This is a genomic window from Micromonospora psammae (assembly GCF_036902725.1).
GTDB lineage: Bacteria > Actinomycetota > Actinomycetes > Mycobacteriales > Micromonosporaceae > Micromonospora.
In genome coordinates this window covers 341160-397697 of the sequence record NZ_JBAKHM010000001.1, presented here as the reverse complement: position 1 = coordinate 397697, position 56538 = coordinate 341160, and the positions used below count along the sequence as shown (strand labels likewise).

Below are 56538 nucleotides of genomic sequence, written 5' to 3'. Positions count from 1 at the left end.
CGTCGACCTCGGCGGCCGGGTCGAGCCGGTCCGGGAAGAGGGTCAGGTCGCGCAGCACCGTCCGGGCGGTGACCCGGACCCGCTGGCCGCCGTCGACCGGCTCGACCGTCGCGTCGAAGCGGGCCGCCGGCCACCGCGCGTCCCGGTCCTCGGCAAAGAACCACAGCGCCCGCCGCGCGGTGTCACCGGCCTCGGCGACCAGCAGCTCCCGGCGGGCCTCCTCCGGCCGCGCCAGGTCCGCCGGCAGCGCCAGCGTCACCGCCGAGTACGGCGGGACGTCGAGCTGGGCCGAGGTCTTCGCCCTCGGCTCGCCGGCCAGGGTCAGCCGGGTCACCGTCGCCTGGGCCCGCCACGGCTGCCCGGTCTCGTTGACCGCCACCAGGGCCAGCCCGCCGTCGCGGGGCTGGACGGTGAGCAGCCGGTCGGCGTACGCCCGGCGCAGCGCGTACCAGAGCGGTTTGCGCCGGCCGTCGCCGTCGATGGCCGACCAGGAGGTGACCGGCCAGCAGTCGTTGAGCTGCCAGACGATGGTGCCGGCGCAGACCTCCCGGTGGGAGCGGAAGTGCTCCACCCCGAGCTGGATCGCCCGGGCCTGGTTGAGCTGGGTCAGGAAGTGCCAGTCGTCGAAGTCGGCCGGCGCCGGCAGGTGCGCGTCCAGCCCGCGCTGGAGCTTGGCGTCGCCGTCGGCGGCCTTCTGGTGGTGGGCCATCCCGGGCGAGTCGTGGGCCAGGGGCTCGTCGCTCAGCGCCCGGCGCAGCGTCGCGTACGCCGGCGGCGCCTGGTAGCCGAACTCGGCGACGAAGCGCGGCACGTACTCCCGGTACTTCGTGTAGTCGTCGGTGTTCCAGACGTCCCAGATGTGGGTGGTGCCGTGCGCCGGGTCGTTGGGGTAGATCTCCTCGCGACCCGACCACGGGCTGCCCGGCCAGTAGGGCCGGGTCGGGTCCAGCTCGCCCAGGATCCGGGGCAGCAGGTCGAGGTAGTAGCCCCGCCCCCAGGTGCGACCGGCCAGCGGCTCCTGCCAGTCCCAGTCGTGCCAGCCCCAGATGTTCTCGTTGTTGCCGGTCCACAGGACCAGGGACGGGTGGCCGGCGAGGCGGGTGACCTGCTCGGCGGCCTCGGCGGCCACCTCGGTGGCGAACGGCTCCTCCTCCGGGTACGCCGCGCAGGCGAAGAGGAAGTCCTGCTGGACGAGGAGGCCCAGCTCGTCGGCGAGGTCGTAGAAGTCCTCCGACTCGTACCGGCCGCCGCCCCAGACCCGGAGCAGGTTGATGTCGGCCTCGGCGGCCTGGCCGAGCCGGTGCGCCAGCCGGTCCCGGGTGATCCGGCTCGGGAACGGGTCGTCGGGGATCCAGTTGATCCCGCGGACGAAGACCGGCACCTCGTTGACGTGCAGGGCGAACGGGGTGCCGTGCGCGTCGGGGGTGGTGTCGAGGCGTACCGAGCGGAAGCCGATCCGACGGGACCAGGCGTCCAGCGTCCGGCCGTCCGGCGCGCAGAGCGTGACGTCGAGCCGGTGCAGCGCCGGCGCGCCGTACCCCCGGGGCCACCACAGCTCCGGGTCGCGGACGGTGAGGGTGGCCACGGCCGTGCGCTCCCCCACCGGGATCACGACCTCGACGGCCGCGCCGGCGACGGTGGCCCGCACGCTCAACGGGGTGTCCGCGGCGCGCTCCACCTCGACGTGCAGCTCCACCCGCCCCTCACCGTCGGCGACGGCCACCAGTGGACGGACGGCGGCGAGCCGGGCGGTGGACCAGGCGTGCAACCCGATCTCCTGCCAGATCCCGGCGGTAACCAGGGTGGGCCCCCAGTCCCAGCCGAAGTTGCAGGCCATCTTGCGGATGAACTGGAACGGCTCCGGGTAGGCGTTCGGCCGGTCGCCGAGGGCGTCCCGCCGGGCCTGCGCGTAGCGGTACGCCGAGTCGAACCGGACGGCCAGGGTGTTGGCGCCCGGCCGCAGCAGGGACCGCACGTCGAACCGGTATCCGCGGTGCATGTTCTCGGTGCGGCCCACCTCGGTGCCGTTGACGGTGATGGTGGCGACCGTGTCGAGCCCGGCGCAGACCAGGTCGACCCGGTCCTCGTCGCCCGGCTCGTGCGCGAAGGTGGTCCCGTAGCTCCAGTCGGTGCGACCGATCCAGGCCAGCGCCGTCTCGTTGTCGTCGACGAACGGGTCCGGGATCAGGCCGGCGGCGAGCAGGTCGGTGTGCACGCAGCCGGGCACGGTGGCCGGCACGGCCCGGCCGGCGACCTCCGCCGGCACCTGCTGTCCCGGTACGGCCCGCAGCTCCCAGCCCTCGTGCAGCCTCTGGTGGATCACGACTTCACCGCGCCTTCCATGATTCCGCGGACGATCTGACGGCCGCCGATGAACAACATGACCAGCAGGGGGATGGTGGCGATGAACGCGCCGGCCAGCACCCGCCGGTAGATCACATAGTTTCCGCTCGCCAGGTCGGAGATGGCGACCATCGACGTCGGGTAGTCGGTGCCGCTCAGCGTGATCAGCGGCCACTGGAAGTCGTTCCAGGTGGCGACGAAGGTGAGCAGGCCGAGCACGGCCAGCGCCGGACGGATCGCCGGCAGCACGATGGTGGCGTAGACGCGCATGGTGGTGGCGCCGTCGACCCGGGCCGACTCGACCAGCTCGTCGGGGACCGTGTTGACGATGAACTGCCGCATGTAGAACACGCCGAACGCGGTGACCAGGCCGGGCGCGATGACCGCGAGCAGGGTGCCGTTCCAGCCCAGCCGGCCCATCACGATGTAGAGCGCCACGATGCCCAGCTGGTTGGGCACGGTCAGGGTGAGCACCACGAAGAGCATCAGCGCGTTGCTGCCCCTGAACCGCAGCTTGGCGAAGGCGAAGCCGGCCAGGGAGCAGAAGAAGAGCACCGAGGCGGTGACCACGGTGGCGACGATGACGCTGTTGACCAGGGAGGCGGCGAAGTAGACGTCCTGGAGGGAGAAGACCTCGTCGACGTTGACCATGAACTGCTCGCCGGGCAGCAGCGCCGGCGGGATCTTCGCCAGCGCCTCGTCGTCGCTGGTGGCGATGACGAACATCCAGTACAGCGGGAAGGCCGCGAAGAGCATGGTGGTGGCCAGCAGCAGGTACGTCCAGAGGCCGGCCGGGGTGTCCTGCGGCGCCCGGCCCATCAGGGCGGGCCGCTTGCGCCGTGCCGCGTTCCTCGCGCTCACCGCGCCACCTTCGTTCGCGACTGCGGGACTCCGCTCCGCTGCGTTCCTCGCGCTCACCGCGCCGCCCTCGTTCGCGACTGCGGGACTCCGCTCCGCTGCGTTCCTCGCGCTCACCGACGGCCTCCCGCTAGACGGTTCGTCAGCAGCGTGTTGATGCCGGCGACGACCAGGATGATCAGGAAGAGCGCCCAGGACATCGCGGCGGCGTAGCCGAGGTTCAAATCCTTCCAGCCCACCTTGTAGATGAGTTGGGCGATGGTCTGCCACTCGCCGTTCGGTCCACCGGTGGCGGCCTGGGCATTGGGGTCGAAGAGCATCGGCTCGGTGAAGAGCTGGAGACCGCCGATGGTGGAGAGCACCACCGTGAAGACGATGACTGGTTGGATCATCGGCACGGTGATCCCCCAGAGCTGCCGCCACGGGCCGGCGCCGTCGATCGCCGCGGCCTCGTAGACGTCGCGCGGGATGGACTGCATGGCGGCCAGGTAGAGCAGGGCGTTGTAGCCGATCCACTTCCAGTTGACCATCGTGGCGATGGCGATCCAGGAGTGCAGCTTGTCGGCCCGCCAGTCGATCGGCTCCTGGTCCCCGACGCCGAACAGGGCGAGCGCCCAGTTGGCGATGCCGAAGTCGCGGGAGAAGAAGACGCTGAACACCATCGTCGAGGCGACGATCGGCGTGACGTACGGCAGCAGGATGCCGACCCGCCACCAGGTCTGCCCGCGCAGCCTCCGGTTGAGCAGGGCGGCCACCACCAGCGCCAGCAGCAGCTGCGGCACCGAGGAGAGCAGGAAGATGCCGAAGGTGTTGTACAGCGCGTTCCAGAAGTCCTCGTCGTCGGCGAGCCGGGTGAAGTTCTCGACGCCGGCCCAGTACGGCAGCGTCGGATCGTCGAGCTGGTAGTTGCGCAGCGACACCACGCCGTTGAAGACCAGCGGGAAGAGCCCGAAGACGATGAAGAGCAGGAAGAACGGGGCGATCATCAGGTACGGCATGTAGCGCATGTCGAAGCGGTACAGCCGGTTGCGCCAGGTGAGCCGGCGCTCGTAGGGTCCGGAGCCGCCGCGCCCTGGCGCGGCTCGGCGGCGCGACGGCGCGGGCGCGGCACGGGTGGTGGACATCGGGACACACTCCAGGGCCGGGGAGGGGACAGGGGTACGGGCGGGCGTCGGGGCCCGTGCGGTGTCGCCGGCCGGGCCGGCGGCGCAGCGGTGCCGTGCCCGCCGCGCCGCCGGTCACCGGCTCGTCAGGACCTGCCGGCCTTCTCTGCCTCCCGGACCGCCTCGGTCCAGGCGGCGTCGGGCTTCAGGGTCCTGTTCTCCACCCGGCGGATGACGTTCTCCACCGCCACCCGCGTCGGGCCGTTCTTCCTGCCCAGGTACTGCGGGGTCAGGCCCTGCGCCATCTTCGGGAAGATCTGTCCGACCGGGGCGTCGTTGAAGAACGGGTTCTTGAACTCGGCGATCGCCGGGTCGGCGTAGAGCGCCGGCTGGGACGGCAGGTTGCCGACCTTCTTGAAGATCTCGATCTGCTGCTCCGGCTGGATCAGCCACTCCACCAGCTTGTACGCCTCATCGACGTGCTTGCCCTGCTTCGGGACGGTCAGGAACGACCCGCCCCAGTTGCCACCACCGCCGGGCACCGCGGCGATGTCCCACTTGCCCTCGGTCCCGGGGGCGGTGTCCTTGATGTGGCCGAGCATCCACGCCGGGCAGGCGAGGACGGCGAAGGCGCCGCTGGTGAAGCCCTTGTCCCAGTCGGCCTGGAAGCTGACCAGGTTGGCCGAGAGCCCGGCCTGGACGGCCTTGACGGTGTAGTCGAAGGCGACCTTCGGGCCCTGCTCCATCCGGAGCTGTTCCTGCTCGTCGTAGAAGCCGACCTGCTGCTGGCCGAGGATCGGGTTGAACAGGTTGGTGCCCGCGTCGATGAACTTCTTGTCGGTCTTGGCGGTGTACCGCTGACCGACCTCCAGGAACTTGTCCCAGGTGGGCCAGAGGGCGGAGACCTGGTCCCGGTCGGTGGGCAGCCCGGCGGCGGCGAACAGGTCGGTCCGGTAGCACATGGCCAGACCGCCGACGTCGGTGCCGAGACCGATCTGGGTCTTGCCGTCGGCCGACAGCGACTGCTTCCACTTCCAGGGCAGGTACTTGCTCTCGTAGGAGCCGGCGCCCTTGTCGAGCAGGTTGACGAACTTGTCGGACTGGCCGCGGAACTGGACCATGAAGCCCTCGTCGATGGCCGCGATGTCGGCGGCGCCGGAGCCGGCGACGAGCTTCTTCTGCAGATCCTCGTGCTGGGCGTTGTACTCGCCCGAGTTGAGCTGGATCTTCACCTTCGGGTTGGCGGCCTCGTACCTGGTCTTGAGGTCCTGGAGACCGAAGTCGCCCCAGAAGTTGATTTTCAGGGTGACCGTGCCGTCGCCGGAGTCGGAGTCGGTGGTGCTCCTGCCGCTGCATCCGGCGACCAGGAACAGGCTCACGGCGCCGGCCGTCGCCGCGCGGGCCCAGTGGGTCCAGGACCTTTTCATGTCATCCTCCGCGCCAAACGGGAACGCTCCGCATATCGAGGAACGTTGACTGAACCGGATAAGTGAGGCCACCGTACGGTCCGACCTCAGCACTGTCAACGGTCGGTGAACGACGCGGCTCTTCGGGCACACCAGGGCTCAATGGGAGCGTAACCATGGGTGGTGGAGCGCTTCCCCGCGCAGCTGGACCCACCCAGAGGCTGACGTGGACCGGCGGGTCAGGCCGTACGCTTAACCGTGCAAGTAGCCGATGTCGCACGACGGCGCAGGTCGACCGATGGCGGGCAGAGCCCGCCGACCGGTCGCGGTAGCGTGAGGGCCGCCGGTGAACCCGGCGCCGCGGAACCGGCCCCGGAAGGCCGCGAGACTGGAGGAGCACGCCGGTGAAGCGCCCGACCATCGCCGACGTCGCCCGGCGCGCCGGAGTGTCCAAGGGCGCGGTGTCGTACGCGCTCAACGGGCAGCCCGGCGTCTCGGAGGCGACCCGACAACGCATCCTGGCCATCGCCACCGAGATCGGCTTCAGCCCGAGCAGCGCCGCCCGCGCCCTCTCCGGCGCCACCGCCAACGCCGTCGGCCTGACCCTGTGCCGGCCCGCCCGGACCCTGGGCATCGAGCCGTTCTTCATGGAGCTGATCAGCGGCGTCGAGGCGGAACTCTCCGCCCGGTCGTACGCGCTCACCCTTCAGGTGGTGGCCGACCAGGAAGCCGAGATCGCGGTCTACCGGCGCTGGTGGGCCGAGCGACGGGTGGACGGCGTCTTCGTCTGCGACCTGCGCACCGACGACCTCCGGGTGCCGGCGCTGGAACAGCTGCGACTGCCGGCGGTGGTGATCGGCGGACCGGGGCGGACCGGCAGCCTGGCCAGCGTCTGGTCCGACGACGCCGCCGCGCTGGTGGAGGCCGTGGAGTACCTGGTCGCGCTCGGGCACCGGCGGATCGCCCGGGTGGGTGGCCTGCCCTCGCTGCTGCACACCGAGATCCGTACCGACGCCTTCGCCCAGGTGTGCCGCCGGCTGGGACTGGAGGACACGGCCACGGTCTGGTCCGACTACACCGGCGAGGAGGGCGCCCGGGCCACCCGGCGGCTGCTCAGCTCGGCCCACCGGCCCACCGCGGTGATCTACGACAACGACGTGATGGCGATAGCCGGCCTCTCGGTGGCCCAGGAGATGGGGCTCGCCGTCCCCGGCGACCTGTCGATCGTGGCGTGGGACGACTCGCCGCTGTGCCAGCTGGTGCACCCGCCGCTGACCGCCCTCGGCCGGGACATCCCGGCGTACGGGGCACACGCGGCCCGGCAGCTCCTCCGGGTCATCGCCGGGGAGGCGGTGGCCGGCGTGCAGGACGAGACCGCCCACCTGACGCCGCGCGGCAGCACCGCACCGCCCCGGGCGCGGTGAACCGGTTCAGCGATCTGGCTTACTCCACATCTTTGGCCAGGACTGCGACCGCGACCTTGCCCACCACCGTCGTCAGGACGTAGTTGGCTGAGCCACTGAAAACGACACCTATGCCGGCTGGGACCGCCTTCGCCATCGCCTTCTGGGTGAAGGTGATGGACACCCGCTTGAACAGCTGCTTGATCGTGACCAAGGCGGGTCCCCGCAGGTACTGGTAGACCAACTTCTGGGCGATCTTCTGCACTGCCGCCTTGCCGCCGTTCGCCGCCAGCTGTTCTGCCGAGCCCGCCAACGCGAGCACGAAGGCGAGGTGCTTCTTGTCCTCACTGCTCAGCTCGGCCTCGTAGACCTCGACCAGACACATGCACATGTCGATCTGAAGCTTGAGTGCCACGGCGAGATCAGCGACCCCGCCGCCCAGGACCGCGACCGCCGTCCCGACACCCGGAATCACGCTCGGGGCCGCGGTGACCACACCAGCGGCTGCCGAGAGCTTGGCGTACCGGCCAATGACCTTTTCGGCGATCCGGCTCTTGTCCTCCAGGCTCTCGGGCTTCCGCTTGAACTTGGCCTCGAAGGTCGCCCGGTACCCGTCCACGAGCTCGGTGGCCGCCTCCGGCGTGATGGCGATCGCCTCCACGGCCTTCTGGATCGGAGACGGCTCGAGCTCGCCCGCCGCGTGGTCCATCACATTCCTTCCAGGTCCGTCGCACCTCACGAGTAGGGCACCTTGCACTCTGCACAGTCGTGCACGCAGAGAGCCTGTGATTATGCGCCGGAGGCGCAGGAACCGCTGCCCCGCGACCACCGCGATCCCGCCGACACGGTCGGCGTGCGCCCCCTCGCGCAGCCCGGGTCCTGGCCGCGCGGCCCGGCCGACTGCTGGCCGCATCCCACCGGTTCTCGGCCCTGTCGATCTGCGGCCCGCTCGGGCGTCCGCTGTCCGCGCCAGCCGCCCGGCCTTCGACGCGGTCCCGGCCCCTGCGGCAGAGCAGAGGGGCCGGGCAGGTCACCGCGCGCGCGACGGCTCACCGGGACGCGGAGGGGAACTCCTCGAAGTACGCTTCCACCCGCTCGGCGGTCGCCGGGCGGGCCAACGCGAAGCCCTGCCCGTAGCGGCAACCGGCCCGGCGGGCCCGGTCCACGTCGGCGTCGGACTCCAGCTCCTCCATCACCACGTCCAGGCCCAACCGGTCACCCAGGCTGACCACCACGTCGATCAGCGGGCGCTCCGGGTCGGCCGCCGACTCCGGTGCCTGCGGACGGACCTTGAGCAGGTCGATCGGGAGCCGCCGCAGTTGGGCCAGCGAGGCGTGCTCGGCGCGGAAGTCGTCCAGCGCGGTCCGCACCCCCAGCGACCGCAACCCGGCCAACCGGGCCACCACGGTGGGCAGCTCCGCGCCGACCCGTGGCTCGCCGACCTCCACCACCAGCCGCTCCGCCGGCACGCCGTAGCCGGCCAACGTCGCCGCCACCGCGGGGAGGAACTCCGGCGCGAGCAGCTCCCGGGGCGTCACGTTGACCGCCATCCAGAGCTGCCGGCCACCGGTCGACCACTCGGCGAGCTGCCGGCAGGCCCGGTCCAGCACCCACCGCCCCAGCTCACCGACGAGGCCGAGGTCCTCCGCGACCGGCAGCAGCTCCGCCGGCAGCACCGTGCCGAGCACCGGGCTGCGCCAGCGCAGCAGCGCCTCCGTCCCGACCGGCAGCCGGTCGGTCAGCCCCAGCACCGGCTGGTAGACCAGGTCCAGCTCGCCGCGGGCGACCGCACCGGGCAGCTCCCGCTCCACGTCGAGCCGACGGACCAGCTGCTCCTCCAGGTACGGGTCGTACCACTCCACCCGGCCCCCGCCGAGCTGGGCGGCCCGCCGCCGGGCCAGCTCCGCCTGGCGCAGCACGTCCTCCGGGCCCGCCCCGGCCAGTTCGGCCAGGCCGATGCTGACCCGCAGCCGCACCATCGCCCCCGGGGTCGGACACGGCTCGGAGAGCGTGGCCAGCAACCGGGCGCCCAACGCGTACGCCGGCACCGGACCCAGCCCGGTGACCACCGCGAACTCCTCCCCCGAGACCCGGGCGACCAGGTCGCGGGGCCCCACCACGTCCCGCATCCGGCGGGCGGCGGCCACCAGCACGGCGTCCCCCACCGCCCGGCCCGCGCCGTCGTCGGCCCCGCCGAGGCCGTGCAGCTCGACCAGGAGCAGGGCGGCTCCGCCCTCCCGCCCGGCGTCCAGGGCGCGCAGCAGCTCGCGCCGGTCGACCAGGCCGGTGGGCTGGTCGGTGGCGGCGGGCCGGGCCGACTCCCGCTCCAGCCGGCGGCGCTCCCCCACGTCGCGTACGTACAGCACCAGCGCGCCCACCTCCGGCGTCCCGCGCTGGTCGCTCACCGTCGACTCGGTCTCCCGCCAGCCACCGTCCGCGGTGGCCAGCCGCGCCACCAGCAGCGGCGGCTCCCCGCCGGCCGGGGTCGCGGTGAGCCGGGCGACGGCGCCGGGCACGTCCTCCGGGTGCAGCAGGTCGGCCAGCGGCCGGCCGAGGACCTCCTCGTCGCGCAGGTCGAACCAGCGCGCACCGGCCCCGGAGAGCCAGCTCACCCGCAGCTCGTCGTCGACGAGCAGGACCAGGTCCCGACCGCCGGAGACCAGCGTCCGGAAGCGAGCCTCCCGGGCGGCCAGCCGGCGCGCCCGACGCCGGGCGTCCGCGGTGGCGAGCAGTTCCCGGACCACCAGCGGCGGGATGACCGCGAGCCCGAGCAGCACCGCCGTCGGGGTGAAGCCGCCGAAGACCCAGAGGTGCCACCCCGCGGCCAGCGTCGCCAGCGCCGCCGGAGCGGTCGCCCCGGACCAGGCGGGATGCGGCCCCGCGCCGCGCGGCGGATCGCCGGTGGCGACCCGGGCCATGCCGGCGGCGGTGAGCAGCGGCCCGGCCACCAGGGGCGCCACCGCCGACAGCACCGCCGGCTCCGGCACCCGGTAGGCCAGCAGCACCGCCAGGTCGCCCAGGCCGAGGACGGCCGCCGCGGCACCGGCCCGGCAGAGCGCCGCGCCCGGCCGGCGGTACCGCTCGGCGAACGCGCTCACCAGCAGCCCCGCCAGCGCCCCCGCGCCGGCCACCGTCACGACCCGGGCCAGCGGGGGCACCTCGCCCGGTGGGAGCAGCACCCAGCCGGCGAAGAGCAGGGCGGCGCCGAGGCCCAGCACGTCGACGCCGCGACGCAGCCGGACCCGGGACGCCAGCCGGGAGTGGCCGGGGAGCAGGAGCAGCCCACCGCCGTACGTCAGGGCCGCGGCGGCCAGGCCGGCCGTGGTGACGTACGGGCGCTGCGCGGGATCGGCCAGCGGCAGGACGGCCACGGTCAGGCCGACCACCATGCCCGCCGCGTCGAGCAGTGCGGCGGCGCGGCGGCGACGCCGCGCCCCCCGCCCGCCGCCGTCGGCGGCCGCCAGCCGGGAGAGCCGGACGCCGGCCACCGCGCAGCCGAGGGCGGCGGCGAGCGTCGTGGCGGCCAACGGCGCGAGCGGACCGGCCACGGCGGCGCCGGTGAGGAGCGCGGCCACCGCGAGCACGGCGGCCACCGCGGACGGCGGACGACGGACGAGGTACGCGTGGAGCACGGCGGTCGCCTTCGTGAGGGGGACACGGGGCGGTGCGGCGGTGCGGGCGGTACGCGGAGTGCCCGCGGGTAGCCGACACGCCAACTCCCCTCAACGAACGACCGTTGCACCGGTTACGCCCCTGAGGCAGTGAGCCACGTCACTGCCGCGGGTGCCGGTACGGGTGGGGACGCCCGGCCGGAGCGGGACCGGCGCGGAGTGGGATCATCGGGGGGTGAGTAGCGCCGACACCATCCGCTTCCGGCACAACCAGGCCATCCTGGTCGCGGCGATCGTCGCCTTCCTCGGCGCGCTGCCGCTGGCCAGCGTCGAGTGGTACCTGTCGCCGGTGCTGCTGGTGCCGCTGGCCGTCGGCATCTGGGCGTGGCGGGCCGGCACCGACGCCGACCCGCGCGAGCTGCGGCTGCGGGCGCTCGCCGGCGACCGGCGGATCCGCTGGGACCAGGTCGCCGAACTCACCACCGACGGGCGCGGCCGGGCGGTCGCCCGCCTCGGCGACGGGCAGGAGGTCGTCCTGCCCGCCGTACGCGGCACCGACCTGCCCCGGCTGGTGTCGGCCACCGGGCAGACGCTGCCCGGCCCCCGCTGAACGTCGCCGGCGCCGGTTCCCGGCGTCAGTAGCCGTCGACCACCGTGTTCCGCAGCGGCTCCCCCGCCGCGTACCGGCGCAGCTGCTCGCCGACCAGCCGGTACGCCCGCGGCAGCAGGCCCCGCACCGAACCGGCCACGTGCGGGGTCAGCAGCACGTTCGGCAGCTCCCAGAGCGGGTGGTCGGTGGGCAACGGCTCCGGATCGGTGACGTCCAGCGCGGCCCGCAACCGGCCGGAGGCCAGCTCGGCGACCAGCGCCTCGGTCCGCGCCACCGGGCCGCGCGCCGCGTTGACCAGCAACGCACCGTCCGGCATGGCGGCGAGGAACGCCGCGTCGACCATGCCCCGGGTCGCCGCGGTGAGCGGCACCAGCAGCACCACCACGTCCGCCTCGGGCAGCAGCCGGGGCAGGTCGGCCACGCCGTGCACCCCCTCGGCCGGGCGGGCGGTGCGCGCCACCAGGGTGAAGGTGACCTCGAACGGGGCGAGCCGGGCCTGCACCGCCGCCCCGATCGAACCGGCCCCGACGATGAGCACCCGCTTGCCGGTCAGCTCGTCGGTCGGGGTGACGTCGGCGTACGCCCACTCCCGGCGGGCCTGCGCGCGGGCCATGGCGGGGAAGTTCCGCAGCTGGGACAGGATCGCCGTGACGACCCACTCGGCGGTGCCGGCGTCGTGCACGCCGCGGGCGTCGCAGAGGGCCACCCCCGGCGGCATCCGGCCGACCCAGGCGTCCGCCCCGGCGGAGAGGAGCTGCACCACCGCCAGGTCGGGCAGCCGGCCCAGCGGCGCGCCGACGTCACCGGCGGCGAGGAAGGGCGGCACCCAGAACCGGACGCCCGCCGGGTCCGACGGCATCGTGCCCGGGTCCGTCCACGGCTCCACCGTGACGCCCGCGGGCACCTCACCGAGCAGCGCGGTCCCGGCCTCGTGCGCAATCCAAACCTTCACGCCCGCCGACGATAGCGGTCCCACGGGCGTCGGGCCGGGCGGTCCGGCCATCGGCCCGCCGTACGGCGGCGCGGCCCACATCCGTGGGCACCGGATCGCGGTGGCGGGTATAACCGAGAATCGGAACGCCGACCGGCGTACCGCACGATCGCAGACAGGTGGCCGATGACCGAGCGCTCCCCGGGCCGCCCCGACCGGCGCCCGGCCGACGACACCTCGGCCCTGACGGACCCCGCCCGGCTACGGTCACTCGCCGACACCGGCCTGGAGGCCGAGCCGGACGAGGCCTTCGACCGGTTCGCTCGGCTCGTCAGCGACCTGCTCGACGTGCCGGTCGCGCTGGTCTCCCTGGTCACCGACACCCGGCAGTTCTTCCCCGGGGCGGTCGGCCTGCCGGAGCCGTGGGCCGCCTGCCGGCAGACCCCGCTGAGCCACTCGTTCTGCCAGCACGTGGTCGACATCGAGCTGCCGATGGTGCTGCCGGACGCCCGGCTCTACCCCCGGGTGCGGGACAGCCTCGCCCTCCCCGAGCTGGGCGTCATCGCGTACGCCGGCGTCCCGCTGACCGATCTGGACGGCCGGGTGCTCGGCTCGCTCTGCGCGATCGACCACAAGCCCCGGGCCTGGACGGCGACCCAGCTGCGGACCCTGTCCGACCTCGCCGCCGCCTGCTCGTCGGAGCTGCGGCTGCGGATCGCGCTGGACGGCGCCCGGCAGGCCCGGCGGGCGGTGGAGGAGGCGCACGAACGGCTGGAACTGCTCTCCGGGTTGAGCGAGACCCTGAGCGGCACCCTGGACGCCGACACCGCCGTGGAGCGGCTGACCCGCGCGGTGGTGCCGCTGCTCGCCGACTGGGTCCTGGTCACCCTGGCCGACCGGAACGGCTCGCCCCGCCGGGTCAGCGCCCTGCACCGGGACCCGGCGCGGATCGTCGAGGTCACCCGCTTCGCCGAGCTGATGACGACCAGCCTCGGTCCCAGGTCGATCACCCGCACCGTGCTGCGCACCGGCCAGCCGGTGCTGGGCAGAGCGGCCGACCTGGACGATGTCCGGCGGGCCACCACCAACCCCGAGCTGGTGTCGTTGGCCGAGAAACTCGGCTTCGGGTCGCACCTGACCGTGCCGATCACCCCGCCGGGGCGCGGCACCGTGCTGGGCAGCGTGACGCTGCTCAACGCCCCCGGCCGGCGGCCCTTCGACGACACCGACCTGCACACCGCGCTGGAGATCGGCCGTCGTGCCGGGCAGGCGGTCGGCAACAGCTGGATCTACGGCGAGCAGCGGCACGTCGCGGAGGTGCTCCAGCACAGCATGCTGCCCGAGCTGCCGGAGAGCCCGGCCGTCGAGCTCGCCGCCCGCTACCAGCCGGCCGCCGACCGGGTCGAGGTCGGCGGCGACTGGTACGACGCATTCATCCAGCCCGACGGCGACCTGATCGTGGCGATCGGGGACGTCGCCGGTCACGACATCGAGGCCGCCGCGACCATGGGGCAGCTGCGCAATCTGGTCCGGGGCAACGCGTTCGACCGGACCGATCCGGTGGACGCGCTGATGACCCGGCTGGACGCCACCATCTCCGGGCTGCGCATCCGGACCGCCGCCACGGCCATCCTGGCCCGGCTGGGCCCGAAGACCGACGGCGGTCTCCCCGTTCGCTGGTGCAACGCGGGGCACCCGCCGCCGCTGCTGGCGGGCGCCGACGGCACGGTCCGGGTCCTCGACGGCCGCCGGGAGCCGCTGCTCGGCCTCACCCGCCCGGTCCGGCGGACCAGCCAGGAGACGGCGCTGGCCCCCGGGGACACCCTGCTGCTCTACACCGACGGGCTGGTCGAGCGCCGGGACCGCCCGATCGACGAGGGGATCGCCGAGCTGCTCGACGAGCTCGCCGGCGCCTCGAAGCTCCCGCTGGCCGAGATCTGCGACCTGCTGCTGGCCACCGCGCACCGCGAGGACGACATCGCCCTGCTGGCCGTCCGGGCCCGCTGAGCCGTTCACCGGGTCGACTGTCCCCGCCAGGGCGGGCGGGTCCGGTTTCGCGGGCTACGCTGGGCCGGATGAGCGTCCGTGCCCCGTACCCCCGCACCGGCCGACTCCGCGCGGCGCTGGCGGCGTCCAGCGCGGCGCTGCTGCTGACCGGGTGCAGCTTCGGCCAACCGGAGCCCGACCCGGCCGGCGAACCACCGAACCTGCCGACCCCGTCGGCGTCGGCGAGCTCCGGCGGCGCCGGTCAGCAGGTCGTCGCGACCGTCCTGGCCAAGGGGCTGCGCGTGCCGTGGGGCATCGCCTTCCTCCCCGACGGCGCCGCCCTGGTCACCGAGCGGGACACCGGCCGGATCCTCCAGGTCGGCCCGGAGTCCACACCGGAGGGGTTGCGGGTCACCCCGGTGCAGACCGTGCCGGGGCTGGCCGCCGGGGGCGAGGCGGGGTTGCTCGGCATCGCCGTCTCCCCGGCGTACGCGAAGGACCGCACGGTCTTCGTGTACTACACCACCGAGCAGGACAACCGGGTCGCCAAGCTGGTCCTCGGCGGCCAACCCACCCCGATCCTGACCGGCATCCCCCGGGCGGAGATCCACGACGGCGGCGGGCTGGGCTTCGGCCCCGACGGGCAGCTCTACGTCAGCACCGGCGACGCCGGCGACCGGGAGGCGGCACAGGACCCGAAGCGCCTCGGCGGCAAGATCCTGCGAATCACCCCGGCCGGCCGCCCGGCGCCCGGCAACCCCTTCCCCGGCTCGCCGGTCTGGTCGCTCGGGCACCGCAACGTGCAGGGCTTCGCCTGGGACGCGGGCAAGCGGATGTACGCCACCGAGTTCGGCCAGAACACCTGGGATGAGATCAACCGGATCGACAAGGGCGCCAACTACGGCTGGCCGCTGGTCGAGGGGCAGGCCGGCGACAAGCGCTACGTCGACCCGATCGCGCAGTGGCGCACCGCCGACGCGTCCTGCTCGGGTCTCACCACGACGGGCCGACTGCTGGTCACCGCCTGCCTGCGCGGCGAGCGGCTCTGGGTGGTCGAGGTGACCGACACCGGCACCGTGCTCGGCCAGCCGCGCGAGCTGCTCAAGGGCAGGTACGGCCGGCTGCGGGCCATCGCCGCCGCGCCGGACGGCTCGCTCTGGGCCTCCACCTCCAACCACGACGGGCGGGGCCGGCCGGAGCCCGAGGACGACCGACTGCTGCGGCTGGTCTTCGCCGACGGCGGCGCCGGCCGAAGCTGATCCGCACCCGCCGCCCCGCCCACGGCCGGGGCACGCACCGGCGTGTCGCATCCGGTGACCGAGAGTCGTGCCGGGGTTTGCCAAGATCCTTCACTGGGCAGGTCAGAATCTCAGCATGGACGGTCAGGAGAACGAGCAGCGCGGGACCGGGGGCGCGGAGCCCTCGGTGACCCGGCGTGAGCGGCGCTGGCGGCCCTGGACGCGACGGGCCGGACGGTCGGGCGGGTCCGGCGTGGCCCGGCGCGCCGGGGTGGTGGCGGCGGTGCTGGCCGTCGGTCTCGCCGGCGCGGTCATCGGGACGCTGGCCGGTGGACGGCTCGACACCGACATCGGGCCGTTCCGCGCCAACATGAGCCTCACCCCGACGGTCGAGGGAGGCACCACCGTCGACATCCCGCCGCTGGGCGCGCTGCTGCTGGACAGCCACGACGGGCCGACCCGCCTGACCGTCCGGCTCGGCGCACTGGACCAGGGCCGGACCGAGGCGCTGATCGACGACCCGGCCAGCATCAGCCGGGCCAGCCAGACCGCCGTCAAGGACGTGCGGGACGGGGCGATGCGGCTCGGCCTGCGTACCATCGCGGCGGTCGTGCTGGTCACCCTGCTGCTGGCCGTCCTGGTCTTCCGGGACACCCGGCGCACCGCCTGGTCGGCGGGGGTCGCGCTGGCCGTCACCGCCGGCAGCCTCGGGCTCGCCGCCGCCACCATCCGCCCCCAGGCGATCGAGGAGCCACGGTACGAGGGGCTGCTGGTCAACGCCCCGGCGATCGTCGGTGACGCGCGGCGGATCGCCAACGACTACAGCCGCTACGCGGAGCAGTTGCAGCGGGTGGTCGGCAACGTCAGCAAGCTCTACACCACCGTCTCCGCCCTGCCCGTCTACGAGCCCGCCCCCGGCACCATGCGGGTGCTGCACGTCTCCGACATGCACCTCAACCCGACCGGCTGGCAGCTGATCCGCACCGTGGTGGAGCAGTTCGACATCGACGTGGTCATCGACACCGGCGACATCACCGACTGGGGCAGCGAGCCGGAGGCCTCGTTCGTCGGCTCGATCGGGCTGCTCAAGAAGCCGTACGTCTACATCCGGGGCAACCACGACTCGCCGCGCACCGCGGCGGCGGTAGGCCGGCAGCCCAACGCCATCGTGCTGAACAACACGACCACCACCGTGGCCGGGCTGACCATCGCCGGCATCGGCGATCCCCGCTTCACCCCGGACAAGAACACCTCACCGGCCGGCAGCGGACTCACCCGGCAGGTCGCCGAGCAGGTCATCGGGACCGGTGAGAAGCTCGCCGCCACGGTGCGCAACTCGCCGCGGCCGGTGGACATCGCCCTGGTGCACGACCCGGCGTCGGCCGGTCCGCTGTCGGGTACCGCCCCGCTGGTGCTCGCCGGGCACACCCACAACCGGCAGGTGTCCAAGCTGCCGCAGGTGCCCGGCAGGCAGACCACCCAGCTCATGGTGCAGGGCTCCACCGGCGGGGCGGGGCTGCGCGGCCTGGAGGGCGAGAAGCCCACCCCGCTGTCGATGACGGTGCTCTACTTCGACCAGCGCAGGCAGCTCCAGGCGTACGACGACATCACCGTCGGCGGCACCGGCGAGGCGCAGGTCAACCTGGAACGGAACGTGATCAAGGAGCCGGCGCGGGGCGCCCCGGTCCCGGTCACCCCCACCCCGACCCGCTGAGCCGCTCCCGTCCGTCCGGGCTGAGCCCCTCGCAGAAGCGGCGGCGGCGCGCGGCGGGGGCGCGGGGGCGGAGGCGCGCGGGGCGGACGGCAGAGGCGCGCGAGGGCGCGCGGCGGGCGAAAGAATCACCCACCCCGACCGTCACGCAGCGCAAGCTCGCGGCAGGCCCCCGATGCCGCGCTCACCCGCTTTGCTCTGCTGCGGCGGACGCAACAGTCACCGACGGTGAACGCACGCTGCGAGGTGTGGCCGCTGAACCCCCTGCTCAGCAGTGGTGTTGCCGGGAAGGCAGCAGAGCAAAGGGCCGGGAGGAGGTCTGCGGAGGTAGACCGAGCCTCACGCTCAGTCAGGACAAGGGCTCCGTCACGGACGGTCAGGCCCACGAAATCCGCGCGCGACTGCCGGTCGGACCGGTCGCTCCGGTCCGACCGGCCGGACCAGCCGGGACCGGCCGGACCAGCCGGGACCGGCCGCGACCAGCCGGGACCGGCCGCGACCGGCGGGGACCGGCCGGGACCGGCCGCGGGCGGTCAGCGCAGCGAGAGGGCGGCCAGCGCGGCGTTGACGATGCTGCCGGGCAGCAGGTCGTGCAGCTCGTACAGGTCGCGGACGGTGCCGGACTGGCCGAACTCGTCCACCCCGAGCGGCACCGCCGGCACGCCGAGCGCCGAGCCGAGCCAGGCCATCGCGTGCGAGGCGGCGTCGTGCACCGTCACCACCGGGGTCCGGTCACCGAACGCGGCCCGCAGCGCGCCCGGCACGCTCGGCACGGTCGCCGTCCGCACCCCCTGGCGCAGGGTGCGCTGCCAGGCCCGGTAGAGCCGGTCCAGCGAGGTCACGTCGACCACGTGCGCGGCGATGCCCTCGTCGGCCAGCTCCGCGGCCGCCGCGAGCACCTCCGGCAGCACCGCGCCCGACCCGGCCAGGGTCACCACCGGCGCGTCCGCCAGGTGCGGGTACGCCTGGTGCGCGTCCACCAGCCGGTACGCCCCGGCCACCACCTGCCGGCGCAGCACCGCGTCGCCGATCCGGGCCCGGGCCGCCTCGAACGGCGCCTGGTCGATCGGGCGGGTGCTGAGCCGGAAGTAGTACGCCCCGTCCTCGGCGGGCGCGGCCGTGGCGGCCGGAGCCGGCCCACCGGCGATCTGCCCGAGCGCGTCGCAGAGCAGCCAGTCCAGGCTGGCCGCGTAGGCCGGTTCGATGAAGGTCACCCCGGGCAGCTCCAGGCCGACCGAGGCGGTGATGGTGGACTGGTGGGCGCCGCCCTCCGGGGCCAGGGTGATGCCCGACGGGGTGCCGGCGACCACGAACCGGGAGCCGGAGTAGGTGCCGTAGAGGAAGGCGTCCAGGCCGCGCAGCACGAACGGGTCGTAGACCGTGCCGACCGGCAGCAGCGGCTGCCCGGACAGGTCCCACGACAGGCCGAGCTGGCCGAGCAGCAGGAACAGGTTCATCTCCGAGATGCCCAGCTCGATGTGCTGCCCGGCGGGGCTCTCCGTCCAGCGCAGCATCCGGTCCTCCGACCAGGAGCGCTGCTCGGTGGGGGCGAAGACGCCGGTCTTGTTGATGAACCCGGCCAGGTTGGTCGAGGTGGCCACGTCCGGCGCGGTGGTGACCAGGTAGGGCGCCACGTTCTCGTCCCGGGCCAGGTCGACCAGCACCCGACCGAAGACCTCCTGGGTGGAGACCGGCTTGTTCGCCCGTACCCTCGTGGTCTCCGGGACGGTGACCCCGAGCGCCCGCTCGCGGGGCGCGCGGGACAGCGCCTCCCGGCGCTCGCCGGCCCGGATGCCGGCCGGTGACGCCGGGTCGAGGCGGTCCCACTCGGTCTCCGCGGTCAGGCCGTGCGCCGCGCGCAGCGCGTCGACCTGCTCGGTGCTGAGCAGCGCCGAGTGGTTGCGCGGGTTGCCGGCGATCGGCAGACCCCACCCCTTGACGGTGTACGCGAAGACCACGCTGGGCCGGTCGGTGACGGCGTCGCACTGGGCGTACGCGTCGAGCATCGCCGCCAGGTCGTGTCCGCCCAGGTCGGTGACGAGCGGACCCAGCTCGTCGTCGGAGATGTCGGCGATGAACGCCTCGATCCCGGCCGGCGCGCCGTCGAGGAACTGCTTGCGCAGCGCCGGGCCGGCCAGCCCGAACAGCGACTGGTACTGCTCGTTGGGCATCCGGTCGATCCAGTCGCGCAACGCCTCCCCGCCCGGCCGGGCGTACGCCTCGGCGAGCCGGCGGCCGTACTTGACCTCCACGACGTGCCAGCCGGCGGCCTCGAACTGGCCGCGCCACTGGTTGATCCGGATGCCGGGGACGACCCGGTCCAGCGACTGGCGGTTGAAGTCGACCAGCCACATCACGTTGCCCAGGCCGGTGGTGGCCGGGTCGGCGACGGCCTCCCAGATGTTCCCCTCGTCCAGCTCGGCGTCGCCGATCAACGCGACGAACCGGGAGTGCGGCCGGGCGCCGAAGTGCGCGTCGACGTAGCGCCGGGTGACCGCGGCGAAGAGCGGCGCGGCGGCGCCCAGACCGACGGAGCCGGTGGAGAAGTCCACCTCGTCCGGGTCCTTGGTCCGCGACGGGTACGACTGGAGCCCGCCCCGCGCCCGCAGCTTCGGCAGGTACGACCGGTCCAGGTTGCCCAGCAGGTACTGGATGGCGTGGAACACCGGCGAGGCGTGCGGCTTGACCGCGACCCGGTCCTCGGCGTCGAGGTGGCCGAACCAGAGCGCGGTCATCGCGGTGACCAGGGAGGCGCTGGAGGCCTGGTGGCCGCCGACCTTCACCCCGTCACCGGTGTTCCGGTCGTGGTTGGCGGCGTCGACGATGCGGGTGGCGAGCCAGAGCACCCGGCGCTGGATCTCGTCGAGGACGTCGAGGTCGTGCTGCTTCACGGTGGCTCCATTCAGGCGTCGCCGTTGACGCCCACGCGAGGGGGGTGGCGCGGGTCGCGCGTACTCGGGAAAGGCGGGAAGGCCGCTGCCGGGTCGCGGCGGCGGCCTTCCCGGTCGGGCTCAGCCCTGGACGCCGAGGCGTTCCAGGATCAGCTCGCGAACGGTCTTGGCGTCGGCCTGGCCGCGGGTGGTCTTCATGACCGCGCCGACCAGCGCGCCGGCCGCCGCGACCTTGCCGCTGCGGATCTTGTCGGCGATGCCCGGGTTGGCGGCGATCGCCTCGTCCACGGCGGCGGTGAGCGCGCCGGTGTCCGACACGACCTCCAGGTTCCGGTTGGTCATTACCTCGGTCGGCGAGCCCTCGCCGGCCACCACGCCCTCCAGGACGGTACGGGCGAGCTTGTCGTTGAGCTTGCCGGCGTCGACCAGGCCCTGCAGCTCGGCGACCTGCTCCGGGGTGGCCCCGACGTCGCTCAGCTCCGCACCGGTCTCGTTGGCCCGGCGGGACAGCTCACCCAGCCACCACTTGCGGGCGGCGGCCGGGGTCGCCCCGGCGGCGACGGTCTGCTCGATCAGCTCCACCGCGCCGGCGTTGAGCACCGACTGCATGTCCAGCTCGGACAGGCCCCACTGCTCCTGCAACCGCCGGCGGTGCAGCCGGGGCAGCTCCGGCAGGGCGGCCTTCAGCTCGGCCACCCAGGCGGCGTCCGGCGCCAGCGGCACCAGGTCCGGCTCCGGGAAGTACCGGTAGTCGGTGGCGGTCTCCTTGGACCGGCCCGGCCGGGTGTCCCCGGTGTCCTCCTGGAAGTGCCGGGTCTCCTGGAGGATCCGGCCGCCCGCGTCGAGGACCGCCGCCTGGCGCAGGATCTCCGAGCGCACCGCGCGCTCCACCGAGCGCAGCGAGTTGACGTTCTTGGTCTCGGTCCGGGTGCCCCACTCCTCGCCCGGCAGGTTGAGGGAGGTGTTGACGTCGCAGCGCAGCGAGCCCTCCTCCATCCGCACGTCGGAGACGCCGAGCGAGCGGATCACGTCGCGCAGCTCGGCCACGTACGCCTTGGCGACCTCGGGGGCGAGCGCGCCGGTGCCGGGGACCGGCTTGGTGACGATCTCGACGAGCGGAATGCCGGCCCGGTTGTAGTCGACCAGCGACTCGGTCGCGCCGTGGATGCGGCCGGTGGCGCCACCGACGTGCAGCGTCTTGCCGGTGTCCTCCTCCAGGTGCACCCGCTCGATGCCGATCCGCACCAGCTCGCCGTTGACCTCGACGTCCAGGTAGCCGTCGACGCAGAGCGGCTCGTCGTACTGGCTGATCTGGAAGTTCTTCGGCATGTCCGGGTAGAAGTAGTTCTTCCGGGCGAACCGGCACCACTCGGCGATGGAGCAGTTCAGCGCCAGGCCGATCCGGATCGTCGCCTCGATGGCCGCCTTGTTGGCCACCGGCAGCGAACCGGGCAGACCCAGGCAGACCGGGCAGACCCGGGTGTTCGGCTCGCCACCGAAGTCGGTCGGGCAGCCGCAGAACATCTTGGTGTTCGTGCCCAGCTCGACGTGGGTCTCCAGGCCGATCACCGGTTCGTAGCGCGCGACGACCTCGTCGTACGCGGGCAGTGTCGTCGTCATCGGTGCTCCTGACTCACAGTGCCGGTGGGGTGAACGTGCCGACCGCCGACTCCAGCGCGGCGGCCACCCGGTACATCCGGTCGTCCGCCATCGTCGGGGCCATCACCTGCAGGCCGACCGGCAGGCCGTCGGAGAGGCCGCACGGCACCGAGATGCCCGGGCCGCCGTACAGGTTGGTCGGGATGGTGTACAGGTCCGCCAGGTACATCTGGTACGGGTCGGCGGTGCGCGAACCGACCGGGAAGGCCACGAACGGGGTGGTCGGCGAGATCAGCGCGTCCACCTGCTCGAACGCCGCGGTGAAGTCGCGGGTGATCAGGGTGCGGACCTTCTGCGCCTGACCGTAGTAGGCGTCGTAGTAGCCCGAGGAGAGCGCGTACGTGCCGATCATGATCCGCCGCTTGACCTCGGGGCCGAAGCCGGCCTCCCGGGTCAGCGACATGACCTCCTCCAGCGACCGGTTGCCGTCGTCGCCGGTACGCAGGCCGAACCGCACCCCGTCGAAGCGGGCCAGGTTGGAGGAGCACTCGCTCGGCGCGATCAGGTAGTACGCCGGCAGCGCGTACTTGAAGTGCGGGCAGGAGATCTCGACGATCTCGGCGCCCAGCTTGGCCAGCGCGTCGACCGACTCGCGGAACGCGGCCATCACGCCCGGCTCGCCGCCCTCGCCGGCGAACTCCTTGACGATGCCGAGCCGCACCCCGGTCAGGTCACCGGTCGCGCCGAGCTTCGCGGCGGCCACCACGTCCGGCACCGGCTGCGGGATGGAGGTCGAGTCGCGCGGGTCGTGCCCGCCGATGACCTGGTGCAGCAGCGCGGCGTCGAGCACCGTACGGGCGCACGGGCCGGGGGTGTCCAGCGACGAGGAGAACGCCACCAGGCCGTACCGGGAGGTGCCGCCGTAGGTGGGCTTCGCGCCGACGGTGCCGGTGACCGCGCCCGGCTGGCGGATCGAACCGCCGGTGTCCGAGCCGATCGCCAGCGGCGCCTCGTACGCGGCCAGCGCGGCGGCGCTGCCGCCACCGGAGCCGCCCGGGATCCGGCTCAGGTCCCACGGGTTGTAGGTGGGGCCGTACGCGGAGTATTCGGTGGAGGAGCCCATCGCGAACTCGTCCATGTTGGTCTTGCCGAGCATCACCGTGCCGGCGGCGCGCAGCCGCTGCACGATCGTCGAGTCGTACGGCGGGCGCCAGCCCTCGAGGATCTTCGACCCGACGGTGGTCGGCACGCCCTTGGTGGTGAGCACGTCCTTGACCGCGACCGGCACCCCCGCCAAGGGGCCCAGCTCCTCGCCGGCGGCCCGGCGCTCGTCCACCGCGCGGGCGGCGGCCAGCGCGCCCTCGGTGTCGACGTGCAGGAAGGCGTGCACGCGGTCGTCGACGGCGCCGATCCGGTCCAGGTGGGCCCGGGTGACCTCCACGGCGGAGGTCTCACCGCCGGCGACGAGACCGGCGATCTCGACGGCGGTCAGCTTGGTCAGGTCGCTCATGAAGCCACATCCTCGTCCAGGATCCGCGGGACACGGAACCGCTGCTGGTCGGCGTCGGGCGCGCCGGACAGCACCTCTTCCGGGGTCAGGCACGGCGTCACCACGTCCTCGCGGAGCACGTTGGTCAGCGGCACCGAGTGGGAGGTCGGCGGGATGTCCGCCGCGGCGACCTCGCCGACCTGGGCGACCGACTGGAGGATCACGTCCAGCTGACCGGCGAAGGTGTCCAACTCCTCCTCCGTGACGGCGAGCCGCGACAGTCGCGCGAGGTGCGCGACCTCCTCGCGGGAGATGGCGGCCATCGGTGCCCCCTTCGTGGCTGTCCTGCTGGGTCTGCGGTGTGCCGGCCGCGCGGGCTCCCGGGAGGATGACGCGCGGTGACCGGAGCGAGTCTATTGTCCTGCGCCCACGCCGACGCCTCCGACTCCCCCTCGCCGGCCCGCCTCAGCGGGCGTGGCGGCGGGGGATCTCCACGTCGGCGCTGGGCACCGGACGTACCGGGCGGTACCGGGCCAACCAGGCGACCAGCTCCTCGGCGGGCATCGGCCGGGCGTAGAACCAGCCCTGCGCGGCGTCGCAGCCGGCCGCGTGCAGCAGCCGCCAGGTGCGCTCGTCCTCCACGCCCTCGGCGACCACCCGCAGCCCGAGCGCGCCGGCCAGCTCGATCATCGAGCGGACGATCGCCGCGTCGTCCGGATCGTCGGCCATCCCGAGCACGAACGACCGGTCCACCTTCACCTCGGCCAGCGGCAGCCGGCGCAGGTGCTGCAACGACGAGTAGCCGGTGCCGAAGTCGTCCAGCGAGATGGCCACGCCGAGCTGGTGCAGTCGGGTGATGGTGGTGAGCACCCGCCGGGGGTCCGCCATCAGGGCGCCCTCGGTGATCTCCAGTTGCAGCCGTTCGGGGCGTACCCCGTAGCGGGTCAGCCGGTCGGCGATCTGGTCGGCGATCTCCCCGGTGTGCAGGTCGCGGACGCTGACGTTGAGCGCCGCCCGCAGGCTGATCCCGGCGGCGGACCACTTGGCCAGCTGCTCCACCACGTCGTCCACCACCCGCTGGGTGAGCAGCCTCATCACCGCGCTCTGCTCGGCGACCTGGATCAGCTCGCCCGGGTCGACCATGCCCCGTCGGGGGTGCCGCCAGCGCAGCAGCGCCTCCACCCCGACCACCTCGCCGGTGGCGATGGCGATCTGCGGTTGGTAGTACATGGTGATCTCGCCGGCGTCGGCGACCGGCTCGGCGTCGGCCGGCGCCGCGGGGGCGGCCGGGCCGGCGGACTCGCCGGCGACCGCCGGGTCGGCGGCCGGCCGGTGGGCCGGGTCGGCGTGCCGGCGGGTCGGGTCGGCGCCGGTGAGGATCCGGTTCAGCAGCTCGTCGGGGTGGGTCACCGTCGCCCGCTGCCGCCGGCGCCGCGACCACCACCGGGTCGCCCCGCCGGCCGCGGCCCGTGGGTCCGTGCCGAGCCGGGACGGCAGCGCGGCGCCGTCGCCGCCCCGCACCGCCCGTCCGCCTCCCGGCCCCGCCTCCAGTACGCGCCGCAGGTCGGCCAGGAGCCCGAGCCGCTCGGCGGAGTTGTGGTCGGACTCGGCGGCGTACACGGCGACGGTGTCGTTGCGGTGCTTGGCGTCGTACATCGCCACGTCGGCGTGGCGCATCAGGGTGGCGTAGTCCTCGCCGTGCTCGGGGAAGAGGGCGATACCGATCGAGCCGCCGACGTCCAGCGGCAGCCCGTCCAGCGACACCGGTTCGGCGAGCGCGGCGACCACCCGGCCGGCGAGTTCCCGCGCGTCGTCGACGCCGGTCAGCCCGGCCGCCACGATGGCGAACTCGTCCCCGCCGAGCCGGGCCAGCATGTCCCGCCCGGCGACCACGTCGGCCAGCCGGGCGCTCACCTCGACCAGCAACCGGTCCCCCACCGCGTGGCCGAGCGCGTCGTTGACGTTCTTGAACCGGTCCAGGTCGATCAGGAGCAGGGCGAGGTGGGCGTCGGGGGCGGCCCGGGCGACCCGCTCGGCGTGCAGGTGCACCTGCTCGGCCACCTCGGCGAGCAGGGCCTTGCGGTTGGGCAGCCCGGTGAGCGGGTCGAGGTCGGCGAGCTGCTCCTGCTCGGCGGAGAGCCGGGACATCCGGTAGACGGCGAAGAGCGGCACCAGCACCAGCGGGATCAGGGCGGCGCTGGCCCGGGCGGCGGCGACCAGGACCGGGGCGAGCAGCAGCAGCGAGCCGGTGGAGAGCAGTTCGAAGGGGAGCGCCTGCCGGGCGCTGGGCCACCACCGCCCGCCGAAGCGCAGTCGCAGCGCGGTGCTGACCAGGCCGTAGTTGACCGCGAACCAGGTGGCGGTGGCGGCGCCGACCGCGGCCACGTCGGTCCAGCGCAGCCGTCCGGCGTCGAAGAGCCCGCCCGGTCCGAGCCGGAGCACCAGGTACGCGGCGCCGAGCGCGCACGCGTACTGGGCGGCGTTGAAGGCGGTCCGCCAGACCGAGTGCCGCATGCGCCATCCGGAGACGGCGACCGCGACCGCCTGCACGGCCACGGCCGGGCCCAGCCCCCAGCCGAGCAGGATGGCGAAGGTGAAGCAGGTGGACGGGAAGACCGCCGAGGTCTGCCGCCGGCCGGGCGGCACGAACGGGCGCGCGTCGCAGGCGACGGCGAGCGTCGCCATCGTCCAGAACGCCACCGGCAGGTCGGGCAGCCGGTCGGGGAGCCCGGCCAGCGGCACCGCGGAGACCAGCACCGCGAACCCGACGACGCCGGCCACGAAGCCACCGAACGACGACTCCCGCCCGGGGGGCAGGAAGTTGCGGGCGTCGGCGGTCTCCATCGCACCTCCCGGGTGTCTCGTCGGGCACGCGCCGTCGGCGCGTCGTGACCCAATGAAACGCCCTGGCTGCCGTCACCCCGGCACGACAGTCACGAATCGGTCGTAGTCGTAATTAAGTTGGTATACGGCCTCAAGATCGCAATCCGGTCTTCGGGGCGTTCAGCCCTCGACGCGGGCGACCTCACGGGCGGCGTCCGGGCCCCGGTCGAGCAGCACCCGGAAGCCGTCCTCGTCGAGGACGGGCAGCTTGAGGCTGGCCGCCTTCTCCGCCTTGGAGCCGGGATTGTCCCCCACCACCACGAAGCCGGTCTTCTTGGAGACCGAGCCGGTGACCTTGCCGCCCCGGCTCTGGATCGCCTCGGCCGCCTGGTCCCGGCTGAAGCCGGCGAGGGTGCCGGTGACCACGACGGTGACCCCCTCCAGCGGACGCGGACCCTCGTCGCCCGCCTCCTCGGCCATCCGGACCCCCGCCTCGGCCCACTTGCGCACCACCTCGCGGTGCCAGTCGACGGCGAACCACTCCTTGAGGCTGGCGGCGATGGTCGGGCCCACCCCGTCCACCGAGGAGAGCTCCTCCTCGGTGGCCGCGTCGATCGCCTCGATCGAGCGGAAGTGCCGGGCGAGGGCCTGCGCCGCGGTGGGGCCGACGTGCCGGATGGAGAGCGCGACGAGCACCCGCCACAGGTCGCGTTCCCGGGCGACGGCGAGGTTGTCCAGCAGCTTGGTGGCGTTGCTGCCCAGGCTGCCGTCCTTGTTGACGAAGAACGGCGAGCGGGCGAGCTGATCGGCGTCGAGGGAGAACAGGTCGCCCTCGTCGGCGATGACCTGCGCGTCGAGCAGCGCCGCGGCGCCCTTGTAGCCGAGCACCTCGATGTCGAAGGCGCCCCGGCCGGCCAGGTGGAAGACCCGCTCGCGCAGCTGCGCCGGGCAGCTGCGGCTGTTGGGGCAGCGGATGTCGACGTCGCCCTCCTTGGCCGGGGCGAGCGGGGTGCCGCAGGCCGGGCAGGCGGTGGGCATCACGAAGGGCCGGGCGTCGGCGGGGCGCAGGTCGACCACCGGCCCCAGCACCTCCGGGATCACGTCGCCGGCCTTGCGCAGCACCACCGTGTCGCCGATCAGCACCCCCTTGCGCTCGACCTCACGGGCGTTGTGCAGGGTGGCCAGCGCGACCGTCGAACCGGCGACCCGCACCGGCTCGAGGACGGCGAACGGGGTGACCCGGCCGGTGCGGCCCACGTTCACGTCGATGTCGAGCAGCTTGGTGGTCACCTCCTCCGGCGGGTACTTGAAGGCGATCGCCCAGCGGGGCGCCCGGCTGGTCGAGCCGAGCCGGCCCTGGATGGAGACCGGGTCGACCTTGACCACCACACCGTCGATCTCGTGCTCGACGTCGTGCCGGTGCTGGGCGTAGTACGCGATGTAGTCCGCGACGCCGGCCAGGTCCGGCACCACCCGCCACCGGTCGCTGGTGGGCAGCCCCCACGCCTTCAGCGCGGCGTACGACTCGGACTGGGCCGTCGGCCGGAAGCCCCGGCGGGCGCCGATGCCGTGCACCACCAGGCGCAACGGCCGGGACGCGGTGACTCGCGGGTCCTTCTGGCGGAGGCTGCCGGCGGCGGCGTTGCGCGGGTTGGCGAAGGGCGCCTTGCCCTGCTCGACCAGGGAGGCGTTGAGGTCGGCGAAGGCGGCCACCGGGAAGTAGATCTCACCCCGCACCTCGATCAGCTCCGGCACGTCGGGGAACTCGTCGCTGCCGGTGAGCCGCGCCGGCACGTCGCGGATGCTGCGGACGTTGGCGGTGACGTCCTCGCCGGTGCGCCCGTCGCCCCGGGTCGCCGCCCGGACCAGCCGGCCCCGCTCGTAGGTGAGGTTGATCGCCAGCCCGTCGACCTTCAGCTCGCAGAGGTAGGGCACCGGGCCGCCGGCATCCCGCTCGACCCGCTCGGCCCAGGCCGCCAGCTCCTCGTCGGCGAAGGCGTTGTCCAGCGAGAGCATCCGCTCGGCGTGGGTGACCGGGGTGAAGTCGGTGGAGAAGGTCCCGCCGACCCGCTGGGTCGGCGACTCGGGGGTGCGCAGCGCCGGGAACTCCGCCTCCAGCGCCTCCAGCTCACGCAGCTGCTTGTCGAACTCGGCGTCGGAGATGATCGGCGCGTCGAGGACGTAGTAGCGGTACTGGTGCTCGGTGAGCTCCTGGCTCAGCGTGGCGTGCCGCTCCCGCGCCTCGGGGGTCGGCTCGCCACCCGCCGCCGCCTCCTGCGCGGCGCTGACCTGCTGGGGGATCGCTTCTTCGGACACCCTGCCGCCTCCGGACACCTGTCGGGTTTCCCCGTGATCACGCTACCGGAGCACCGTATCGGCCGGGTGGGACAACCCGTCGCCTCCCCCGACGCGCCCGACGGGCGCCGGGCCACCGGCCGTGCGAGGATCGCCGCACGTCGGCGGCGTGCCGACCCGGGGAGAGGCGGGGGTACGGATGCCCGAGTGGCTGCTCTGGGCGGCGCTGGTCGTGCTGGCCGTCGTCGCCGGGTGGGGGTGGAACGAGTGGCGCGGGCGTGCCGCCGACCGCCGCTCCGGGGCGGGCACCCGCACCCGTGGTGAGCGGGGCACGCCGCCCCGCGACCGGGCCCGGCCCTCCGCGCCGCCCCGCCCGCGCACCCCGGTCGCCTCCCCCCGCCCCGGCGAGATCTGGTGGGCCGACGTGCCGTTCCACGACGGCACCGGGTCCAAGGTGCGGCCGTGTCTGGTGCTGCGCGCCGACGAGCGGGGCGCCGAGGTGCTCAAGATCACCAGTCAGGACAAGAGCAACCGCGACGACCACGTGCGGATCCCCACCCGCGACTGGGACCCCGACGCCGACGCCGACAGTTGGCTCGACCTCGCCGAGCCGCTCCGGATCCCGCCGGACGCCTTCGCCGACCGGGCCGGCACCTGCGACCGGGACCTGTGGCGCCGGGTCCGGCAGCTGCACGGCCGGCGCAGCTCGGCCTGACCGACCGACGCCCCTTCCCCCCGGCCGCGCGCCGCCGGCCGCCGGCCGGGTCGGTCGCGCCGACCACCCGACGTCGCCCGGCGGCCGACCGACGCCGGGTGGTCGCGCCGGCAACCGCTGCCCGCCGGTCAGTCCCAGCCGGCGCCGAGCGCGGTGAGCTGGTCGGCGTACTCGATGCGGGTGGACCACTGCGCCGGCCAGGCCGGCATCCCGTGGGCCGCGCCGAGGAAGGCGCCGGCCAGGGCGGCGATGGAGTCGGAGTCGCCGGCCGTCGTCGCGCCCCGGGCGAGCGCCGCGACCGGGTCGTCGGGGTGGCGCAGCGCACAGAGCAGGGCGGTGGCCAGGGCCTCCTCGGCGATCCAGCCCTCACCGGTGTGCCGGCAGGGGTCGTCGCCGTCGTCCGGCCGGGCCAGCGCGGCGTCGAGCCGCCCGAGCGCGGCCAGGCACTCGTCCCAGCCCCGGGCGATGAACTCCTCCGGCGTCCGCGCACCGGCCCGCTGCCACAGGTCGCCGAGCCAGTCGGCCCGGTAGACCCGCCGCTGTTCCCGGGCCCGCTCGGTGAGCAGCGCCGGCAGCTCCGCCAGCGCGGCGCCGTCGCGCAGCAGGCGCACCGCGTACCCGGTCAGCTCGCCGGCCGCCAGCCCGGTCGGGTGGCCGTGGGTGAGGCCGGCCTGGAGCTGGGCCAGCCCGGCCAGGGTGTCCAGGTCGACGTCGAGCAGCCCGACCGGGGTGACCCGCATGTTGGCCCCGCAGCCCTTCGAGTCGACCACGGTCGCCTCCTGCCACCGCAGGCCCCGGTTCAGCTCGGCGCAGGCCCGCAGGCAGGTCATCCCCGGGGCGCGGTTGTTGTCCGGGCTGACCGCCCAGTCGAGGAAGCGCCGCCGTAGCAGCGGCTCGACCGCCGCCGGGGTGAGTTCGGGGGCGTCGTGCAGCGCCCAGGCGACCGCGAGGGCCATCTGGGTGTCGTCGGTGACCAGCGCGGGATCGCCGGCCAGCTCACGCGGCCCGGTCGGGCCGTACCGGCGGACGATCTCGGCGACGGTCAGGAACTCGGTCGGCTTGCCCAGGGCGTCGCCGTAGGCGAGGCCGAAGAGCGAGCCGGAGGCCCGGCGGGGCGAGGAGTCGATCATGCAGGAGATCATGCCCCGCGCGGGCAAGCCTCGCCCGGCCGAAGGCGCGGCCCGGCACAGGCCGGGGCCGCGCCTTGGCCGGGCGGGGCGGGGTCAGTCCCAGCAGAGGCAGAACGGGTGGCCGGCCGGGTCAGCGTAGACCCGGAAGCCCTCCCCCTCGCCCGGCAGCCGCCGCGCGCCGAGCGCCAGCGCCGCCTTCTCGGCCGCCTCGATGTCGTCCACCGTGACGTCGAGGTGGAACTGCTGGGGCCGCTCCGGGTCGGGCCAGGCCGGCGGCCGCAGGTCGGGCGCCTTCTGGAAGGCGAGCCGCGGCTGGTGCCCCGGCCGGCCGCCGAGCACCACCCACTCGTCGCCGTCGGAATTGTCCTCCACCAGCGGCAGGCCGAGCAGCTCCGCGTAGAAGCCGGCCAGGGCCCGCGGATCGGGGCAGTCGATCACCGTTGAACGCAGCTGTCCAATCATGCCCGTCATCGTGCCCCGGGGGTGCGACGGAAAACCCTCAGTCCTCGTGCAGTCGCCGCCCCGCGTCCCGGCAGGCGGCGAGGACGGCCCGCGCGTACCCGGGGGTGGCGCCGGCGAGGCCGCAGGCCGGGGTGACCACCACCTGCTCGGCGAGCTGCCGCCGGGGAAAGCCGAGCCGGTCCCACAGCCCGCGTACCCGGTCGGCGACCTGGGCCGACGTGGGCGCCGGACCGGCCGGCGGGGGCAACGTGGGCGCGGCGCCGGCCAGCAGCCCGAACCCGGCGTCGATCGCCTCGCCGAGCGGGTCCAGGTCGGTGACGAAATCCAGGTCCAACGCGACCCCGACCGCCCCGGCCGAGCGGATCAACGCCAACGGCACGTCCGGCGCACAGCAGTGCACCACCGTCGGCACCCCGGCCGCCTCGATCACGTCGCGCAGCAGCGACCGGGCCCGCTCCGGCTCGACCGGCCGGTAGGCGCCGAGCCCGCTCTCGGTGGGCACCCGGCCGGCGAGCACCGCCGGCAGGGACGGCTCGTCGAGCTGGAGCAGCACCGACGCCCGGGGCAGCCGGCGGGTCACCGCCTCGACGTGCCGTCGCATCCCCTCCGCCAGCGAGCCGGCCAGGTCGCGCACCGCGCCGGGATCGCGCAGCATCCGCCCGCCGATCGGCAGCTCCAGGGTCGCGGCCAGGGTGAACGGCCCGGCCGCCTGGACCTTCACCGGCCCGGCGTACGCCTCGGCCTGCTCGGCGAGCTGGTCCAGGTCGCGTTCCATCAGGTCCCGGGCCCGGCGCAGGTCCCGCCCGGGGCGCGGCGCGACCCGCCAACGGGCCGCGTACAGCTCGACCGGCAGCTCCACCAGCATTCCGCCGGTGCGGCCGATGAGGTCGGCGCCGGGGCCACGCGCCGGGAGTTCGGGCAGGTGAGGCAGGGCGGGAAGCTCACCGAGGACGACCCGCTGCGCCTCGGCGATGTCGGTGCCGGGCAGGGAACCGATGCCGGTCGCCGCTCCGGCCGGCCAGGGCCAGGACTGATCAGTCACGGCCGAAGGCTACTCGCCCGGGGCCGGTCAGCCGGCGATGGTGGCCGAGCCGAGCACGATGTCCCCCGCCGGGTCCGGCCGGTACGCCACGATCGCCTGCCCGGCGGCCACCCCGCGCATCGGCCGGCGCAGCTCGGCGGTGAGGGCGTCGCCGTCCAGCGCCACGGTGGCCGGGACGACCTCGCCGTGCGCCCGCAGCTGCACCTCGCACTCGACCGGCGCGGTCGGCGGCGCGGCGCCGGTCCAGACCGGACGCGTCGCCCGTACCCGCGAGACCTCCAGCGCCTCGGCCGGGCCGACGGTCACGGTGTTGGTCTTCGGAGTGATGGAGAGCACGTAGCGCGGCCGACCGTCCGGGGCCGGCCGGTCCAGGTGCAGGCCCCGTCGCTGCCCGACGGTGTACGCGTACGCGCCGGTGTGGCTGCCGACCACCGCGCCGGTGACCGCGTCGACCACGTCACCGGGAGCCTCGCCGAGCCGCCCGGCCAGGAAGCCCCGGGTGTCGCCGTCGGCGATGAAGCAGATGTCGTGCGAGTCGGGCTTGTCGGCGACGGCGAGTCCACGCCGGGCGGCCTCCTCGCGCACCTCGGCCTTGGTCGAGTCGCCGAGCGGGAAGATCGAGCGGTCCAGCTGCGCGCGGGTCAGCACCGCCAGGACGTACGACTGGTCCTTGGCCTCATCGACGCTGCGGCGCAGCAGGCCGTCCGCGCCGAGCCGGGCGTGGTGGCCGGTGACCACCGCGTCGAAGCCCAGGGCCACCGCCCGGTCCAGTACCGCCGCGAACTTGATCTTCTCGTTGCAGCGCAGGCACGGGTTCGGGGTACGACCCGCCGCGTACTCGGCCACGAAGTCGTCCACCACGTCTTCGTGGAACCGGTCGGCCATGTCCCAGACGTAGAACGGGATGCCGATCACGTCGGCGGCCCGGCGCGCGTCGCGGGAGTCCTCCAGCGTGCAGCAGCCGCGCGCGCCGGTGCGGTAGGTCTGCGGGTTGCGGGCCAGCGCCAGGTGCACCCCGGTCACGTCGTGCCCCGCCTCCACGGCACGCGCCGCCGCCACCGCGGAGTCCACCCCGCCCGACATCGCCGCCAACACCCTCACCGACCGACCTCCTTCATCCCACCGAGCCTATCCCCGCCCCGATCCCACCCCCACCACCCCGACCACTCCTGCGCCTCGGTCACACCATGCGGCGATGACGCAGTCGTGGTGGGGGGAAGCCCGCAGAACATCCTGCTCCGGGCACCACAACCGCATGATCGGACGCCAGCATCGGCCGGGGTCAGCGGGGCGTGCGGAGGGCGGCGGCGCGGCGGGCGCGGTCGACGGCCGCCGGGAGGGCGGCGATCAGGGCGTCGACGTCGGCGGGGGTGCTGGTGTGGCCGAGGGAGAAGCGCAGCGAGGAGCGGGAGCGGTCGTGGTCCGCGCCCATCGCGATCAGTACGTGCGAGGGCTGCGCCACCCCCGCCGAACAGGCCGAGCCGGTGGAGCAGGCGATGCCCTGGGCGTCGAGCAGGAGCAGCAACGCGTCGCCCTCGCAGCCGGGGAAGGAGAAGTGCGCGTTGCCCGGCAGCCGGTTTGTCCGGTCGCCGTTGAAGACCACCTCGGGAACGGCCTCCCGGACCCGGCGGACCAGGTCGTCGCGGAGCGCGGCCACCCGCGCCGCGTACTCCTGCTGGCCCTTGACCGCGGCCTCGACGGCGACCGCGAAGGCGACGATGCCGGCGGTGTCGAGGGTGCCGGAGCGGACGTCGCGCTCCTGGCCGCCACCGTGCAGCAGCGGAGTGGCCGCGACGTCCCGAGCCAGCAGCAGGGCGCCGACCCCGGTCGGCCCGCCCAGCTTGTGCCCGGTCACGGTGAGCGCGGCGACGCCGCTGGCGGCGAAGTCAACCGGCACCTGGCCGACCGCCTGGATCGCGTCGGTGTGGAACGGCACGCCGTGCTCGGCGGCCACCGCCGCCAGCTCCGCCACCGGCTGGACGGTGCCGACCTCGTTGTTGGCCCACATCGCGGTGACCACCGCGACCCGGTCGGCGTGCGCGGTCAGCTCGGCCCGCAGCCGGGCCGGGTCGAGCCGACCGGCCTCGTCCACCGGCAGCCAGCCCACCTCGGCCCCCTCGTGGTCGGCCAGCCAGTCGACCGCGTCGAGCACCGCGTGGTGCTCCACCGCGCTGGAGACCACCCGGGTCCGCGCCGCCGCGGTGTCGCGGCGGGCCCAGAAGATGCCCTTCACCGCGAGGTTGTCGCTCTCCGTGCCGCCACCGGTGAAGATCACCTCGGAGGGGCGGGCGCCCAGCGCCGCGGCCACCCGCTCGCGGGACTCCTCCACCCGTCGCCGGGCGCGGCGGCCCGCCGCGTGCAGCGACGACGCGTTGCCGACCTCGCGGGCGGTGACGACGTACGCCTCCAGTGCCTCGTCGAGCATGGGGGTCGTCGCCGCGTGATCCAGGTATGCCATCACCGTTCAGCCTACTGACCGTCGGACGGTCAGCCCGACGCCGGAGTGGCCCGGTGTCGGGAGGTGCCCCCGGGCACGACGCCCGGCGTCGACAGGGGCACCTCCCGACACCTCAGGCGGGTACGGCGGTGACGACGATGTTGTCGCGGTACTTGCGGGTCGCGGCGTCGAACGGGCCGCCGCAGGTGATCAGCGTCAGCCGGGGCTTCCCGTCCCGGGCGAAGTAGCGCTCCAGCGGGATCTTCGTCTTGACGTACTCCTCCCGGGCGACGACCCGGTAGGTGCGCGGCCGGCCGTCCGAGCCGGTCGCGGTCAGGGTGTCGCCCTGGTCCAGCTCACGGAGCCGGAAGAACGCCCCCTTGCCCTGCTCGGCGCTGTCCACGTGCCCGGCGATCACCACCGAGCCGGCCTCGGCCTCCAGGCCGGGTCCGTAGCGGTACCAGGCGATCTGGTCGACGCTCGGGGGCACCTCGAACTCGTTGGTCCTCCGGTTGATGCCGACGGCGTTCACCGTGGCGGTGACGTCGATCGGCGGGATGCTCAACTTCACCGGCGGGACGGTGTTCGGCGGTGCCGGCAGGGTGCCGGCGCCCACCGGCACCGACGCGTCGCCCGGGGCGGCGCTCGTCGGGCCCGGGGTGGGCGTCGTGCTGGCCAGGGCCGCGGCCTCATCGGCGCCGACGTCCTCGGCCGGCTGCGACCCGCACGCCACTCCGGTGGCGACGGTGAGCGCGGCGACGCCGGCGGCCATGGCCGCCAGCGCCCCGCGGTTGCGCACCGTCACTTGCGACCGGTCCGGGCGGTGGCCACCCGCGCCCCGCCGCCGACCAGGAGCAGCGCGCCGGCACCGGCCAGCACGTACCACCAGGTGTCCACGCCGGTGCCGGCCTGGCCGCCGGTGCCGCTGGGCACGCCACCGGGCGCCGAGTGCAGGCCGGTGATGGTCTGCGCGACCAGGTCGAGGTTCTTGGCCTCGGCGGAGCCGATCGCGTAGACGATCGTGGCGGTGCCCTCCTTGAGGTTGAGGTCGGCCGGGCCGATGGCCACGGTGTCGGTGCCGGCCAGCACCACGTCCGCCTTCACGGTGCCCGCGTCGACGTCGCCCTTGGCCTCCTTCGGGTTGGTCAGGCCCTCGAAGACCGGGGTCCCGCCGGCCCGCACGTCCACCGCCGGGGCGGCGGCGGTGTGCCGGACGATCAGCCGGGCCTTGCCCGCGTCGACCTTGGAGGTGTCGTTGACGAACGGGGTGATCTTCGGCTTGCCGGCCTCGTCGAGGTGCGCGGCGATGCTGATGTTGGCGCCGCCCGGGACCTCGGCGTCGTCCACCTTGAGGATGGCCTGGTCGACCGCCTCGCCCGGCTTGGTCAGCGCGATGTCGTACTCGCCCTCGGCCAGGTTCAGCGGGCCGGCGACGTCGCCCGGCTTGAAGTTGTCCAGCGTCTTCCTGCCGTTGACGTACACGTCGACCGGGGTGTCCGGGATGCCGTGCACGACGGAGACCTTGGACGAGGCGGCGTAGGCCGGGCTCATGGTGACGGCGCCGACGCCGGCGAAGGTCAGGGTGGCCACCGCGCCACCCGTGGCGACCCGACGGAAGATCGAGAGCTGCATTGTCTGCCTCCTGCTGATTGGTGCTGATTCGTCAGGCCTGGCTTGCAGAACGGGATACGCCACCGCCCCGACGGGCGGATGCAGCCGATGAAGGTCTGTTTTTCCGGCGGCGGACCGCATCCGCACGCCCCTTCCGCCGCGAAGAGGAGGTGACGGGGACGCGAACATGGACGGACCGGGGAAGTGGAGCGAAGGCTGTGGGAGCTACAGTCGGGCATGCCCCACGGAAGGCGCACCGCCCGGTGACGGCGGTACGACAGGAACCCGAGCCCCCGCCTCCGGACGGCCTGGCGGAGCGGTTCCGCGCCGGCGACGAGACCGCCCTGCGGGAGGCGTACGACCGGTTCGGCCGGGCCGTGCTCCACCTGGCCACCAGCACGTTGGCCAACCGCAGCGACGCGGAGGACGTCACCCAGGCGACCTTCGTCGCGGCCTGGCTCGGGCGGGACACCTTCGATCCGGCCAAGGGGTCGCTGATCGGCTGGCTGCTCGGCATCGGGCGGCGCAAGGTGATCGACCGGCTGCGGGCCTCGGCCCGGGAGACCCGGGTGGTGGAGACGGTCCGACAACTGCCGGAGCCGGTCGCCACCGGCCCCGACCCGGACACGGTGGTCGACCGGCTGGTGGTCGCCGACGAGCTGGCTCGGCTCCCCGACGACCAACGACGCATGCTGGAACTGGCCTTCTACGACGACCTGACACACCAGCAGATATCGACGGTGACCGGAGTGCCGCTGGGCACGGTCAAGAGTCACATCCGACGCGGCATGGCGAGCTTGAAACGCAGATGGGAGGTGGACGGTGCAGCACCTGGACCACGACCGGCTGGTCTATCTGGCGCTCGGTGAGAGCGAGGCGGATCACGGCGAGACCGACCACCTCGGCACCTGCGCCCACTGCCGGGGCGAGATGGAGACCCTCCAGCACGTCGCCGGGCTCGGCGCGGAGACCCAGGGCCTGGGCGACCTGCCGGACCCACCCGAGCACATCTGGCAGGGCATCATCGCGGAGATCAACGCGGCGGAGGCCCTGCCGTCGCTGACCGACGCCCGTCGGCAGCCGGCGGTCGATGCGCGCGCGGCCGGCGCGGAATCCGACCGCCCGGTCGTCGCCGGGACGCGGGACCGGTCCCGCCGTCGTCGGCGCTGGCCGGGCTGGGTGACGACGGCCGTCACGGCGGCGGCCGCCGCCGCGATCGGGGTGGCCGGCACGCTGGCCGTGCTGGGGTCCAACGAGCCCGAGCAGCCCGCGCCGCGGCAGGTCGTGCTGGCCAGCGGGTCCCTGTCGGCGTACGGCACGACGCCGAAGGACGCCAACGGCGACGCCCGGGTCTTCACCGACGGCCGACTCCACCTGCACGTCGCGAATCTCCCGGACGTTTCGGGGTATTACGAGGTCTGGCTGATCAACCCGAGCAACATGAAGATGTTCTCGGTCGGGGTGCTGCGCGATCGCTCCGGCGACGCGCTGCTCCCGTTGCCACCAAACGTCGACCTTCAGGCATACTCAGTTGTCGACGTCTCCGCCGAACAGTTCGACAACAAGCCCGCCCACTCCGGCGACAGCCTGCTGAGGGGCAACCTGACGGGCTGATCGGCGGGCCGGCTCAGCTCCCCGGCCCGCCGATCAGCTCCCTTCCCGCCGCAGCGGGAAGGGGTGGACAGCGAAAGAGTGGCCATCCTTCGGGACGGCCACTCTTTCTCGTTTCGCGGTTGTCGGGGCGCCGCGCGCGGCGCCCCGACGACGCGTCACTTGCGCTTGCGGATCTCCTCGGCGGCCTGCGGCACGATCTTGAACAGGTCGCCCACCACGCCGAAGTCGGCCAGCTCGAAGATCGGAGCCTCGCCGTCCTTGTTGACGGCGACGATGGTCTTCGAGGTCTGCATGCCGGCCCGGTGCTGGATCGCGCCGGAGATGCCCAGCGCGACGTAGAGCTGCGGGGAGACCGTCTTGCCGGTCTGGCCCACCTGGAACTGGTGCGGGTAGTAGCCGGAGTCGACGGCCGCGCGGGACGCCCCGACGGCGCCGCCGAGCAGGTCGGCCAGCTCCTCCACCAGCTTGAAGTTGTCGGCGTTGCCGACGCCGCGACCGCCGGAGACGACGATGCCGGCCTCGGTGAGCTCGGGGCGGGAGCCCTTCTGCTCGGCGACCCGGTCGACGACCCTGGCCAGCTTGTCGGCGTCGTTGACGGCGACGGTGAGCTGCTCGACGGCCGGGGTGGCCGGCGCCGGCGTCGGGTTGACCGAGTTCGGCCGGACGGTGACCAGCGGCAGGCCCTTGGTGACCTTGGACTTGACGATGGTGGAGCCGGCGAAGGCGACCTGGGTCGCGGTGCCGTCGGCGTCCAGCCCGACCACGTCGGTCAGGATGCCGTTGTCCAGCTTGACGGCGAGCCGGGCGGCGATCTCCTTGCCCTCCTGGGCGGAGGCGAGCAGCACGGCCGCGGGCTGGACCCGCTTGACCAGCTCGGCCAGCACGGTGGCCTTGGGGGCCACCAGGTAGCCGTCGATCTCCTCACCCTCGGCGGCGTAGATCTTCTCCGCGCCGTACTCGCCCAGCTTGGCGCTCAGCGCCTCGGCGGCGCCGGCGCCACCGAGCACCACCGCGCTGGGCGTGCCCAGCTCGCGGGCGAGGGTGAGCATCTCCAGGGTGACCTTCTTGACGCCGAATTCCTTGGTGGCTTCGACGACGACGAGAACCTCAGACATGTCCAGACCTCTCACACGAACTTCTCGGTGGCGAGGAACTCGACCAGCTTGACGCCGCCCTCGCCCTCGTCGGTGATCTTGGCGCCGCCGGAGCGCGGCGGGCGCTTGGTGTGCTCCAGCACGGCGCTGGTCGCGCCGTCGAAGCCCACCTCGGTCGGGGCGACCCCGAGGTCACCCAGGGAGAGCGTCTGCACCGGCTTCTTCTTGGCCGCCATGATGCCCTTGAACGACGGGTAGCGCGGCTCGTTGATGGTGTCCCAGACGGAGACCACGGCCGGCGTCGAGGCGGTGACCACCTCGTAGCCCTCCTCGGTCTGCCGCTCGACGGTCAGCGTGGCGCCGTCGACAGTGAGCTTGCGCGCGCCGGTCAGGGCGGCGACGCCCAGCCGCTCGGCGATCATGTGCGGCATGACCTGGACCCGGCCGTCGGTCGACTCGGCGCCACAGATCACCAGGTCGGCGTTGAGCTGCCCGAGGGCGGCCGCGAGCACCTTCGAGGTGGCCACGGCGCAGGACCCGTGCAGGGCCTCGTCCACCACGTGCACGGCCTTGTCCGGGCCCATGGAGAGCGCCTTGCGGATCGACTCGGTCGCCCGGTCCGGACCCATGGTCAGGATGGTGACCTCGCCGCCGTGCGCCTCCTTGATCTTCAACGCCTCTTCGATGGCGTACTCGTCCATCTCGTTGATGACGTTGTTCGCCGAACCGCGGTCGACGGTGTTGTCGTCAGTGCGCAGGTTGCGGTCCGCGCCCGAATCGGGCACCTGCTTGACGAGTACGACGATGTTCATCGCGCTTCGACGACCCTCCTGTTTGGTGTTGCGATTGCTCGCCCGGTCACGGGCGGAGCTTCGCGCGTCCGTTGACGCCCGGTCAACCGCGGGCTGCTGTGCAGTTGCCCACGGCAGCAATGTTACCTGCCAGTAGCTTCGGCCTCTCGGGCACTCAGAGTGACACAGCTCACCGTCGGCCGCGTCCTGGGTAAACTCACGAACCGGGAGGTGTCAGACATGTCCGTGCAGCATGGGGGCGACGGGGCGGCACCGGCAACCGGCGCCGCCCCGGAGCGGTGCCGCCAGCCGGAGAGCGGGACCTACCGGTGCGCCTGCGGGCAGGTACGGGACAGCTGCGTACGCGACACCGTGCACGCGCTCTGGTCCGATCCCGACCCCGACCCCGAGGTCAGGCCGGCTCGGCCAGCGCCGTCCTGATCCGGTCGATCACCGCGGCCTCGGCCGGCGCCACCCCCCGGCTCACCCGGGCCACCCGGTCGGCGGCGGCCAGCACCAGCTCCCGGTACACCGCCACGTCGCCGGGGGACTTCTGCCGCAGGATGTCGACGGCCCGACCCAGCGCCGGCAGCACCATCGACTCGACCTCCAGCGCCGAGTCCCGGGGCAGCTGCGGCAGCGGGCCGACGGTGAGCGCCTCCTTCACCACTCCGCTGGCGTCGTTGAACGCCCCCGACGCGGCGACGCTCTCCCGGATCATGGCGAACATCCCCGGATCGGCGTTGGAGACCAGGAAGACCGCGCCGAACGCGCCGGTCTTGAGGGTCAGCTGCTCCTCGTCCGTCAACCGTTGCTCCATCCTCACGGAGTGTAGACGTAGGGGGTGGTCGTGGTGACCGGGACGAAGCCCAGCCGTTCCAGGATCGGCCGGCTGTCCTCCGAGGCGTCCACCTGGAGCAACGTCTTCCCGCGCTGGTCGGCCAGGCGCGCCCGGTACCCCACCAGCGCCCGGTAGATGCCCCGGCGCCGCCACTGCTCGAGCGTCGAACCGCCCCACAGGCTCGCGAAGCCGGTGTTGGCCGTGTACCGGATCCAGCCGGCGCTGACCACGGCCCCGTCCGCCTCCGCCACCACCACCGTTATCGACTGCGGGTCCGCGGCGATCTCCCGCTCCAGCCCGTGCACCAGGTGGCTCCGGTCGGCCCGCCACACCTGCTCCTCCATGGCGGCGATCCGCTCCAGGTCGGCGCGGGAGGTGACCTCACGCAGGCGTACCCCCTCGGGCGGCACCGGGACCGCGCCGGCCAGCGGCGCGACCGGCCCGACCAGGACGGTCTCCCGGTCCTCCGGAACGAACCCGGCCGCGCGCAGCCGGTCAGCCAGGTCGGCCGGCTCGTCGTGGGCGTTGAGCTTCCACTCCACCGACTGGCCGCGCTGCCGGAAGTACTCGACCTGGCGGGCGATCAGCGCGTCCAGCTCCGTGCCGGCCAGGCCGTCCAGGGTCCGGTACGTGAGGAAGCCGCCCTGGTCCAGGCCGAGGATGCGGACCAGCGGGCCGTCCCGCTCGATGGTCACCCCCGCCGGCACCGGGTCGGGGATCTCCGGACGGAGCTGGGTGTCGTAGGCGTCGCGTAGCCGGGAGGCGTCAAGATCGGTCATCGGTCCAGGCTATGCCGGGGACAAAGCGGATAATCGCCCTCATGCGGCAGACGATCAGGCGCTGGTTCGACCCGTCGGAGCTCGGCACCGTCGGGACCACCCCGGACTACCGCTTCTCGCTGGCCAACGAACGCACCTTCCTGGCCTGGCTGCGGACCGGGCTGGCGCTGCTCGCCGGGGGACTCGCCGCCGCCCAGTTCCTCCCCCCGCTGCCGCTGCGGCACCTTCGCGAGGCGATCGCGGTGGCGCTGCTGCTGCTCGGCGGCGCCGTGGCGGTCCGGGCGGTCGACCACTGGGCCCGCACCGAACGCGCGATCAGGCTCGGTGAGGAGCTGCCGTTCTCCCGCTTCCCGGCCGTCCTCGCCCTGCTGGTGGGGTTCGGTGCGCTGCTGCTGGTGGCCGCGGTGCTGGCCCGGGCGGTCGGCGCCCGGTGACCGGCGATCCCGGGCTGCAACCGGAACGCACCCGGCTGGCCTGGCGGCGGACCGCCCTGGCGCTCACCGTGGTCACCGTGCTGGCCGTCCGGCTCGCCCTCACCGGGGACCCGACGGGGGCGCTGCTCGCCGCGGCCGTGGTGCTGGTCTGGGCCGGGGCGCTCACCGTCTGCTGGGGCCGCGCCGCCAGCACCGGCCCGCTGCGGATCGGCACCCGGAGGGTGCCGCTGGTCGCCCTGGCCACCGCCGCGCTGGCGCTGCTCGCCGTGCCGCTGGCCCTGCGCGGTCTGTGGTGACGCGCGCGAGTAGGCCATGATAGGCGCATGGCCCGCCTGTACGTGCTGCTCTTCCTGGCCCAGATCGTCCTCGCCGTCTGCGCGCTGATCAGCTGCCTCTCGGCCGAGGAGGGGGCGATCCGGGCACTCCCCCGCATCGCGTGGGTGCTGATCATCCTCTTCTTCCCGCTGCTCGGCTCGATCGCCTGGTTCTTCGCCGGCCGCGAGCCTGGCGCCGCCCGGCAGCGGTCGGCCTGGCGGGTCGGCGGTGGCTTCCCGGAGCGGACCCGCCCCCGGCCCGTCGCGCCGGACGACGACCCCGAGTTCCTCAAGTCCGTCGCCGAGCGGTCCGGCCGCGACGACGAGGAGTTGTTCCGCCGCTGGGAGGACGACCTGCGCCGCCGCGAGGACGACCTGCGCAACAAGGAGGGCGACCCGCCGCCACGCGGGGAGGACCAGCCCGAGTCCAGGTGACCGGGGTGCGCCCGGCCACTTGGATCGGCGCCGCCGCGGCGGCGGCCGGGGTCACACCCGACGCTTGAGCGCCCGCAGCGACAGCGGCGCGAACAGCACCGCGATGCCGGCGCCCCACAGCAGGGTCTGCAGCACCGGGCCGGCGACCGGGCCGCTCACCAGCAGCCCCCGCAGCGCGTCGGCGACGATCGTCACCGGGTTGACCTCCACCCAGTTCTGCAGCCACCCGGGCATCCGGTCGGTCGGCACGAAGATGTTGCTGGTGAAGGTGAGCGGGAAGATCACCATGAAGCCGAAGATCTGCACCTTCTCCGGTTCGCTCACCAGCACCCCGACCAGCACCGAGATCCACGACGCGGCCAGGGTGAACGCCAGCAGCAGGGCGAACGCGGCGAGCACGCCGAGCACGCCGTTGCCGACCCGGAAGCCGAGGATCATCCCGACACCGAGCAGCAGCGCGATCGACCAGGCCTGCTTGACGGTGTCGGCGAGGATCCGGCCGGCCAGCGGCGCCCAGCGGGCGATCGGCAGCGCCCGGAGCCGGTCGAAGACCCCCTTGGTCAGGTCGTTGTTCAACCCGAACCCGGTGGTCATGGTGGCGAAGAGCGCGTTCTGCACCATGATGCCCGGCAGCATGAAGGTGAGGTACTCGCCGGAGGAGCCGGCGATGGCGGTGCCGAAGACGTACGTGAAGAGCAGCACGAACATCACCGGCTGGATGCTCAGGTCGAGCAGTTCCATCGGGTTGTGCTTGATCTGCACCAGGCTCCGCCAGGCCAGCGTGAGGGTGTGCCGGAGCCCGGCGGTGAGGCCGAGCCGGCGGGCCGGCGCCAGCGGGGTGGGAACCGTGGCGGTGGCGGTGGCGGCGGTCATGCCGGGGTCCTTTCCAGGGCGTCGTCGGTCGGGGTGTCCTGCTCGGCCCGGTGGCCGGTGAGGGAGAGGAACACCTCGTCCAGGCTCGAACCGCGCAGGGCCAGCTCGGCGACCTCGATCTCGGCGGCCTCCAGGCGCCGGACCACCGCGGGCAGCACGGCCGCGTCGTTGACCGGCACGGTGACCGTGTTCTGCGCGACCTCCGGGGTCGCCCCCGCCACCTCGCCGGCGACGGCCAGCACGGTGGGCAGGTCGGCCGGGTCGGCCGGCCGGACGGTGAGCACCTGACCGCCGGTCTTGGCCTTCAGCTCCTCCGGCGTGCCCTGGGCGATCACCCGGCCGTGGTCGACCACCGCGATCTGGCCGGCGAGCTGGTCGGCCTCCTCCAGGTACTGAGTGGTGAGCAGCACGGTCACCCCGTCGGCGACCAGCCCGCGGACGATGTCCCACAGCTCGTTGCGGCTGCGCGGGTCGAGCCCGGTGGTCGGCTCGTCGAGGAAGAGCACCTGCGGGCGACCCACCAGGCTGGCCGCCAGGTCGAGGCGGCGGCGCATGCCCCCGGAGTAGGTCTTCGCCGCCCGGCCGGCGGCGTCGGTGAGCTGGAACCCGGCGAGCAGCTCCGCCGCCCGGGAGCGGGCCGCGGCCCGGCTGAGCCCGAGCAACCGGCCGATGAGCAGCAGGTTCTCGGTGCCGGTGAGGGTCTCGTCGACCGAGGCGTACTGACCGGTCAGACCGATCAGCTGGCGCACCCGGTGGGCGTCGCGGCGGACGTCGTACCCGCCGACGGTGGCGTGCCCCTCGTCGGCGGCGAGCAGGGTGGCGAGCACCCGTACCGCGGTGGTCTTGCCGGCGCCGTTGGGCCCGAGCAACCCGAAGACCGTCCCGGTGGGGACCTCCAGGTCGACTCCGGCCAGGGCCGTGGTCGCGCCGAAGCGGCGTACCAGCCCTTCGGCGCGGATAGCGTGGGTCATGCGGAGAACTCCCGTCGTTGTCGCTGGTCACCCAACGATGAGCGACGGGTCTGACGTTACGACGACGGGCGCGGAGATGCCGCTCATTTAGCTGCCGACAGAACGCCGCCACCGCCACCGCCGGTCACCCGGCGACGGCGGTGGCGGCGCGCCGGTCAGGCCAGGTTCGACGAGCGCGGGTACGCGTCGGTCGGGTCGGTGAGCACGTTCACCAGGTACGGCACCCCGGCGTCGAACGCCCGGGCCAGGGCCGGGCCGAGGTCGTCGGCCTTCGCCACCGTCTCGCCGGCGCCGCCGAGCGCCTCGACCACCCGGTCGTAGCGCAGCTCCGGCTGGAGGTCGGCGGCGACGTCGTAGCCGTACATGGCCCGCATCGGGTGCTTCTCCAGCCCCCAGATGCCGTTGTTGCCGACCACGATGACCACCGGCAGCTTCTGCCGCGCCAGCGACTCCACGTCCATCAGCGAGAAGCCGGCGGCGCCGTCGCCCATCAGCACGCAGATCTGCCGGTCCGGATGGCTGACCCGGGCCCCCATCGCGTAGCCCATGCCGGTGCCGAGGCAGCCGTACGGGCCGGGGTCGAGCCAGGTGCCGGGCTGCGCCGGCTCCAGGTAGCGACCGGCGTACGAGACGAAGTCACCGCCGTCGCCGATGGTGATCGCGTCGGGGGCGAGGACCTTGCGCAGCTCGCCGTAGATCCGCGCGGGCCGGATCGGGTCGGTGTCGGCGGCCATCTCCTCGGCGTCGCGGGCCTTCGCGGCGTCCTCGGCGGTACGCAGCTGGGCGACCCAGTCGGCGTGGTCGGCCCGGACGCCGGTCCGGTCGGCCAGCGCGGAGAGGATCAGTCGCAGGTCGCCGGCGGGGCTGGCGGCCGGCTGGACGTGCCCGGCCCGCTGGCTGGGCGCGTCGACGATGTGCACCACCGCCGCGTCGCCGAAGTCGCCGAAGCTGAGCCGGAAGTCCAGCGGGGTGCCGATCACCACGACCACGTCGGCGCCGGAGAGCGCGACCCGGCGGGCCTTGGCGAAGGCGAGCGGGTGCTGCGGCGGCAGCGCGCCGCGACCCATGCCATTGGTGAAGACCGGCACCTGGAGCGCCTCGGCGGCCTCGCGGAGGGCGGCGACGGCGTCACCGGCGTACACGTCGGAGCCGGCGATGATGACCGGGCGCTGGGCGGCGGCGATCAGCCGGCCGGCCTTGGCCACCTCGTCCGGGTCCGGCTCGACCGGCGCGGGGGCGGCCGGGGCCGGCAGCTCGGTGTCGCCGACGGAGAAGACCGCCTCGAGCGGGAAGTCGAGGAAGGCCGGACCACGGTGCGGGGTGAGCGCGCTGGTCAGGGCGGCGGTGACCGCGCGCGGGATGTCCTCGGCGGTGAAGACCGTCTCGGCGTGCTTGGTGACCGGGGCGACCAGCGGCAGGTGGTCCATCTCCTGGAGGCTGCCGGAGCCCCAGCGGAACTGCGGCGCCCGCCCACCGAGCACCAGCACCGGGGAGGCGTTGAAGTACGCGCTGGTCAGACCGGAGATCCCGTTGGTGACGCCAGGCCCGGCGGTGAGCACGGCCAGCCCGGGGCGGCGCTGGAGCTTGGCCACCGCCTCGGCGGCGAAGACGGCGGACTGCTCGTGCCGCACGTCGTAGATCGGGAAGTCGGCCTTGTGCGCGGCGTCGTAGAGCGGGAACACGTGCCCGCCGGAGAGGGTGAACATCTCCCGTACGCCGTTGGCGCGCAGCGCCGCCAGCGCCAACTCTCCGCCGTGGCCCTCGACCCGTTCCGTCATCGCCGCTCCCCTCGTTCCATGACCGAGGTCACACGTTACTGGTCGGTACGAGGAATGTGAACCGTTCTCGGCTCGGTCGGTCCGGGCCGGCGCCCCGGGCGGGTCGCCAGCCCGGACGACACGTCAGCGGCCGGTGAAGTCCGGCTTGCGCTTCTCGACGAAGGCGGCCATGCCCTCGCGCCGGTCGTCGGTGGCGAAGAGCGCCGCGAAGAGCTGACTCTCCCAGGCCAGGCCGGAGTTGAGGTCCATGTCCAGGCCGGCGTCGACGGCGAGCTTCGCCGCCCGCAGCGCCTGCGCCGGACCGGTCAGGAACGGCTTGACCAGGGCGACCGCGGCCTCGTAGACCTCGCCGGCGGGGACGACCCGGTCGGCGAGGCCGATCCGCAGCGCCTCCTGGGCGTCCACCATCCGGCCGGACATGATCAGATCCTTGGCGCGGGCGGGGCCGACCAGCCGGGCCAGCCGCTGGGTGCCGCCGGCCCCCGGGATGATGCCCAGCTTGATCTCGGGCTGGCCGAGCTTGGCGTCCTCGGCCACCACCCGCCAGTCGCAGGCCAGCGCCAGCTCGCAGCCGCCGCCGAGGGCGTAGCCGGTGATCGCGGCGACCACCGGCTTGGGGATCCGGGCGATGGCGCCGAGCGCGCTGGAGAGGTCGGCGGCCCGGGCCGCCATGTCCACGTAGGACATGTCGGCCATCTCCTTGATGTCCGCGCCGGCGGCGAAGACCTTCTCCCCGCCGTACACGATCACGGCGCGGACCTGCGGGTCGGCGGTGGCCGCCGACGCGGCGGCGCGCAACTCCTCCTGGACCTGGGTGTTGAGGGCGTTCATCGGCGGCCGCTCCAGCCGGATGGTGCCGATGCCGTCCCGGGTCTCCAGCCGCACGAACTCGCTCACGCTGCCCTCACTTCCTCGTCGAAGTCGCGTGCCAACCTTACGGGCGGGCTCGTTGGGGTACATAGTCGAGGTGTCAGCCCCGCGGTCGGGAGTCCAGCCATGATCACCTATTACGACGACAGATCGGTGCAGGTCACCTCCATCGCGATCCGGGTGGACGGGCGCAGCTACCCGCTCGCCGAGATCGGCCTGGTGTGGCATCGGCGGGGCAGCCGCTCCTGGCGGGTCCTCGTCGGGCGGGGCGCGCTCGGCGCGGCGCTGGCCGGACCGCTCGTGGCCGCCATGCTGGGCATCGCGGTCGCCGTCTGGCTGCACCGCTCCCCCACGGTCACCATCGCCATCGTGGGCGCCTCGGTGCTGGTCGGGCTCGCCGTCGGGCCGCTCGCCGACGTCCTCTTCGAATTCCTCGACCGGTCGTACGCCCGGGGCAGCCGCCAACTGGAGCTCTGGGCCCGCTGGCGCGGCCAGCCGACGCTGCTGCTGCGCACCGGTGACGCGCTGCGCTTCGGTCAGATCTACCGGGCGGTGCAGCGGGCGATGGAGAGCGGCCCGCCCGCCCCCCGCCCGCAGCACCGGATCGCCTCGTCCGGCAGCAACCCCGCGCCGCGCCGCAGACCGTAGCCGCCCCGCCCACCTCGGCAACCGCGCCACCGCCAACCGCCGGGTGCCGCACGACGGCCGCCGACGGACCGACAAGCGGTGGCGACGAGGGCGGTCGGCGACGGCCGCCGGCAGTAGGCCGCACGCCGCAGGCTGCGGGCAACGAGCCATGGGCGGCGGGCGGTGGGCGGCGGGCGGCGCGCCGGAGGTGGCAGACCTTAAGCCGAGACCGACCCGCTTCACAGGCAGCGCTGCGGGAGCCGAGGAGGCGCGGTGACAGCGGCGGCTCGGCCAGGGAGCGGACCTACGATGTGGACGCTTTAGAGCTGATGACGTAAACGACTCGTCGGGACGGGTGAACCGTTTACGTCATCAGCTCTAAAGGATCCGACCTACACACCCGCTCCCCCATCGCCCAGGTCAAGCGCCCGGCCGGGCGGGAACGGCGGAACCCATCGCCGGCGCGGAAGGCGCCCACGCGATGCCGGCGGCGACACCGACGGCGACACCGACGGCGACCGAGGCGGCGACACGGCGACAAGCAAGGCGGCGAACGGCGACGACCAAGGCGGCGGCAGACGGTGGCACCGGCGGCGACGGAGGGGCGCGACGAGGGCGGGCGCGGGGCGCGGGCCCACGGTTAGAGTTAGTGATGACCCTCTATTACCGGGACGACCGCGTCGAGGTGACGTCGGAGGCGATCCAGGCTGGTGGGTACGCGGTCCGGCTCTCCGACGTGACGTACGTGTGGCACGCCCGGGGGGCGACGACGATGGCGGTCCGGGGTCGGGTGCTGGGGCGGGGCGTGCTGGTCCTGCTGCTCTCCCTGCCGCCGCTGGTGGCCCTGGTCTGCGTGGTCTCGCTGGCCTGGTCGGCGCAGGACCGGGGCAACTGGCAGCTGGCCCTGATCATCCTGGCCGCCTGCGCGGTCGGTGCGCTCGCCCTGACCCCCTTCCTGGAGCTGCCGCTGAGCTGGCTCGACCGCTCCTACGAGCGCGGCAACCGGGTGCACGAGCTGTGGGTGCAGCACCACGGGCAGGAGGTGCTGCTGGTCCGCACCCCGGACGCGCTACGGTTCGGGCAGATCTACCGCGCCGTGCAACGCGCCATCGAGCAGCAGGGGGAGCACCGATGACCACTCGTCGCGGCGAGGCGGTCGCGCTGGCCGGACTGCTCGCCACCGCCGGCGTCACCCACTTCCTCAAGCCCCGCTTCTACGACCCGATCGTGCCGCGCGTACTCCCCGGCCCGGCGCGCTTCTGGACGTACGCCAGCGGGGTCGCCGAGCTGACGGTGGCGGCGGCGGTCGCCCACCCGGCAACCCGGCGGCGCGGCGGGCTGGCCGCCGCCGCGCTCTTCGCCGCGGTGCTCCCGGCCAACGCGCAGATGGCCGTGGACTGGCGGGGCGGGAGCCCCGCCCGGCGGGCGATCGCCTACGGCCGGCTGCCGTTGCAGGCGCCGCTGATCTGGTGGGCGCTGCGGGTGGCGCGCACCCGGCCATAACCCGGCTGTTATTGACAAAGCGGGTGGTGTGCACTGCGGCCGGCCGGTGCTCTCCTCATTGGACAGTGTCATCCACCGATATGGGGAGGCTGTCATGTGGAGAAGACCCGCCGTCGCCGTCGCGGCGGCCCTCGCCCTGCTGCTGCCGGGCGGCACCGCCGCCGCAGCGCCATCCACCACCGCCGCCGCGCCACTGGCCGCCGCCGCCGACACGTCGGTCCCCGGGGCCCACCCCGCCGGGTACGTCGACACGACGGTCAGCGCGGCCGGCCGTTCGTTCTCCGCCCGGATCTACTACCCCGCCACCGCCGCCGGCAGCGGCCAACCGGTCGCGGCGGGCCGCTTCCCGGTCGTCGCCTTCGGCCACGGGTTCCTGCAGGGCGTGTCGAAGTACTACTCGACGCTGGGGCATCTGGCGTCGTGGGGCTTCATCGTGCTCGCCCCCACCTCCCAGGGGGGCCTCTCCCCCAGCCACAGCGCCTTCGCCGACGACCTCAACGCGGCGCTGACCTGGACCGTCGCCCAGGACACCACGACCGGTTCCCGGTTCGCCGGACACGTCCGCACCGACCGGCTCGGGCTCTCCGGCCACTCGATGGGCGGCGGCGCCAGCGTCCTCGCCGCGGCCCGCAACCCGAAGGTGGTCACGGTGGCCAACCTCGCCGCCGCCGAGACCAACCCGTCGGCGAAGGCCGCCGCCGCGACCCTGACCGTGCCGGTCCGGCTGATCGCCGGGGAGCGGGACACCATCGCCGGGGTCGCCGACCACCAGCGACCCATCTACGCGGCGAAGCCATCGGCCAAGCAGCTGCGGATCATCAAGGGCGGGTTCCACTGCGGGTTCATGGACAGTGGATCGTTCTTCTGCGACAGCGGCGGGATCAGCCGGGCCACCCAGCTGCCGATCACCAAGCGGCTGCTCACCGAGTGGTTCCTGCTCTACCTGACCGGTGACACCACGTACGACAACGCCGTCTGGGGCGCCCCGGCCCAGAACGACCCGCAGGTCAGCTTCGAGGGCGTGCGCTGAGCCGCCGGACCGGTGCCGGGGCGCCCCGATCCGGCACCGGTCACCTCAGCGGCAGGGTGGTGGCGACCGGCCAGGCCAGCAGCGCCGCGCCCACCAGGGCCGGCAGCCACCGGGGCGCGCCCGACCGGCGCAGCACCGCCGCCCAGGCCGCCTGCCAGCCCATCAGCACCGCGAAGAGCGGCACCACCAGCAGCACGAACCCGGGTGCCAGGCCGACCACGGCCGCCGCGGTCAGCGCCAGCACGGCGATCCCGCCGACTGCCGCGTACCACCAGCTCCGGCCGCCGGTCGCCCGCTCCGCGCCGGCCAGGAAGACCAGCGCGCCGAGCGCCACCACCGGCAGCAGCCACCACCGGGCGCCCACCGGCAGCGCCGAGGTCAGCCCGAGATGCATCGGCACCGCGACGGCGGTCACCGCGTACCCGGTCAGCACGACGGCCGCGACCGGCGCCGGCACCGGCCCGCGGCCCCCACCCGACGCCACCGCCGGCCCGGCGCTCGCGGCCGGGACGGTGGGCCCGGGCCACCAGCGCGTCGCCGCGACCAGCAGCAGGCCGGTGGCCAGCAGGAATCCCGTGACGTACCCACCGACCGCCAGCGGCAGCCGGACGGTGGGCGACGCCACGGCCGCGACCGCGCCGAGCGCCGCCGCGACGATCCCGGCGACCGGCGGACGCCACCCGGCGACCGCCGCGACCGGCGGCCCGTCCCGGCGCCCCCCGTGGAGCACCCGCACCAACGGTACGAAGCCGAGGCCGAAGCCGAGCAGCAGCAGCCCGGCGGCGCCCAGCCGGACGACGGGCTCCGGCGGCGGCCCGTCCGGCGCACCCGGCAGGGCGCCGGCGACGACCTCGTGGGTCCGAGCGGCGAAGAGCACGGAGACGTGTTCGGTGGCCGGGACGACCGTGATCGCCCGCTGCCCCGGCGGCGCCCGGCGCAGCGCCTCCTCGGCGGCGCGATGGAAGCCCGGGAACTCGGCGGCCCCGACCACCAGCGTCAGCGAGCGGGGCTGCCCGTACGGCAGGTCGCCGGCGTCGGGCAGCGAGATCGCGACCGTGCCGGCGAGCTCCGGGTGCCCGGCGGCGTAGCGGGTGACCGTCCCCGCGCCCATCGAGTGTCCGACCAGGATGATCCGGGCCGGGTCGACGTCCGGCCGCCCGCGTAGGTGGGCCACGGCGACGTCCAGGTCACCGGCCAGAGTGGCCCGGGAGGCGGCGCTGTCACGCCCCGCGCCGGGCAATCCGGCGGGGTTGGCGCCGTGCCCGGCGAAGTCGAGCAGCAGCGCGACCGCGCCCCGCCGGGCCACGGTGTCGGCGATCGGGCGCATCAGCCGGGCGGAACCGGCGAAGCCGTGCGCGATCACCACCCCGGGCCGGCGCCCCGGCTCCGCCCCGGTCCGCACCTCGGTCATCGGCACCCCGTTGACGGTCACCTGGCGGGTGTGCAGCCCGGATGCGGCCCGGACCAGTCCGTGACCGCCGAGGACCAGGGCGAGCGCCGCGAGCACGACGAGCAGGACGGTCCGGCGGGCGGTGGGGGCGGCGCCGGAGCGACGGTCCGACATGCCGGCACAGTACCGACCGGAGCCGCGCGGAAGGGCCCCGTCGACGCGGTGGAAACCGGGACCCCGTCCGCCGCACCCGGCCCGGACGTGACCGGGACCGCGCCGTCGGGCACCGCTGGCCGGCCCGGCGCACACTGGTCACATGGCTATTCCCCTTCCCCGGCCGACCGCCGTCGTCGGCCTCACCCGCTCCGCCCTGGACCAGGCGTTCGGTTCGGCCGCCTCGTTCGCCGCCGTGCCGGCCCGCGCGTTCGCCGTGCTGGACGGGGTGGAGGCGCTGCTGGCGCGGATCAACGGGGTGGTGGACCGGATCGAGGGCACCCTGGACCGCACCGACCGGGTGCTCACCGACGCCGAGACGGCGGTCCGCGAGGTCGCGGTCGTCAGCGCCGCCGCCACCGGGGCGATCGAGACCGCCACCGAGGTCGCCGCCGCGGCGGCCCTGGTGGTCGCGGAGGCGGAACAGGTGTCCGGCGCGGCCGCCGTCGTGGTGGGTGAGGCGGAGAAGGTGTCCCGGGCCGCCGCCGTGGTGGTCGCCGAGGCGGACGCCGTCGCCGGTCGGGCCGCGGGCACGGTGGTCACCGCGGAAGGGGCCGCCGCCACCGCCGCCGACCTGCTGGAGTCGTACGAGCCGGCGTTGCGCCGGGGCGCGCCGATGGCGAACCGCTTCGTCGAGGAGCTCAGCCACGAGGAGGTGACCGCCGCGATCCGGCTGGTCGACGAGCTGCCCAAGCTCAAGCAGCACCTCACCTCGGACATCCTGCCGATCCTGGCCACCCTGGACCGGGTCGGCCCGGACCTGCACGACCTGCTCGACGTCACCCGGGACCTCAAGCTCGCCGTCGCCGGCATCCCGGGCCTCGGCATGCTGCGGCGCCGGGGCGAGCGGCTCACCGACGAGCCCGCCGAGTGACGGTCCCGGCCGCGGTAGGTCAGGCGGTCGGCCGGGCGTAGAGTTCGTCGATCTCGGCCCGCCGGGGCAGTGCCACAGAGGCGCCGAGCCGGCGGACGCAGGCCGCCCCGGCCGCCGCCGCCCAGCACACCGCGTCGAGCACGTCCCGTCCCTCGCCCCAGGCCACGGCCAGGGCGGCGGTGAAGGCGTCGCCCGCCGCGGTCGAGTCGACCACGTCGACCCCGACCGCCGGCACGTGTGTGGCGGCACCGTCCCGGTCGCCGTACCACGCGCCGTCGCCGCCCAGGGTGAGCACCGCCCGGGGCACGAGCTCCAGCAGCGCCTGCGGCTCGTCACGGCCCCGGCCGGTCAGCAGCTGCGCCTCGGTCTCGTTCACCACGAGCAGGTCCACCGCGGCCAGCAGCTCGGCCGGCACCGGCCGGGCCGGCGCCGCGTTGAGGATCACCCGGGTGCCGGCCTCCCGCGCGGCGACGGCCGCCGTGGTCACCGTCTCCACCGGGATCTCCAGCTGCGCGACCAGCACGTCCGCCTCGCGTACGGCGGCGAGCTCGCCCTCGGTGAGCCCGGTGAAGGAGGCGTTCGCGCCGGGGGTCACCAGGATGGCGTTCTCACCGTCGGCGTTCACCATCACCAGGGCCACCCCGGAGGCGCCGTAGACCACCCGCAGCTGCCCGGTGTCCACGCCGGCGGCGGTGATCCGGGCGCGGAGGGTGACCCCGAAGGCGTCCGAGCCGAGCGCGCCGAGGAAGGCGCAGGAGGCGCCCGCGCGGACGGCGGCGATCGCCTGGTTGGCGCCCTTGCCGCCGGGGACCATCACGAAGTCGCTGCCGAGCACGGTCTCACCCGGTCGGGGCAGCGTCGGGCCGGTCCCGACCAGGTCCATGTTCGCGCTGCCCACCACGACGACCCGGGTCTGCCGCACGTCGGTCCCCTCCCAGCTGAACTCCGGCGAAGTCTAGGACGTGCGGTCCCCGCCGGCCCCGGTCAGGCGGAGCGGGCGGTCCAGCGCTCGCCGCGCCGCTCGACCACCAGCGGCAGGCCGAAGGTCTTGGTGAGGTTGTCGCCGGTGAGGGTGTCGGCGAGCAGGCCCTGCGCCACCACGCCCCCCTCACGCAGCAGCAGCGCGTGGGTGAAACCGGGCGGGATCTCCTCGACGTGGTGGGTGACCAGGACCAGCGCCGGGGCGTCCGGGTCGTACGCCAGCTCGGCCAGCCGGGCCACCAGGTCCTCGCGGCCGCCCAGGTCGAGGCCGGCGGCCGGCTCGTCGAGCAGCAGCAGCTCCGGGTCGGTCATCAGGGCCCGGGCGATCTGCACCCGCTTGCGCTCGCCCTCGGAGAGGGTGCCGTACGCGCGGTCGGCGAGGTGCCCGATGCCGAGCTGCCCGAGCAGGGCGTGGGCGCGGCCCTCGTCGCTGCGGTCGTAGCTCTCCCGCCAGCGTCCCACCACCGCCCAGGCGGCGGTCACCACCACGTCGCTGACCTTCTCCTCGGCGGGTACCCGCTCGGCCAGGGCGGCGGTGGAGAGACCGATCCGCATGCGCAGCTCGTTGACGTCGGTGCGGCCGATTCGCTCGCCGAGCACGTGCGCGACGCCGGTGCTCGGGTGCAGCCGCCCGGCGGCGAGGTTGAGCAGGGTCGTCTTGCCGGCGCCGTTGGGCCCGAGGACCACCCAGCGCTCGTCGAGCTCGACCCGCCAGTCCACGTCGTGCAGCAGCGCGGTGCCCGACCGCCGCACGCCCACTCCGTCGAGGCTGACCACCAGATCCGCGTCCACGGGCGAGGGGGCGGCGGCGGCGCCGGAGATCAGGTCACCAGTCACCGCTCCATCCAACCACGCAGCCGCTGAGGTGCCCCCCACGGGCGGCGCCGTCCCCATAGGGTGAGGCGCCGTGTCGTTGGTCACCACTGGGGAAGGACCGCCCATGCACCACCGCAGTCAGGAGGGCCGAGGATGAGCGCGGTCATCGAGATCGACGGCCTGCGCAAGACGTTCCAGAGCCTCCGGCAGGGGCGCCGGGTGGCGGTGGACGGCTTCGACATGGTGGTCGAGGCCGGGCAGGTGCACGGCTTCCTGGGGCCGAACGGCTCGGGCAAGACCACCACGCTGCGTGCCCTGCTCGGCCTGGTGCGTGCCGACAGCGGCCGGATGAGCGTGCTCGGCGCCCCGGCGCCGGAGCAGCTGGCCCGGGTGGCCGGTCGGATCGGCGCGATCGTGGAGAGCCCGCACTTCTTCGGCAACTTCACCGGGCACCGCACGCTGCGGCTGCTCGCGGTGGCCGGCGGGGTGCCGACCGGTCGGGTCGACGAGGTGCTGGACCAGGTGGGGCTCGGCGACCGCGGCCACGACCGGGTCAAGGGCTACTCGCTGGGCATGAAGCAGCGCCTGGCCGTGGCCTCGGCCCTGCTCAAGGATCCGGAGCTGCTGATCCTCGACGAACCGGCGAACGGCCTCGACCCGGCGGGCATCCGCGAGATGCGGGACCTGATGCGGTCGCTGGCGGAGGCGGGGGTGACCGTGCTGGTCTCCAGCCACATCCTCGCCGAGATCCAGTTGATCTGCGACCACGTGACGATCATCTCCGGCGGCCGCCGGGTCGCGGCCGGCCGGGTGGACGAGGTGCTGGCCGGCTTCGACCAGCACGAGTGGCAGGTACGGGTGGCCGAGCCGGCCCGGGCGGCGGAGCTGCTGCGGGCCACCGGCGTGCCGGTCGACGAGCAGGACGGGCTGTTGGTGGTGCGGGGCGCGGACGACCCGGAGCTGATCAGCCGCACGCTGGGCGAGCAGGGGCTGTGGGTACGCGAGCTGACGCCGATCCGGCCCGACCTGGAGAGCGTGTTCCTGGAGCTGACCGGCGCGGCGCCGCATTCGATGCCGCCCCGGCAGGTGGCGGGGCCCGCCGGGTCCGGGGCGGGATCCGACGAACCGATGATCGAACTCGACGCGGCCGTGGGCCGGGGGGTGGACGCGTGAACCTGGTCCGTGCCGAGGTGGAGCGGCTGGCCGCTCGCCGCTTCGTCCAGCTGATGGTGGTGCTGCTGGCGCTGGCCTTCGTGATCACCACGGCGACCACGCTGGTCGGGTCGCACAAGCCGTCGCCGAGCGAGGTGGCCGCCGCCGAGGCCGCGCTCTCCCAGCGGATCAGCAGCCTGGAGGCGGAGCACGCCCGCTGCCTGAAGATCAAGGCCGGCGAGCTGCCGATCGAGGAGGACAGTTACGTCCCGGCCGACTGCAGCGAGGTCGACCCGGCGCTGCAGGAGCAGCTGCCGGTGCTGGCCGACTACCTCAGCACTGTCTTCGTCTTCGGCAAGGAGGCCCGGCCGCTGCTCTACTTCCTCATCGCCTTCCTGCTGCTCTTCGGCTTCCTGGTGGGTGCCTCCTACATCGGCGCCGACCTGAACTCCGGCGGCGTGGTCAACCTGCTGCTGTGGCGTCCGCGCCGGCTCACCGTGCTCGGCGCGAAGCTGGGCACGCTGCTCGGGGCGGTGGCGCTGGTGTCGGCGCTGGCGACCGTGGTCTACCTCGGCACGTTCTGGATGATCGGGCAGACCGCCGGGTTGCCCGGCACGTTGGACGGGCGGTTCTGGTCGGACCTCGGCGACCTCTACGGCCGGGGCATGGTGCTGGTGCTGCTGGCGACCGCGCTGGGCTTCGCGATCGCCACGCTGGGCCGGCACACCTCGGCGGCACTCGGCGCGGTCGCCGCGTACCTGGTGGTGTGGGAGCTGGGGGCGCTGCTGGTGCTGCAGATCCTCGACGTGGCCCGGCCGGACCAGCTGATGCTCTCCTCGTACGTGACGGCCTGGTTGACCGGGCAGGCGCAGTTCTGGGGCGAGCAGGCCTGCGGCGGCGACGGGTCCTGCGGCGGCTTGTACACGATCACCTCCGGACCGGCGCTGGCGGTGCTGCTCGGGGTGACCGGGTTGGTCACCGCGGCGGCGTTCACCGTCTTCCGCCGGCGCGACCTGATCTGACCCGCACGACCAGCTCCCCGGGTGCGGCAGGAACTTGCCGCGCCCGGGACAGTGGTGAAGAATTTCTTCACATGAGGGGCGACGAGCGGCAGTGGGCGTCAGCCGACGGTCGACCCGAAGACCTCGTCCCGCACGGCGTCCAGCGCGGTGCGCAGCGCGCCCCGCAGAATCGGCTCCTCGGTCAGCCCGGTCGGCACCACCCGGGGCCGGACCAGCGTGATCGCGGCCACCTCGTGCTGCACCCGCTCGGCCAGCGCCGCGCCACCGGCCTGCCCGACCTCGCCGGCGAGCACCACCAGCGGCGGGTCGAGCACCACGCAGGTGCTGGCCACCCCGAGGGCCAGCCGCCGGGCCAGCTCGTCCAGCACCGGCCCGCCGGTCGTGCCGGCGGTGATCGCGGCGCGCACCGCGTCGGCCGCGCCATCGGCGGCGAAGCCGTGCT

The 56538-nt window shown here is 74.0% G+C and carries 50 protein-coding genes (2 of these 50 running past the window's edge); 18 read left to right on the top strand and 32 right to left on the bottom strand.

Annotated features, from left to right (window positions below):
- The 4 genes from V6U79_RS01835 to V6U79_RS01820 form a co-directional block, all read right to left on the bottom strand.
- Window positions 1–2323: the 5' portion of a glycoside hydrolase family 2 protein gene (locus tag V6U79_RS01835; RefSeq protein WP_442933733.1), read on the bottom strand. The gene continues 119 nt to the left of window position 1, outside the view; only the first 2323 of its 2442 coding nucleotides appear in the window; its start codon is at window positions 2321–2323; its stop codon lies beyond the left edge, outside the window.
- Window positions 2320–3162, bottom strand: coding sequence for a carbohydrate ABC transporter permease (locus V6U79_RS01830; protein WP_334613389.1), 843 nt, complete (start codon window positions 3160–3162; stop codon window positions 2320–2322). The genes V6U79_RS01835 and V6U79_RS01830 overlap by 4 nt, the downstream gene beginning before the upstream one ends.
- 152 nt (window positions 3163–3314) lie before the next feature.
- A complete protein-coding gene (locus tag V6U79_RS01825; protein WP_334613239.1) occupies window positions 3315–4325 on the bottom strand; it encodes a carbohydrate ABC transporter permease in 1011 nt (336 codons plus the stop codon).
- A 125-nt stretch (window positions 4326–4450) separates the two neighbouring features.
- Window positions 4451–5731 (bottom strand): ABC transporter substrate-binding protein, encoded by a 1281-nt coding sequence (locus V6U79_RS01820; protein ID WP_334613238.1) that lies wholly within the window; start codon window positions 5729–5731, stop codon window positions 4451–4453.
- A gap of 383 nt (window positions 5732–6114) precedes the next feature.
- On the opposite strand from V6U79_RS01820, the gene V6U79_RS01815 reads away from it, so the two are divergent.
- Entirely contained in the window at window positions 6115–7134 is a 1020-nt protein-coding gene (locus V6U79_RS01815; RefSeq protein ID WP_334519007.1) for a LacI family DNA-binding transcriptional regulator, read from the top strand.
- Between the two features lie 19 nt (window positions 7135–7153).
- Here the strand turns inward: V6U79_RS01815 and V6U79_RS01810 are convergent, their stop codons facing one another.
- Together V6U79_RS01810 and V6U79_RS01805 are read right to left on the bottom strand one after the other, a co-directional pair.
- Window positions 7154–7822: a hypothetical protein gene (locus V6U79_RS01810; protein ID WP_334613237.1), complete on the bottom strand. Its 669-nt coding sequence runs from the start codon at window positions 7820–7822 to the stop codon at window positions 7154–7156.
- A 340-nt stretch (window positions 7823–8162) separates the two neighbouring features.
- On the bottom strand, window positions 8163–10745 hold the full coding sequence (locus V6U79_RS01805) for a putative bifunctional diguanylate cyclase/phosphodiesterase (protein WP_334613236.1): 2583 nt from the start codon (window positions 10743–10745) through the stop codon (window positions 8163–8165).
- A 214-nt stretch (window positions 10746–10959) separates the two neighbouring features.
- Here V6U79_RS01805 and V6U79_RS01800 point away from each other — a divergent pair, with 214 nt between their 5' ends.
- The gene (locus tag V6U79_RS01800; RefSeq protein ID WP_334519016.1) at window positions 10960–11334 is read left to right on the top strand and encodes a PH domain-containing protein; all 375 of its coding nucleotides are present in this window, start codon (window positions 10960–10962) and stop codon (window positions 11332–11334) included.
- A 25-nt stretch (window positions 11335–11359) separates the two neighbouring features.
- On the opposite strand, the gene V6U79_RS01795 is transcribed toward V6U79_RS01800, so the two are convergent.
- The gene (locus V6U79_RS01795; protein ID WP_334613235.1) at window positions 11360–12286 is read right to left on the bottom strand and encodes a 2-hydroxyacid dehydrogenase; all 927 of its coding nucleotides are present in this window, start codon (window positions 12284–12286) and stop codon (window positions 11360–11362) included.
- Between the two features lie 165 nt (window positions 12287–12451).
- On the opposite strand from V6U79_RS01795, the gene V6U79_RS01790 reads away from it, so the two are divergent.
- The 3 genes from V6U79_RS01790 (at window position 12452) to V6U79_RS01780 (ending at window position 17203) form a co-directional block, all read left to right on the top strand.
- Window positions 12452–14272 carry a SpoIIE family protein phosphatase gene (locus V6U79_RS01790; RefSeq protein WP_334613234.1) on the top strand — a complete coding sequence of 607 codons (1821 nt, stop codon included), beginning with the start codon at window positions 12452–12454 and terminating at the stop codon, window positions 14270–14272.
- Window positions 14273–14340: 68 nt separating this feature from the next.
- On the top strand, window positions 14341–15510 hold the full coding sequence (locus V6U79_RS01785; protein ID WP_334613233.1) for a PQQ-dependent sugar dehydrogenase: 1170 nt from the start codon (window positions 14341–14343) through the stop codon (window positions 15508–15510).
- Window positions 15511–15625: 115 nt separating this feature from the next.
- Window positions 15626–17203: a metallophosphoesterase family protein gene (locus V6U79_RS01780; protein ID WP_334519032.1), complete on the top strand. Its 1578-nt coding sequence runs from the start codon at window positions 15626–15628 to the stop codon at window positions 17201–17203.
- Window positions 17204–17733: 530 nt separating this feature from the next.
- Here V6U79_RS01780 and V6U79_RS01775 read toward each other — a convergent pair.
- The 6 genes from V6U79_RS01775 to ligA form a co-directional block, all read right to left on the bottom strand.
- Window positions 17734–20091, bottom strand: a complete 2358-nt coding sequence (locus V6U79_RS01775) for a thiamine pyrophosphate-binding protein (protein ID WP_334613232.1) — start codon at window positions 20089–20091, stop codon at window positions 17734–17736.
- Between the two features lie 120 nt (window positions 20092–20211).
- Window positions 20212–21711, bottom strand: a complete 1500-nt coding sequence (gene gatB / locus V6U79_RS01770) for an Asp-tRNA(Asn)/Glu-tRNA(Gln) amidotransferase subunit GatB (RefSeq protein WP_334519038.1) — start codon at window positions 21709–21711, stop codon at window positions 20212–20214.
- A gap of 13 nt (window positions 21712–21724) precedes the next feature.
- Complete coding sequence (gatA, locus tag V6U79_RS01765) at window positions 21725–23200, bottom strand: Asp-tRNA(Asn)/Glu-tRNA(Gln) amidotransferase subunit GatA (RefSeq protein WP_334519041.1); 1476 nt, start codon at window positions 23198–23200, stop codon at window positions 21725–21727.
- Entirely contained in the window at window positions 23197–23502 is a 306-nt protein-coding gene (gene gatC, locus V6U79_RS01760; protein ID WP_334519044.1) for an Asp-tRNA(Asn)/Glu-tRNA(Gln) amidotransferase subunit GatC, read from the bottom strand. The genes gatA and gatC overlap by 4 nt, the downstream gene beginning before the upstream one ends.
- Before the next feature lie 142 nt (window positions 23503–23644).
- Window positions 23645–26023 (bottom strand): putative bifunctional diguanylate cyclase/phosphodiesterase, encoded by a 2379-nt coding sequence (locus V6U79_RS01755; protein ID WP_334613231.1) that lies wholly within the window; start codon window positions 26021–26023, stop codon window positions 23645–23647.
- A gap of 159 nt (window positions 26024–26182) precedes the next feature.
- Window positions 26183–28318 carry an NAD-dependent DNA ligase LigA gene (gene ligA, locus V6U79_RS01750; RefSeq protein WP_334613230.1) on the bottom strand — a complete coding sequence of 712 codons (2136 nt, stop codon included), beginning with the start codon at window positions 28316–28318 and terminating at the stop codon, window positions 26183–26185.
- Between the two features lie 148 nt (window positions 28319–28466).
- Between ligA and V6U79_RS01745 the strand changes: the two genes are divergently transcribed.
- On the top strand, window positions 28467–29012 hold the full coding sequence (locus V6U79_RS01745; RefSeq protein ID WP_334519056.1) for a type II toxin-antitoxin system PemK/MazF family toxin: 546 nt from the start codon (window positions 28467–28469) through the stop codon (window positions 29010–29012).
- A 128-nt stretch (window positions 29013–29140) separates the two neighbouring features.
- On the opposite strand, the gene V6U79_RS01740 is transcribed toward V6U79_RS01745, so the two are convergent.
- The 7 genes from V6U79_RS01740 to V6U79_RS01710 all read right to left on the bottom strand — a co-directional run bounded on the left by V6U79_RS01740 (window position 29141) and on the right by V6U79_RS01710 (window position 35715).
- Window positions 29141–30142, bottom strand: a complete 1002-nt coding sequence (locus V6U79_RS01740) for an ADP-ribosylglycohydrolase family protein (RefSeq protein ID WP_334613229.1) — start codon at window positions 30140–30142, stop codon at window positions 29141–29143.
- 93 nt (window positions 30143–30235) lie between these two features.
- Window positions 30236–30604, bottom strand: a complete 369-nt coding sequence (locus V6U79_RS01735) for a VOC family protein (protein ID WP_334519061.1) — start codon at window positions 30602–30604, stop codon at window positions 30236–30238.
- Window positions 30605–30641: 37 nt separating this feature from the next.
- Window positions 30642–31646 carry a methionine synthase gene (locus V6U79_RS01730; RefSeq protein ID WP_334613228.1) on the bottom strand — a complete coding sequence of 335 codons (1005 nt, stop codon included), beginning with the start codon at window positions 31644–31646 and terminating at the stop codon, window positions 30642–30644.
- 27 nt (window positions 31647–31673) lie between these two features.
- Entirely contained in the window at window positions 31674–32747 is a 1074-nt protein-coding gene (gene mnmA, locus V6U79_RS01725) for a tRNA 2-thiouridine(34) synthase MnmA (protein ID WP_334519067.1), read from the bottom strand.
- Window positions 32748–32928: 181 nt separating this feature from the next.
- Window positions 32929–34104, bottom strand: a complete 1176-nt coding sequence (locus tag V6U79_RS01720) for a cysteine desulfurase family protein (protein ID WP_334613227.1) — start codon at window positions 34102–34104, stop codon at window positions 32929–32931.
- 112 nt (window positions 34105–34216) lie between these two features.
- Window positions 34217–34888: a class F sortase gene (locus V6U79_RS01715; protein WP_334613226.1), complete on the bottom strand. Its 672-nt coding sequence runs from the start codon at window positions 34886–34888 to the stop codon at window positions 34217–34219.
- Entirely contained in the window at window positions 34885–35715 is an 831-nt protein-coding gene (locus V6U79_RS01710; protein ID WP_334613225.1) for a DUF4397 domain-containing protein, read from the bottom strand. The genes V6U79_RS01715 and V6U79_RS01710 overlap by 4 nt, the downstream gene beginning before the upstream one ends.
- A gap of 242 nt (window positions 35716–35957) precedes the next feature.
- Here V6U79_RS01710 and V6U79_RS01705 point away from each other — a divergent pair, with 242 nt between their 5' ends.
- On the top strand, window positions 35958–36563 hold the full coding sequence (locus V6U79_RS01705) for an RNA polymerase sigma factor (protein ID WP_334613224.1): 606 nt from the start codon (window positions 35958–35960) through the stop codon (window positions 36561–36563).
- Window positions 36517–37308, top strand: a complete 792-nt coding sequence (locus V6U79_RS01700; protein ID WP_334613223.1) for an anti-sigma factor — start codon at window positions 36517–36519, stop codon at window positions 37306–37308. The genes V6U79_RS01705 and V6U79_RS01700 overlap by 47 nt, the downstream gene beginning before the upstream one ends.
- A 155-nt stretch (window positions 37309–37463) precedes the next feature.
- On the opposite strand, the gene V6U79_RS01695 is transcribed toward V6U79_RS01700, so the two are convergent.
- The 4 genes from V6U79_RS01695 to V6U79_RS01680 all read right to left on the bottom strand — a co-directional run bounded on the left by V6U79_RS01695 (window position 37464) and on the right by V6U79_RS01680 (window position 40813).
- Window positions 37464–38423, bottom strand: a complete 960-nt coding sequence (locus V6U79_RS01695) for an electron transfer flavoprotein subunit alpha/FixB family protein (protein WP_334613222.1) — start codon at window positions 38421–38423, stop codon at window positions 37464–37466.
- Window positions 38424–38434: 11 nt separating this feature from the next.
- A complete protein-coding gene (locus tag V6U79_RS01690) occupies window positions 38435–39214 on the bottom strand; it encodes an electron transfer flavoprotein subunit beta/FixA family protein (protein ID WP_334519087.1) in 780 nt (259 codons plus the stop codon).
- A 391-nt stretch (window positions 39215–39605) separates the two neighbouring features.
- Complete coding sequence (locus V6U79_RS01685) at window positions 39606–40019, bottom strand: hypothetical protein (protein ID WP_334519091.1); 414 nt, start codon at window positions 40017–40019, stop codon at window positions 39606–39608.
- Window positions 40016–40813 carry a GNAT family N-acetyltransferase gene (locus V6U79_RS01680; protein ID WP_334613221.1) on the bottom strand — a complete coding sequence of 266 codons (798 nt, stop codon included), beginning with the start codon at window positions 40811–40813 and terminating at the stop codon, window positions 40016–40018. The genes V6U79_RS01685 and V6U79_RS01680 overlap by 4 nt, the downstream gene beginning before the upstream one ends.
- 41 nt (window positions 40814–40854) lie before the next feature.
- Here V6U79_RS01680 and V6U79_RS01675 point away from each other — a divergent pair, with 41 nt between their 5' ends.
- From V6U79_RS01675 to V6U79_RS01665, 3 genes are read left to right on the top strand one after another with little or no spacing between them, the layout of a single operon-like run.
- Window positions 40855–41247, top strand: a complete 393-nt coding sequence (locus V6U79_RS01675) for a YidH family protein (protein ID WP_334519096.1) — start codon at window positions 40855–40857, stop codon at window positions 41245–41247.
- Entirely contained in the window at window positions 41244–41543 is a 300-nt protein-coding gene (locus tag V6U79_RS01670) for a DUF202 domain-containing protein (protein ID WP_334613220.1), read from the top strand. Before V6U79_RS01675 ends, V6U79_RS01670 begins: the two co-directional genes overlap by 4 nt.
- 27 nt (window positions 41544–41570) lie before the next feature.
- Complete coding sequence (locus V6U79_RS01665) at window positions 41571–41996, top strand: PLD nuclease N-terminal domain-containing protein (RefSeq protein ID WP_334613219.1); 426 nt, start codon at window positions 41571–41573, stop codon at window positions 41994–41996.
- 51 nt (window positions 41997–42047) lie between these two features.
- Here the strand turns inward: V6U79_RS01665 and V6U79_RS01660 are convergent, their stop codons facing one another.
- The 4 genes from V6U79_RS01660 to V6U79_RS01645 all read right to left on the bottom strand — a co-directional run bounded on the left by V6U79_RS01660 (window position 42048) and on the right by V6U79_RS01645 (window position 46515).
- Entirely contained in the window at window positions 42048–42869 is an 822-nt protein-coding gene (locus V6U79_RS01660) for an ABC transporter permease (protein WP_334519104.1), read from the bottom strand.
- Window positions 42866–43840, bottom strand: coding sequence for an ATP-binding cassette domain-containing protein (locus tag V6U79_RS01655; protein WP_334613217.1), 975 nt, complete (start codon window positions 43838–43840; stop codon window positions 42866–42868). The genes V6U79_RS01660 and V6U79_RS01655 overlap by 4 nt, the downstream gene beginning before the upstream one ends.
- A 155-nt stretch (window positions 43841–43995) precedes the next feature.
- Window positions 43996–45618 (bottom strand): acetolactate synthase, encoded by a 1623-nt coding sequence (locus V6U79_RS01650; RefSeq protein ID WP_334613216.1) that lies wholly within the window; start codon window positions 45616–45618, stop codon window positions 43996–43998.
- 123 nt (window positions 45619–45741) lie between these two features.
- A complete protein-coding gene (locus V6U79_RS01645; protein ID WP_334519113.1) occupies window positions 45742–46515 on the bottom strand; it encodes an enoyl-CoA hydratase-related protein in 774 nt (257 codons plus the stop codon).
- 99 nt (window positions 46516–46614) lie between these two features.
- On the opposite strand from V6U79_RS01645, the gene V6U79_RS01640 reads away from it, so the two are divergent.
- From V6U79_RS01640 to V6U79_RS01625, 4 genes are all read left to right on the top strand, one after another.
- Entirely contained in the window at window positions 46615–47136 is a 522-nt protein-coding gene (locus V6U79_RS01640; RefSeq protein ID WP_334613215.1) for a DUF6232 family protein, read from the top strand.
- A 631-nt stretch (window positions 47137–47767) separates the two neighbouring features.
- Window positions 47768–48250: a DUF6232 family protein gene (locus V6U79_RS01635; RefSeq protein ID WP_334519119.1), complete on the top strand. Its 483-nt coding sequence runs from the start codon at window positions 47768–47770 to the stop codon at window positions 48248–48250.
- Window positions 48247–48618, top strand: coding sequence for a DoxX family protein (locus V6U79_RS01630; RefSeq protein ID WP_334613214.1), 372 nt, complete (start codon window positions 48247–48249; stop codon window positions 48616–48618). The genes V6U79_RS01635 and V6U79_RS01630 overlap by 4 nt, the downstream gene beginning before the upstream one ends.
- 94 nt (window positions 48619–48712) lie before the next feature.
- Window positions 48713–49648 (top strand): alpha/beta hydrolase family protein, encoded by a 936-nt coding sequence (locus tag V6U79_RS01625; protein WP_334613212.1) that lies wholly within the window; start codon window positions 48713–48715, stop codon window positions 49646–49648.
- A gap of 40 nt (window positions 49649–49688) precedes the next feature.
- Here V6U79_RS01625 and V6U79_RS01620 read toward each other — a convergent pair whose 3' ends face one another.
- Window positions 49689–51212 (bottom strand): alpha/beta hydrolase, encoded by a 1524-nt coding sequence (locus V6U79_RS01620; RefSeq protein WP_334613211.1) that lies wholly within the window; start codon window positions 51210–51212, stop codon window positions 49689–49691.
- Window positions 51213–51354: 142 nt separating this feature from the next.
- On the opposite strand from V6U79_RS01620, the gene V6U79_RS01615 reads away from it, so the two are divergent.
- A complete protein-coding gene (locus tag V6U79_RS01615) occupies window positions 51355–52125 on the top strand; it encodes a hypothetical protein (RefSeq protein WP_334519128.1) in 771 nt (256 codons plus the stop codon).
- Window positions 52126–52144: 19 nt separating this feature from the next.
- Here V6U79_RS01615 and V6U79_RS01610 read toward each other — a convergent pair whose 3' ends face one another.
- Together V6U79_RS01610 and V6U79_RS01605 are read right to left on the bottom strand one after the other, a co-directional pair.
- Window positions 52145–53047 carry a ribokinase gene (locus tag V6U79_RS01610; protein WP_334613210.1) on the bottom strand — a complete coding sequence of 301 codons (903 nt, stop codon included), beginning with the start codon at window positions 53045–53047 and terminating at the stop codon, window positions 52145–52147.
- A 62-nt stretch (window positions 53048–53109) separates the two neighbouring features.
- Window positions 53110–54000 carry an ABC transporter ATP-binding protein gene (locus V6U79_RS01605; RefSeq protein ID WP_334519133.1) on the bottom strand — a complete coding sequence of 297 codons (891 nt, stop codon included), beginning with the start codon at window positions 53998–54000 and terminating at the stop codon, window positions 53110–53112.
- 75 nt (window positions 54001–54075) lie between these two features.
- On the opposite strand from V6U79_RS01605, the gene V6U79_RS01600 reads away from it, so the two are divergent.
- Together V6U79_RS01600 and V6U79_RS01595 are read left to right on the top strand one after the other, a co-directional pair.
- Window positions 54076–55095, top strand: coding sequence for an ABC transporter ATP-binding protein (locus V6U79_RS01600; RefSeq protein ID WP_334613209.1), 1020 nt, complete (start codon window positions 54076–54078; stop codon window positions 55093–55095).
- The gene (locus V6U79_RS01595) at window positions 55092–56096 is read left to right on the top strand and encodes a DUF2705 family protein (protein ID WP_334519139.1); all 1005 of its coding nucleotides are present in this window, start codon (window positions 55092–55094) and stop codon (window positions 56094–56096) included. The genes V6U79_RS01600 and V6U79_RS01595 overlap by 4 nt, the downstream gene beginning before the upstream one ends.
- Before the next feature lie 98 nt (window positions 56097–56194).
- On the opposite strand, the gene V6U79_RS01590 is transcribed toward V6U79_RS01595, so the two are convergent.
- Window positions 56195–56538, bottom strand: partial view of an ROK family transcriptional regulator gene (locus tag V6U79_RS01590; RefSeq protein WP_334519142.1) — the final stretch only. It continues 832 nt past the right edge of the window; the window shows 344 of its 1176 coding nt (coding positions 833–1176); its start codon lies beyond the right edge, outside the window; the stop codon is at window positions 56195–56197.

Excerpts from the sequence above, each read along its gene's own strand:
- V6U79_RS01615 (WP_334519128.1), top strand. The coding sequence starts at position 51,355 with ATGGCTATTCCCCTTCCCCGGCCGACCGCCGTCGTCGGCCTCACCCGC.
- V6U79_RS01785 (WP_334613233.1), top strand. The coding sequence starts at position 14,341 with ATGAGCGTCCGTGCCCCGTACCCCCGCACCGGCCGACTCCGCGCGGCG.
- V6U79_RS01675 (WP_334519096.1), top strand. The coding sequence starts at position 40,855 with ATGCGGCAGACGATCAGGCGCTGGTTCGACCCGTCGGAGCTCGGCACC.
- V6U79_RS01825 (WP_334613239.1), bottom strand. The coding sequence starts at position 4,325 with ATGTCCACCACCCGTGCCGCGCCCGCGCCGTCGCGCCGCCGAGCCGCG.
- V6U79_RS01665 (WP_334613219.1), top strand. The coding sequence starts at position 41,571 with ATGGCCCGCCTGTACGTGCTGCTCTTCCTGGCCCAGATCGTCCTCGCC.
- gatC (WP_334519044.1), bottom strand. The coding sequence starts at position 23,502 with ATGGCCGCCATCTCCCGCGAGGAGGTCGCGCACCTCGCGCGACTGTCG.
- V6U79_RS01660 (WP_334519104.1), bottom strand. The coding sequence starts at position 42,869 with ATGACCGCCGCCACCGCCACCGCCACGGTTCCCACCCCGCTGGCGCCG.
- V6U79_RS01710 (WP_334613225.1), bottom strand. The coding sequence starts at position 35,715 with ATGCAGCTCTCGATCTTCCGTCGGGTCGCCACGGGTGGCGCGGTGGCC.
- V6U79_RS01600 (WP_334613209.1), top strand. The coding sequence starts at position 54,076 with ATGAGCGCGGTCATCGAGATCGACGGCCTGCGCAAGACGTTCCAGAGC.
- V6U79_RS01605 (WP_334519133.1), bottom strand. The coding sequence starts at position 54,000 with ATGGGGACGGCGCCGCCCGTGGGGGGCACCTCAGCGGCTGCGTGGTTG.
- V6U79_RS01620 (WP_334613211.1), bottom strand. The coding sequence starts at position 51,212 with ATGTCGGACCGTCGCTCCGGCGCCGCCCCCACCGCCCGCCGGACCGTC.
- V6U79_RS01635 (WP_334519119.1), top strand. The coding sequence starts at position 47,768 with ATGACCCTCTATTACCGGGACGACCGCGTCGAGGTGACGTCGGAGGCG.
- V6U79_RS01695 (WP_334613222.1), bottom strand. The coding sequence starts at position 38,423 with ATGTCTGAGGTTCTCGTCGTCGTCGAAGCCACCAAGGAATTCGGCGTC.
- V6U79_RS01650 (WP_334613216.1), bottom strand. The coding sequence starts at position 45,618 with ATGACGGAACGGGTCGAGGGCCACGGCGGAGAGTTGGCGCTGGCGGCG.
- V6U79_RS01640 (WP_334613215.1), top strand. The coding sequence starts at position 46,615 with ATGATCACCTATTACGACGACAGATCGGTGCAGGTCACCTCCATCGCG.
- V6U79_RS01810 (WP_334613237.1), bottom strand. The coding sequence starts at position 7,822 with ATGGACCACGCGGCGGGCGAGCTCGAGCCGTCTCCGATCCAGAAGGCC.
- V6U79_RS01690 (WP_334519087.1), bottom strand. The coding sequence starts at position 39,214 with ATGAACATCGTCGTACTCGTCAAGCAGGTGCCCGATTCGGGCGCGGAC.
- gatA (WP_334519041.1), bottom strand. The coding sequence starts at position 23,200 with ATGAGCGACCTGACCAAGCTGACCGCCGTCGAGATCGCCGGTCTCGTC.
- V6U79_RS01720 (WP_334613227.1), bottom strand. The coding sequence starts at position 34,104 with ATGGCATACCTGGATCACGCGGCGACGACCCCCATGCTCGACGAGGCA.
- V6U79_RS01740 (WP_334613229.1), bottom strand. The coding sequence starts at position 30,142 with ATGATCGACTCCTCGCCCCGCCGGGCCTCCGGCTCGCTCTTCGGCCTC.
- V6U79_RS01630 (WP_334613214.1), top strand. The coding sequence starts at position 48,247 with ATGACCACTCGTCGCGGCGAGGCGGTCGCGCTGGCCGGACTGCTCGCC.
- V6U79_RS01625 (WP_334613212.1), top strand. The coding sequence starts at position 48,713 with ATGTGGAGAAGACCCGCCGTCGCCGTCGCGGCGGCCCTCGCCCTGCTG.
- V6U79_RS01780 (WP_334519032.1), top strand. The coding sequence starts at position 15,626 with ATGGACGGTCAGGAGAACGAGCAGCGCGGGACCGGGGGCGCGGAGCCC.
- V6U79_RS01820 (WP_334613238.1), bottom strand. The coding sequence starts at position 5,731 with ATGAAAAGGTCCTGGACCCACTGGGCCCGCGCGGCGACGGCCGGCGCC.
- V6U79_RS01655 (WP_334613217.1), bottom strand. The coding sequence starts at position 43,840 with ATGACCCACGCTATCCGCGCCGAAGGGCTGGTACGCCGCTTCGGCGCG.
- V6U79_RS01830 (WP_334613389.1), bottom strand. The coding sequence starts at position 3,162 with ATGGGCCGGGCGCCGCAGGACACCCCGGCCGGCCTCTGGACGTACCTG.
- V6U79_RS01680 (WP_334613221.1), bottom strand. The coding sequence starts at position 40,813 with ATGACCGATCTTGACGCCTCCCGGCTACGCGACGCCTACGACACCCAG.
- gatB (WP_334519038.1), bottom strand. The coding sequence starts at position 21,711 with ATGACGACGACACTGCCCGCGTACGACGAGGTCGTCGCGCGCTACGAA.
- V6U79_RS01755 (WP_334613231.1), bottom strand. The coding sequence starts at position 26,023 with ATGGAGACCGCCGACGCCCGCAACTTCCTGCCCCCCGGGCGGGAGTCG.
- V6U79_RS01790 (WP_334613234.1), top strand. The coding sequence starts at position 12,452 with ATGACCGAGCGCTCCCCGGGCCGCCCCGACCGGCGCCCGGCCGACGAC.
- V6U79_RS01735 (WP_334519061.1), bottom strand. The coding sequence starts at position 30,604 with ATGATTGGACAGCTGCGTTCAACGGTGATCGACTGCCCCGATCCGCGG.